At 71.8% G+C, this 57671-nt stretch carries 48 protein-coding genes and 2 pseudogenes (2 of these 50 cut by a window edge); 30 read left to right on the forward strand and 20 right to left on the reverse strand.

The window, feature by feature from the left end; genetic code table 11:
• From AC27LF_RS25795 to AC27LF_RS25825, 7 genes are all read left to right on the forward strand, one after another.
• Positions 1-595, forward strand: the 3' portion of a protein-coding gene (locus tag AC27LF_RS25795; protein ID WP_479658792.1) for a hypothetical protein. 89 nt of this gene lie to the left of the window's left edge; 595 of the gene's 684 nt are visible here — the last part of the coding sequence; its start codon lies beyond the left edge, outside the window; its stop codon occupies positions 593-595.
• 134 nt (positions 596-729) lie between these two features.
• On the forward strand, positions 730-1380 hold the full coding sequence (locus AC27LF_RS25800) for a hypothetical protein (protein WP_479658791.1): 651 nt from the start codon (positions 730-732) through the stop codon (positions 1378-1380).
• Positions 1381-2099: 719 nt separating this feature from the next.
• Entirely contained in the window at positions 2100-3344 is a 1245-nt protein-coding gene (locus AC27LF_RS25805) for a sialidase family protein (RefSeq protein ID WP_479658790.1), read from the forward strand.
• A 379-nt stretch (positions 3345-3723) separates the two neighbouring features.
• Positions 3724-5019, forward strand: a complete 1296-nt coding sequence (pcaDC, locus tag AC27LF_RS25810) for a bifunctional 3-oxoadipate enol-lactonase/4-carboxymuconolactone decarboxylase PcaDC (RefSeq protein WP_479658789.1) — start codon at positions 3724-3726, stop codon at positions 5017-5019.
• Positions 5020-5053: 34 nt separating this feature from the next.
• A complete protein-coding gene (locus tag AC27LF_RS25815; protein ID WP_479658788.1) occupies positions 5054-5689 on the forward strand; it encodes an MBL fold metallo-hydrolase in 636 nt (211 codons plus the stop codon).
• 43 nt (positions 5690-5732) lie between these two features.
• Positions 5733-6521, forward strand: coding sequence for an exodeoxyribonuclease III (locus tag AC27LF_RS25820; protein ID WP_479658787.1), 789 nt, complete (start codon positions 5733-5735; stop codon positions 6519-6521).
• Between the two features lie 70 nt (positions 6522-6591).
• Entirely contained in the window at positions 6592-7011 is a 420-nt protein-coding gene (locus AC27LF_RS25825; RefSeq protein ID WP_479658786.1) for a DUF6278 family protein, read from the forward strand.
• Between the two features lie 407 nt (positions 7012-7418).
• Here the strand turns inward: AC27LF_RS25825 and AC27LF_RS25830 are convergent, their stop codons facing one another.
• Positions 7419-8174 carry a hypothetical protein gene (locus AC27LF_RS25830; protein WP_479658785.1) on the reverse strand — a complete coding sequence of 252 codons (756 nt, stop codon included), beginning with the start codon at positions 8172-8174 and terminating at the stop codon, positions 7419-7421.
• 105 nt (positions 8175-8279) lie between these two features.
• On the opposite strand from AC27LF_RS25830, the gene ggt reads away from it, so the two are divergent.
• The gene (gene ggt / locus AC27LF_RS25835) at positions 8280-10079 is read left to right on the forward strand and encodes a gamma-glutamyltransferase (RefSeq protein ID WP_479658784.1); all 1800 of its coding nucleotides are present in this window, start codon (positions 8280-8282) and stop codon (positions 10077-10079) included.
• Between the two features lie 57 nt (positions 10080-10136).
• Here the strand turns inward: ggt and AC27LF_RS25840 are convergent, their stop codons facing one another.
• The 3 genes and pseudogenes from AC27LF_RS25840 to AC27LF_RS25850 all read right to left on the reverse strand — a co-directional run bounded on the left by AC27LF_RS25840 (position 10137) and on the right by AC27LF_RS25850 (position 13776).
• Positions 10137-12773, reverse strand: a complete 2637-nt coding sequence (locus AC27LF_RS25840; protein ID WP_479658783.1) for an ATP-dependent Clp protease ATP-binding subunit — start codon at positions 12771-12773, stop codon at positions 10137-10139.
• Positions 12774-13536: 763 nt separating this feature from the next.
• A pseudogene (locus AC27LF_RS25845) lies at positions 13537-13632 on the reverse strand (type I methionyl aminopeptidase); the annotation flags it as partial.
• Between the two features lie 21 nt (positions 13633-13653).
• Complete coding sequence (locus AC27LF_RS25850; protein ID WP_479658782.1) at positions 13654-13776, reverse strand: hypothetical protein; 123 nt, start codon at positions 13774-13776, stop codon at positions 13654-13656.
• An 83-nt stretch (positions 13777-13859) separates the two neighbouring features.
• On the opposite strand from AC27LF_RS25850, the gene AC27LF_RS25855 reads away from it, so the two are divergent.
• From AC27LF_RS25855 to AC27LF_RS25890, 8 genes are all read left to right on the forward strand, one after another.
• On the forward strand, positions 13860-15794 hold the full coding sequence (locus AC27LF_RS25855) for a hypothetical protein (protein WP_479658781.1): 1935 nt from the start codon (positions 13860-13862) through the stop codon (positions 15792-15794).
• A gap of 158 nt (positions 15795-15952) precedes the next feature.
• Complete coding sequence (locus tag AC27LF_RS25860) at positions 15953-16795, forward strand: nitrilase-related carbon-nitrogen hydrolase (protein WP_479658780.1); 843 nt, start codon at positions 15953-15955, stop codon at positions 16793-16795.
• A complete protein-coding gene (locus tag AC27LF_RS25865) occupies positions 16792-18075 on the forward strand; it encodes an aspartate aminotransferase family protein (RefSeq protein ID WP_479658779.1) in 1284 nt (427 codons plus the stop codon). Before AC27LF_RS25860 ends, AC27LF_RS25865 begins: the two co-directional genes overlap by 4 nt.
• Before the next feature lie 112 nt (positions 18076-18187).
• On the forward strand, positions 18188-19753 hold the full coding sequence (locus AC27LF_RS25870; RefSeq protein ID WP_479658778.1) for a PucR family transcriptional regulator: 1566 nt from the start codon (positions 18188-18190) through the stop codon (positions 19751-19753).
• A gap of 155 nt (positions 19754-19908) precedes the next feature.
• The gene (locus AC27LF_RS25875) at positions 19909-20751 is read left to right on the forward strand and encodes a nitrilase-related carbon-nitrogen hydrolase (RefSeq protein ID WP_479658777.1); all 843 of its coding nucleotides are present in this window, start codon (positions 19909-19911) and stop codon (positions 20749-20751) included.
• Between the two features lie 121 nt (positions 20752-20872).
• Positions 20873-22276, forward strand: coding sequence for a dihydropyrimidinase (gene hydA / locus AC27LF_RS25880; protein WP_479658776.1), 1404 nt, complete (start codon positions 20873-20875; stop codon positions 22274-22276).
• 20 nt (positions 22277-22296) lie between these two features.
• Entirely contained in the window at positions 22297-23319 is a 1023-nt protein-coding gene (locus AC27LF_RS25885) for a TIGR03842 family LLM class F420-dependent oxidoreductase (RefSeq protein ID WP_479658775.1), read from the forward strand.
• Positions 23320-23423: 104 nt separating this feature from the next.
• Complete coding sequence (locus AC27LF_RS25890) at positions 23424-24941, forward strand: NCS1 family nucleobase:cation symporter-1 (protein WP_479658774.1); 1518 nt, start codon at positions 23424-23426, stop codon at positions 24939-24941.
• Positions 24942-25140: 199 nt separating this feature from the next.
• Here the strand turns inward: AC27LF_RS25890 and AC27LF_RS25895 are convergent, their stop codons facing one another.
• The 7 genes from AC27LF_RS25895 to AC27LF_RS25925 all read right to left on the reverse strand — a co-directional run bounded on the left by AC27LF_RS25895 (position 25141) and on the right by AC27LF_RS25925 (position 33614).
• A complete protein-coding gene (locus AC27LF_RS25895) occupies positions 25141-25893 on the reverse strand; it encodes a class I SAM-dependent methyltransferase (protein ID WP_479658773.1) in 753 nt (250 codons plus the stop codon).
• Entirely contained in the window at positions 25890-27197 is a 1308-nt protein-coding gene (locus AC27LF_RS25900; RefSeq protein WP_479658772.1) for a flavodoxin family protein, read from the reverse strand. Before AC27LF_RS25900 ends, AC27LF_RS25895 begins: the two co-directional genes overlap by 4 nt.
• Complete coding sequence (ribD, locus tag AC27LF_RS25905) at positions 27194-28324, reverse strand: bifunctional diaminohydroxyphosphoribosylaminopyrimidine deaminase/5-amino-6-(5-phosphoribosylamino)uracil reductase RibD (RefSeq protein WP_479658771.1); 1131 nt, start codon at positions 28322-28324, stop codon at positions 27194-27196. Before ribD ends, AC27LF_RS25900 begins: the two co-directional genes overlap by 4 nt.
• On the reverse strand, positions 28321-29313 hold the full coding sequence (locus AC27LF_RS25910) for a formylglycine-generating enzyme family protein (protein WP_479658770.1): 993 nt from the start codon (positions 29311-29313) through the stop codon (positions 28321-28323). The genes ribD and AC27LF_RS25910 overlap by 4 nt, the downstream gene beginning before the upstream one ends.
• Before the next feature lie 124 nt (positions 29314-29437).
• Positions 29438-31126, reverse strand: a complete 1689-nt coding sequence (locus AC27LF_RS25915; RefSeq protein WP_479658769.1) for a WD40 repeat domain-containing protein — start codon at positions 31124-31126, stop codon at positions 29438-29440.
• Complete coding sequence (locus AC27LF_RS25920; protein WP_479658768.1) at positions 31123-31800, reverse strand: GTP cyclohydrolase II; 678 nt, start codon at positions 31798-31800, stop codon at positions 31123-31125. Before AC27LF_RS25920 ends, AC27LF_RS25915 begins: the two co-directional genes overlap by 4 nt.
• A gap of 353 nt (positions 31801-32153) precedes the next feature.
• On the reverse strand, positions 32154-33614 hold the full coding sequence (locus AC27LF_RS25925) for an MFS transporter (protein ID WP_479658767.1): 1461 nt from the start codon (positions 33612-33614) through the stop codon (positions 32154-32156).
• A 130-nt stretch (positions 33615-33744) separates the two neighbouring features.
• Here AC27LF_RS25925 and AC27LF_RS25930 point away from each other — a divergent pair, with 130 nt between their 5' ends.
• Complete coding sequence (locus AC27LF_RS25930; protein ID WP_479658766.1) at positions 33745-34041, forward strand: ArsR/SmtB family transcription factor; 297 nt, start codon at positions 33745-33747, stop codon at positions 34039-34041.
• 301 nt (positions 34042-34342) lie between these two features.
• On the opposite strand, the gene AC27LF_RS25935 is transcribed toward AC27LF_RS25930, so the two are convergent.
• From AC27LF_RS25935 to AC27LF_RS25955, 5 genes are read right to left on the reverse strand one after another with little or no spacing between them, the layout of a single operon-like run.
• On the reverse strand, positions 34343-35092 hold the full coding sequence (locus tag AC27LF_RS25935) for a class I SAM-dependent methyltransferase (RefSeq protein WP_479658765.1): 750 nt from the start codon (positions 35090-35092) through the stop codon (positions 34343-34345).
• Positions 35089-37437, reverse strand: coding sequence for a xanthine dehydrogenase family protein molybdopterin-binding subunit (locus tag AC27LF_RS25940; RefSeq protein ID WP_479658764.1), 2349 nt, complete (start codon positions 37435-37437; stop codon positions 35089-35091). The genes AC27LF_RS25935 and AC27LF_RS25940 overlap by 4 nt, the downstream gene beginning before the upstream one ends.
• Entirely contained in the window at positions 37434-37925 is a 492-nt protein-coding gene (locus tag AC27LF_RS25945) for a (2Fe-2S)-binding protein (protein ID WP_479658763.1), read from the reverse strand. Before AC27LF_RS25945 ends, AC27LF_RS25940 begins: the two co-directional genes overlap by 4 nt.
• Positions 37916-38797, reverse strand: a complete 882-nt coding sequence (locus tag AC27LF_RS25950) for an FAD binding domain-containing protein (protein WP_479658885.1) — start codon at positions 38795-38797, stop codon at positions 37916-37918. The genes AC27LF_RS25945 and AC27LF_RS25950 overlap by 10 nt, the downstream gene beginning before the upstream one ends.
• Positions 38798-38810: 13 nt before the next feature.
• A complete protein-coding gene (locus tag AC27LF_RS25955) occupies positions 38811-39560 on the reverse strand; it encodes a class I SAM-dependent methyltransferase (protein WP_479658762.1) in 750 nt (249 codons plus the stop codon).
• Between the two features lie 476 nt (positions 39561-40036).
• Here AC27LF_RS25955 and AC27LF_RS25960 point away from each other — a divergent pair, with 476 nt between their 5' ends.
• Complete coding sequence (locus AC27LF_RS25960) at positions 40037-42958, forward strand: AAA family ATPase (RefSeq protein ID WP_479658761.1); 2922 nt, start codon at positions 40037-40039, stop codon at positions 42956-42958.
• 48 nt (positions 42959-43006) lie between these two features.
• Positions 43007-43159, forward strand: a pseudogene (locus AC27LF_RS25965) (nitrate reductase); the annotation flags it as partial.
• A 127-nt stretch (positions 43160-43286) separates the two neighbouring features.
• On the opposite strand, the gene AC27LF_RS25970 reads toward AC27LF_RS25965, so the two are convergent.
• Entirely contained in the window at positions 43287-43694 is a 408-nt protein-coding gene (locus AC27LF_RS25970; RefSeq protein WP_479664444.1) for a hypothetical protein, read from the reverse strand.
• Between the two features lie 118 nt (positions 43695-43812).
• Positions 43813-44487 carry a hypothetical protein gene (locus AC27LF_RS25975; protein WP_479662316.1) on the reverse strand — a complete coding sequence of 225 codons (675 nt, stop codon included), beginning with the start codon at positions 44485-44487 and terminating at the stop codon, positions 43813-43815.
• A gap of 339 nt (positions 44488-44826) precedes the next feature.
• On the opposite strand from AC27LF_RS25975, the gene AC27LF_RS25980 reads away from it, so the two are divergent.
• From AC27LF_RS25980 to AC27LF_RS26015, 8 genes are all read left to right on the forward strand, one after another.
• Complete coding sequence (locus AC27LF_RS25980; protein ID WP_479662317.1) at positions 44827-46638, forward strand: gamma-glutamyltransferase family protein; 1812 nt, start codon at positions 44827-44829, stop codon at positions 46636-46638.
• Between the two features lie 144 nt (positions 46639-46782).
• Positions 46783-47667, forward strand: a complete 885-nt coding sequence (locus tag AC27LF_RS25985; RefSeq protein ID WP_479662318.1) for an inositol monophosphatase family protein — start codon at positions 46783-46785, stop codon at positions 47665-47667.
• 690 nt (positions 47668-48357) lie between these two features.
• Entirely contained in the window at positions 48358-49767 is a 1410-nt protein-coding gene (locus AC27LF_RS25990) for a phytoene desaturase family protein (protein ID WP_479662319.1), read from the forward strand.
• Entirely contained in the window at positions 49764-50273 is a 510-nt protein-coding gene (locus AC27LF_RS25995) for an O-acetyl-ADP-ribose deacetylase (protein WP_479662320.1), read from the forward strand. The genes AC27LF_RS25990 and AC27LF_RS25995 overlap by 4 nt, the downstream gene beginning before the upstream one ends.
• Positions 50274-50324: 51 nt before the next feature.
• Positions 50325-50945: an ATP-binding protein gene (locus AC27LF_RS26000; protein ID WP_479662321.1), complete on the forward strand. Its 621-nt coding sequence runs from the start codon at positions 50325-50327 to the stop codon at positions 50943-50945.
• 119 nt (positions 50946-51064) lie between these two features.
• Positions 51065-53866 carry an AfsR/SARP family transcriptional regulator gene (locus tag AC27LF_RS26005; RefSeq protein ID WP_479662322.1) on the forward strand — a complete coding sequence of 934 codons (2802 nt, stop codon included), beginning with the start codon at positions 51065-51067 and terminating at the stop codon, positions 53864-53866.
• Positions 53867-53975: 109 nt separating this feature from the next.
• Positions 53976-54386: a GNAT family N-acetyltransferase gene (locus AC27LF_RS26010; protein WP_479662323.1), complete on the forward strand. Its 411-nt coding sequence runs from the start codon at positions 53976-53978 to the stop codon at positions 54384-54386.
• On the forward strand, positions 54383-54826 hold the full coding sequence (locus AC27LF_RS26015; protein ID WP_479662324.1) for a hypothetical protein: 444 nt from the start codon (positions 54383-54385) through the stop codon (positions 54824-54826). Before AC27LF_RS26010 ends, AC27LF_RS26015 begins: the two co-directional genes overlap by 4 nt.
• Here the strand turns inward: AC27LF_RS26015 and AC27LF_RS26020 are convergent.
• Positions 54814-55047 carry a hypothetical protein gene (locus AC27LF_RS26020; protein ID WP_479662325.1) on the reverse strand — a complete coding sequence of 78 codons (234 nt, stop codon included), beginning with the start codon at positions 55045-55047 and terminating at the stop codon, positions 54814-54816. The two genes, AC27LF_RS26015 and AC27LF_RS26020, sit on opposite strands and share 13 nt — an antisense overlap.
• 371 nt (positions 55048-55418) lie before the next feature.
• Here AC27LF_RS26020 and AC27LF_RS26025 point away from each other — a divergent pair, with 371 nt between their 5' ends.
• The gene (locus AC27LF_RS26025; protein ID WP_479662326.1) at positions 55419-55901 is read left to right on the forward strand and encodes a hypothetical protein; all 483 of its coding nucleotides are present in this window, start codon (positions 55419-55421) and stop codon (positions 55899-55901) included.
• 187 nt (positions 55902-56088) lie between these two features.
• Here the strand turns inward: AC27LF_RS26025 and AC27LF_RS26030 are convergent, their stop codons facing one another.
• Entirely contained in the window at positions 56089-56484 is a 396-nt protein-coding gene (locus AC27LF_RS26030; protein ID WP_479662327.1) for a group I truncated hemoglobin, read from the reverse strand.
• A gap of 272 nt (positions 56485-56756) precedes the next feature.
• Between AC27LF_RS26030 and AC27LF_RS26035 the strand changes: the two genes are divergently transcribed.
• Both AC27LF_RS26035 and AC27LF_RS26040 read left to right on the forward strand, forming a co-directional pair.
• Positions 56757-56933 carry a hypothetical protein gene (locus AC27LF_RS26035; RefSeq protein ID WP_479662328.1) on the forward strand — a complete coding sequence of 59 codons (177 nt, stop codon included), beginning with the start codon at positions 56757-56759 and terminating at the stop codon, positions 56931-56933.
• 85 nt (positions 56934-57018) lie between these two features.
• Positions 57019-57671: the 5' end (the start) of an ABC transporter ATP-binding protein gene (locus AC27LF_RS26040; protein WP_479662329.1), read on the forward strand. The gene runs 1231 nt beyond the window's last position; the window shows 653 of its 1884 coding nt (coding positions 1-653); the start codon lies at positions 57019-57021; its stop codon lies beyond the right edge, outside the window.

The raw sequence follows: 57671 nt of genomic DNA on the forward strand, positions 1-57671 counted from the left end.
GAAGCGCCGCGCCGCCGCTCTCGGGCTGCTGCTTGACGGTCTCGTCGAAGGGTTCGCCGGGGCGGATCTCGCCACCGACCGAGGTACCGTCAATATCTGGGTCGGCGCCAAAACGAGAGTCTTCGGTGTCAAGATCTACGAGCCTGACGTCCTCGAATGGGCGGCCGGGGCGACCGAGGACGTCGACCAGGCACTCCAGGCAGTAGCCGCCTGGCAGCGCGGCGAGTCCCTTGCCGACTTCGTGTCGGAGTTCCCGTTCATGCGACCGGGGACGCTGGCGCGTGCGTTCGCGGAGGGAAGGCTCACCGAAGGGAAGTGGCAGGAGCTGCTGGACTCGCAATACCCCACAGGCGGTCAGCGGCTCCTCGTCAGCCTCGCGCCCTTCGCTGAACTGCGAGGTTTCTACCCGGACGTCAGCTACGGCGAGCTTCGTTTCACCATGCCCCTTCCCCGGCGGGGCGATCGGGTGTTCCGCGTCCAGAAAGACGGGGCTGGATTCCACGTGAAGGAATCAGGGCCGCAGCCCCGGGAGTACTCGCTTGACACACTCGATGAAGTGGTCCGTCACGTCGTCGAGTTCTTCGGCTCGGGCTGACCGAGCCCTGGGCGGAGGGCCCACCTCGCGATCGAAACGGCAAGAGGCTTCTTATCGGTCGATCCTGCGGCCGATGAGCGCCAGTTCCGGGTGGGTATCCGTATTCCGGACTTTGCCTGGGCGATCGGCTCCACGTGGACCCGCTGGACGCGGTGAGCCGTCAGGTTCTGGTGAATGAGCTGGACGGGGAGCGTTATGAGGTCATGCGAGTCGGTGTGTCCGGGGCCGTGTGGGTCGAGGTGCCGACCAGCGAACTGATCGCGTATCTGCGGGCCGACTTGTCCCTGTTCCTGGAAGCCGCTCTGTATCCGGATCTCATCGAAAGGGGCTGTCTCGTCTCCGCATTGGAGAGTGTTGACCGTGAGAACGGCCTGCATGTGGGAACCCCCTGCAGCGAGCACGCGTCGGGGCCGGGGCGCTACAAGAGCGCCGTCATCGAGACGGAGCGCGGCAGGATGTCCATGCTGCTCGGGACGCACGAGCGGATGTTCTCCCTCGACATCCGGGGGAGCGGATTCACGTGGGCGGACGGCATGACCGACGATCTGCGGGAACTGGTCAGTGCGGTCGCGGCCTGGCAGAGCGGGATGCCCGTGGATGAGTTCGCCAGGACCTTCCCGTTCATGCGGCCCGGCCCGCTTGCCCAAGCGTACGAGAGCGGTGATCCGGTCGCGGCTCAGTGGGAACGGCTACGGACAGCGGAGGTCTACGACGACGAGCGGCCTCTGGTGGAGGCGGCCCATGCGGACGGCCGAGCAGAGGTTCTTCGGCGTCAAGGTCTGTGAGCCCGCCGTCGTCGTATGGGCGGCGGGAGCGACCGTGGATATCGACCAGGCGCTTCGGGCGGTAGCCGCCTGGTAGGACGGCGAGCCTCTCGGCGACTTCGTGTTGGAGTTCCCGGTCATGACCCCGGGGAGGCTGGCGTGCACGTTCCCGGAGGGAAGGGGCGCCGAAGCCAGTGGCAGGACCTTCTGGATTCGGTTTGCCGCACGGGTGGTCGGCGGTTGCTCGTCAGTCTCGCTGCCTTCGGTGAACCGCGGAGTTTCTGTTGGGAGATCAGCTACGGCGACCTCCGCTTCACCGCACTCCCGCCCGGGCACGACGTCCGGGTGTTCCGCGTTCGGAGGGGCGGGCTGGGATTTCGTGTGGAGGAATCCGGGCCGGAGCGCAGGGAATACGCACTTGACGCACTCGACGAAGTGCCCGTCACATCGTGAGTTCTTCGCCTCCGACTGGCGCGTACTGTCGGTTGAGTGCATGCGGAGGCCCCACCGGACGTCGGTGTCATTCCGGTGGGGCCTCCGGCATGTTTCGACGAACGTGGGCCCCAGCCTCCTGTGTGCGCCGTCCCCGCTCCGGGACGGCAGGGCCGGCAGGAGCAGAGTGTGTGCGGTGCGGAACGAGCCAGCCGCCTGGTCCTTCATTTCCCCTTCACCTCAAAGGCGTTGCCGCGTCACAGTCATGCCTTTAGGTTCGGCTGATTGTCCCGCCGACCTGGAGAGCGATGAGCCGCCCCTTCTCAAGCCGTCGTATGTCTGTGCTCTGCGTCGTCGCGATAGGCATCGCTGCGCTCGTGGTCTTCGCCCGTCCCTGGGCGGATCGGGCCGACAGCGCGGATGCCGAGCCGGAACGACGATGCGTCTCCTCGGTTCCGTATACCTCGGGTGTGGGAGGCTATGTCAGTTACCGCATACCTGCCGTCGTCCGTACTCGCGGCGGGTCCTTGCTCGCCTTCGCCGAAGGCCGGGTCGGTGGCAGGGCGGACAACGGTGACATCGACGTCGTACTCAGGAGGTCGCGGGACGGCGGCTGCACATGGGGGCGGCTGCAAGTCGTCGCAAAGGGCGAGGGGAACACCCGGGGCAACCCGGCCCCGGTCGTCGATCCCCGGACGGGGAACATCGTGCTCGTCACCTCGTACCACAGTGGTGACGTCACCGAAGCGCGGATTCTGCGCGGTGAGGCCACGGGCGAGCAAGGTCGGCGGGTCTTTGTGCAGACAAGCGAGGACGACGGACGCTCCTTCTCCGCCCCGCGGGAGATCACGTCGGCGGTGAAGAGGCCGGACTGGCGTTGGTACGCCACAGGGCCGGGCCATGCCGTCGCGCTGATGCGGGGCGACCACGCGGGGCGGCTGGTCGTCCCGGCGAACCACTCTGCCGCGCCGCCTCCCGGGTCGCCGGACACCGGCCAGGAGCCCAAGTACTACGGGGCGCACACGATCTACAGCGACGACGGGGGGAGGTCCTGGCACCTCGGTTTCATCGAGGATTCCTACGAAGGTGTGTACAACGCCAACGAGTCGACAGCGGCTCAACTGCCGGACGGACGACTGTATTTCAATGCCCGGAACCAGAAGGGCGCGAGCTCGGGGAACCGCCTGGACGCCTACTCCAGTGACGGTGGTGCCAGCCTGGACCGAGGCTATGCGGAGCAGCGTTCGCTGAACGACGTGCCCTTGGTGGAGGGCAGTGTGCTGCAACTGGCCGGGGAGAGAGGGAACCTGCTGTTCTCGGGGCCCTCCGTACCGACCGACCGTGCGGCGATGGCGTTGTGGAGCAGTACGGACGGGGGGCGGTCCTTCGGCAGGGCGCTGACCCTGTCCACGCGGAAGGCCGGGTACTCGGACCTCGTTCAGACCGATGGCGAGAGTGTGGGAATCCTGTACGAAACAGGTGTTCGGACGGCGTATGAAACGATCGAGTTCCGGCGAGTTCCCTTGAGGGAGTTGTCGGCGGACGGTGAGTAGAAGTCCCCGTGCATGGCTGGACTTCGGACCATCGTGACCTAGAGCGACCACCTCGCCCAGGCGGGCGGCACCTCGGCCCCGACCGCGTTCCGCGAGAACTGCCGGCTCCACGGGACGCCGTGAAGACGTTCCGCGCCGGGCAGGGAAAACGGCCTTCGAAGGGCCGTCTGTACGATGCTCGGGCGTCGTGCCTGACGTACCTGGCGAACAACGGTGTGCCCGATCACCTGCTCGCCATGTGCGCCGGGCACACCGACGTGAAGACAACCGAGACGTGATATGTGAAGCCGGACGTGGCGGACCTGCTTCCAGCAGCGGAGGCTTGGGGAGGTCTGGCGAGGGGAGTGTGACAGATCGTGACAGACAAAGGTGTGATCCCGTGAGCGAAGGCAAGATCGAAACCCTCCAGTACCGCTTTGACGGGCCGGAAGACGCACCTGTCCTGATCCTGGGTCCCTCACTGGGTACCACCTGGCACATGTGGGACCGCCAGGTTCCGGAACTGGTCCGGCAGTGGCGGGTCTTCCGGTTCGACCTGCCGGGGCACGGCGGCGCGCCCGCCCACCCGGCGGACTCCGTCGCCGAACTGTCCGCCCGGCTGCTCGCCACCCTCGACGCGCTCGGCGTGCAGCGCTTCGGCTACGCGGGGTGCGCGCTCGGCGGCGCGATCGGTGTGGAACTGGCCCTGCGCCACCCCGAACGGCTCGCCTCGCTCGCACTGGTCGCCACCTCCCCCCGGTTCGGCACCGCCGACGAGTTCCGGCAGCGCGGGGTGATCGTGCGGACCAACGGACTCGACCCGATCGCCCGTACCTCGCCGGAGCGCTGGTTCACCGGCGGTTTCGCCGCCGCGCAGCCCGCGATCACCGAGTGGGCCGTACAGATGGTCCGCACCACCGACCCGGGCTGCTACATCGCCGCCTGCGAGGCGCTGGCCGGCTTCGACGTCCGTCCCGAACTGGGGCGCGTCGGCGTGCCCACCCTGGTGCTGGTCGGCTCGGAGGACCAGGTCACCGGCCCGGCCGAGGCACGCACTCTGGTCGCCGGGATACCGGACGCCCGGCTCGCGGTCGTCCCCGGCGCCTCCCACCTCGTGCCCGTCGAGCAGCCCGCGGCCGTCACCGACCTGCTGGTGCGGCACTTCTCCAGCGCCTGGCAGCCGGCGTTCGACTCGACGACCGGCCAGATGGCCATCGTGGCGGCACCCGCGAAGCCGGTCCTCGCCGCCCCGCCGCAGGCCGCGCCCATCGCCGAGATCGCCCCGCCGGAGACGGCCCCGCAGCCGCCGGGACGGCCCGACAGCTACGAGACGGGCCTCAAGATCCGCCGCGAGGTGCTGGGCGACGCCCACGTCGACCGGGCGCTGGCGCAGTCCGACGACTTCTCCGGTGACTTCCAGGAGTTCATCACCCGCTACGCGTGGGGCGAGATCTGGGACCGTCCCGGACTCGACCGACGCACACGCAGCTGTGTCACGCTGACCGCGCTGGTCGCCGGCGGTCACCTGGAGGAACTGGCCTTCCACACCAGGGCGGCGCTGCGCAACGGCCTCACCCCCGACGAGATCAAGGAAGTCCTGCTCCAGGCGGCCGTGTACTGCGGTGTGCCGGCCGCGAACAGCGCGTTCCGGGTGGCCCAGCAGGTCGTACGGGAGGAGACCACGCCCGCGGAGTGAGCGCGCGGCTTCGGCGCAGAGGAGGATGGTTCCCATGAAGCTCACGAAGAAGTCCCACTCCTGCGTCCGGCTGGAGCAGGACGGGCGGACGCTCGTCCTCGATCCCGGCGGCTTCAGCGAGCCCGACGCCGCCGTCGGCGCGGACGCGATCCTGATCACGCACGAGCACCCGGACCACTTCGACGAGGGACGGCTGCGGGCCGCCATGGAGGCGAACCCGGCGGCACGGATCTGGACCCTGAGATCGGTCGCCGACCAGATCGCCGCCGCCTTCCCCGGCCGTGTCCACACCGTCGGGCACGGCGACACGTTCACCGCGGCGGGCTTCGACGTCCAGGTCCACGGCGAGCTGCACGCGGTGATCCACCCGGACATCCCGCGGATCACCAACGTCGGCTATCTGATCGACGGCGGCCGGCTCTTCCACCCCGGAGACGCGCTCACCGTCCCCGACCGGCCCGTCGAGACGCTGATGCTCCCGGTGATGGCCCCCTGGAACAAGATCTCCGAGGTCATCGACTACGTCCGCGAGGTCGCGCCGCAACGCGCCTACGACATCCACGACGCCCTGCTCACCGATCTCGCCCGGCCGGTCTACGACCGGCAGATCGGCGCTCTGGGCGGCGCCGACCACCTGCGGCTCGCACCGGGATCCAGCGCCGAGGTCTGAGCACGGTCCGGCGCTGTCAGTGCCGCCGGGTAGGTTGTGGGGCATGCGCATCGCGACCTGGAACGTGAACTCGATCACCGCCCGCCTGCCGCGGCTGCTGGCCTGGCTGGAGAGCAGCGGCACCGACGTGCTGTGCCTGCAGGAGGCCAAGATCTCCGAGGAGCAGTTCCCGCGCGACCAGCTGCGTGAGCTGGGGTACGAGGCGGCGGTCCACGCGACCGGCCGGTGGAACGGCGTGGCGGTGCTCTCCCGGGTCGGCCTGGAGGACGTCGTCAAGGGCCTGCCGGGCGACCCCGGGTACGACGGCGTGCAGGAGCCCCGGGCGATCTCCGCCACCTGCGGCCCGGTCCGCGTCTGGTCGGTGTACGTGCCCAACGGCCGCGAGGTCGACCACCCGCACTACGCCTACAAGCTCCAGTGGTTCGAGGCGCTGCGGGCCGCCGTCGCGGGCGACGCGGCGGGCGGCCGGCCCTTCGCGGTCCTCGGCGACTACAACGTGGCGCCGAGCGATGACGACGTCTTCGACGTGGCCGCCTTCGAGGGCCTGACCCATGTCACCCCGGCCGAGCGCGCCGCGCTGACCGCGCTGCGCGAGACGGGCCTCACGGACGTCGTCCCGCGCCCCCTGAAGTACGACCGCCCCTACACGTACTGGGACTACCGCCAGCTCGCCTTCCCCAAGAACCGCGGCATGCGCATCGACCTGGTCTACGGCAACAAGCCCTTCGCCGACGCAGTCAAGGACGCCTATGTCGACCGCGAGGAGCGCAAGGGCAAGGGCGCCTCGGACCACGCCCCGGTCGTGGTGGACCTGACGGTCCAGGCGGATTGATCACGGGCGTGCGGCGACACCCCGCGCCCACCCTGTGGTGCGGGCACCGGGTCGGTGACACGCTGTGTACATGAACATCCCCTTCCTGGGCAACCGGCACAAGAAGAGCGATGCCCCGGTGCTGCCCGCCGACCGCGAGGGCGTCGCCGAGCTGCTGTCCGAGTGCGATCTGCTGCGCTCCCAGGCGGCCCGGGAGGGCGTCCGGCTGGACGACTCCGTGACCTCGCTTGAGGCCCTTGACCAGCTGGTGCCGCGCTGGCGTGACGACGCGGAGATCCTGCCGTGGCTGGGCAATGACGCGGGTCTTTATCTGGGCACGGTCATCGTGCGTACCGTGCCCGGCGCGTACTGGGAGTTCCAGCCCGGCGGGCAGCCGGTCGTACGGCTCGCATCGGGGCGTGAGTTTGATGTCGTCGAGGCCGGTCACGAGTGGGCCACCAGCGGCGTTCCCGAGCTGTCGCAGCTGTACGCGGAGGTCGCGGAGGCCTGACGAAGCGCTCCGCCGGAGATGCCGCGTATGCCGTCGGTCGTCTGCGGCGTCGTTGTGGCTGGTCGCGCCCGCGCGGCGGAGCCGCATATCAAGACAGCCCCGCGCCCCTTCGATGCGCTGCCGAACCACAGCGGACTTCACCGGCCCTGCTCATGGACCGAGGCCGTGGACGTCGCCGCGGCGGCAGCCGGGGACGCTGCCGGCCGGTGGGGGCACCCACCGCTCCGAAACCGTAGGGGGCAGCGGCTCGGGGCCAGGCCCGCCCGGCGGCAGCCGGAGATCACTGCTCGCGCGGCGGCGCGCACCCGCAGGACGGGTCGGCCGCCGACGAGAAGAGGGTCAGCTGCGCGCCGGACGGCTTGCTCCCGGGCCCCCGGCCGCCACGGGACCGCCGGTCCTCGCGCGTCCTAGGAGGCCCGGTGCGAACGCGCTGCCTCCGGCGCCGGCGGCGGTGCCTGCGCGGCCCGCGTCACATCGGCGACCAGCTCGACCACGTCCGGGCCGTACGCCTGCGAGTTGACCACCTTCAGCAGCAGCACGAACGGGTTCGCGCCGTGCTTGCGGGCCAGCCGCTCGTGGTGCCGGGCGAGATAGCGGGTCGCGGCCTGGTTGGTGATCGCGCGCTGCCCGCAGAACAGGAACACCGGCCGTGCCTCGCGCCGCTGCCCGGCGGTCAGCCGGGCCAGCAGGACGTATTCGGTGACGCCCGGCTCCAGACGGTAGCGCTCGCCGCCGATCTGGAAGGCGCCGCGGTCCGGGCCCGGCTCCGGGTCGATGTTCACCCGCACCCCCGGTAGCATCGCCGACATGTGGGCCAGCATGCGCCGGTTCGAGGCGGGACCGCCCACGCAGAACTCGGTGCGCTCGCCGAAACCCTGCTGGACGTTGTCCTGGGTCACCATCTGCAGATGCGCGCCGCAGTCCTTGATCAGGGCGGCCAGCTCCAGCAGCGCGAACACGTCGAAGCGGTGCACCGCCGGTTCGGAGGTCGCCGGGTCGCGGTTGACGACGAGCAGCGACTCCGAGTTCTCCGGCAGTCCGAAGAACGCCTGCTTGCGCCGCAGCCTGCGCTTCCACACGGTGGTGCGGGCCAGCCAGCCGAGGCCGGCGCTGATACCGGCGGCCACCAGGCCCAGGATGATGTTGCGCACGTCGTCATTCATGGGCGCGCATGCTAGCGGGCAAAGGCAAACCGGTGTTCGAGACGGTCCTGACGGGGACATGCCGTTCCATTAAGCTGCGCGGACGGTCACTCGCTGGAGGTGCGGATGCGTCGCCCTGTCGCGCGGAAACTGTCGGTCCTTGCGGTCTCGGCCGCCGTCGTGTCCGTGGGGGCGGCGGCGCCGCCCGGCGCCACGAGCACCACCCCGCCCAAGAGCCCGGTCGCCGTCGGCTACGGCGGCGCGGTCGCCAGCGTCGACGCGGACGCCTCGGCCGCCGGCATCGAGGTCCTGAAGAAGGGCGGCAACGCGGTCGACGCCGCCGTCGCCACGGCCGCCGCCCTGGGGGTCACCGAGCCGTACTCCGCCGGCATCGGCGGGGGCGGCTACTTCGTCTACTACGACGCCAAGTCCCGTGCCGTGCACACCATCGACGGCCGGGAGACCGCGCCGCTCAGCGCCGGCTCCGACCTGTTCCTGGAGAACGGCAAGCCACTCGCCTTCGCCGACGCCGTCAGCAGCGGACTGAGCGTCGGCACACCGGGCACACCCGCCACCTGGCAGACGGCCCTGGACGCCTGGGGCAGCAAGAAGCTGGGCACCGTGCTGCGGCCCGCCGAACGGCTCGCCCGCGACGGCTTCACCGTCGACGACACGTTCCGTTCGCAGACGGCGGCCAACGAGACCCGGTTCCGCTACTTCCCGGACACCGCCGGGCTGTTCCTGCCGAACGGGCGGCTGCCCGTCGTCGGCGCCACCTTCAAGAACCCCGATCTGGCCCGCACCTACGAGGAACTGGGCCGCAAGGGCATCGGCACGCTCTACCGCGGCGACCTCGGCAAGGACATCGTCGCCACCGTCAACAAGCCGCCGGTCGACCCCGGTTCGGGCTGGAACGCGCGTCCCGGCCGGCTGTCCGCCAAGGACCTCGCCGGCTACCGCGCCAAGTTCCAGGCGCCCACGAAGACGTCGTACCGCGGGCTCGGTGTCTACTCGATCGCGCCCTCGTCCTCCGGTGGCACCACGGTCGGCGAGGCCCTCAACATCCTTGAGAAGACCGACCTTTCGAAGGCGACCGACGCGCAGTACCTGCACCGCTTCATCGAGGCGAGCCGGATCGCGTTCGCGGACCGCGGGCGCTGGGTCGGCGACCCCGCCTTCGAGGACGTACCGACCAAGCAGCTGCTGTCGCAGTCGTACGCCGACTCGCGCGCCTGCCTCATCAAGGACGACACGGTGCTGACCAGCCCGGTCGCGCCCGGCGACCCGCGCCACCCGGCGGCCTGCGGCACGGGCGGCACGGCGGCCCCGACGACGTACGAGGGCGAGAACACCACGCACCTCACGGTCGCCGACAAGTGGGGCAACGTCGTCTCCTACACGCTCACCATCGAGCAGACCGGCGGCAGCGCGATCACCGTGCCCGGCCGGGGATTCCTCCTCAACAACGAGCTGACGGACTTCTCCTTCGCCCCGGCCAACCCGGCCGTGCACGACCCGAACCTGCCCGGTCCCGGCAAGCGGCCGCGATCGTCGATCTCGCCGACGATCGTGCTCGATGGGCACGGCAGGCCGGTGGTGGCGCTCGGGTCGCCCGGCGGCGCGACCATCATCACGACCGTGCTGCAGACCCTGACCGGGTTCCTCGACCGGCATCTGCCGCTGGTCGACGCGATCGCCGCGCCGCGCGCAAGCCAGCGCAACGCGGCCAGGACCGAACTCGAACCCGGCCTCTACGACAGCAACCTGCGGGCGCGGCTCGAAGCCATCGGGCACGCCTTCTCGCCCAACCCGGAGATCGGCGCCGCGACGGGCGTGCAACGCCTCCCGAACGGCAAGTGGCTGGCCGCGGCGGAAACGGCACGCAGGGGCGGCGGCTCCGCCATGGTGGTACACCCGACCCGATGACCTCGGCGGGCGCTCGCCGTCGGGCCGGGCGGCGGGCAGCTCGCGGTCGGGATGGGATCAGGGTTCGGGGGTGGGCGGTTGCGGCGTGGGGTTCGGGGCGGGCGGCGGGTCCGGGGCCGAGGTCGGCGTGGGGGGTGTGCCGTTCACCGGGGCCGTGCCGGGCTGCGGTGGGGGTTCCGTGTCGAAGGTCAGGTGGTGGTCCGTGGCGTCCACCCGCACGCGGCTGCCCTCCGGGAGACGGCCGTCCAGCAGGAGGCGGGAGATGCGGTTGTCGACCTCGCGCTGGATGGTACGGCGCAGCGGGCGGGCGCCGTACTCCGGCTGATGACCGCGCTCCGCGATCCAGCCGACGGCCGCGTCGGTGAAGTCGACGGTGACCCCCTGGGCATGCAGCAGCCGCCGCGTGCGCTCCAGCAACAGGTCGGTGATCCGCCGCAGTTGCCCGGCGGTGAGCCGGCGGAACACCACGATCTCGTCGATGCGGTTCAGGAACTCCGGCCGGAAGTGCTCGCGCAGCGGGCGCAGGATCTGCTCCCGCCGGGCCTCCTCGTCCGCCTCCGCGCCGCCCGCGCCGAATCCGATGCCCGCGCCGCGCCGGCCGATGGCCTCGGACCCCAGGTTGCTGGTCATCACGATGACCGTGTTGGTGAAGTCCACCGTCCGGCCCTGCGCGTCGGTCAACCGCCCGTCGTCGAGGACCTGGAGCAGGATGTTGAAGACGTCCGGGTGCGCCTTCTCCACCTCGTCGAGCAGCAGCAGCGAGTACGGGTGCCGGCGCACCACCTCGGTGAGCTGACCGGCCTCCTCATGGCCGACGTACCCGGGCGGCGCACCCACCAGCCGGGACACCGTGTGCCGCTCCTGGTACTCGCTCATGTCCAGCCGCACCATCCGGTCCTCGCTGCCGAACAGCACCTCCGCGAGCGCCCGGGCCAGCTCCGTCTTGCCCACGCCGGTCGGGCCGAGGAACAGGAAGCTGCCGATCGGCCGGTCCGGGCTGGCGAGCCCGGCGCGGGAGCGCAGCACGGCCTCGGCGACCACGGCGACCGCCTCGTCCTGTCCGATCACCCGCTGGTGCAGATGCTCCTCCAGGCCGAGCAGCCGCTCCTTCTCCTCCTGGGTCAGCCTGCTGACCGGGATGTGGGTGAGCCGGGACACCACCTCGGCGATGGCCTCGGCCGTCACGTCAAGGTCCTGTCCCTCGTCGGCCTTGTCGTCGCCGGTGGTCTCGGAGATCCGGCCCTTCAGCGCCGAGATCCGGTCCCGCAACTGTGTGGCCTGCTCGTACTGCTCGTCCGCGACCGCCTGGTCCTTGTCCCGCAGCAGCTGCTCGACCTCGCGTTCCATGGCACGCACGTCCGTGCCCTTGGTCCGGGCGCCGAGCCGCACCCGGGCGCCCGCCTGGTCGATCAGGTCGATCGCCTTGTCCGGCAGCCGCCGGTCGGTGAGATAGCGGTCGGACAGCTCGACGGCGGCGACCAGCGCGTCGTCGGTGTAGCGGACCTGGTGGTGTGCCTCGTAGCGGTCGCGCAGCCCGCGCAGGATCTCGATGGTGTCCGGGACGGTCGGCTCGGGCACCAGGATCGGCTGGAACCGGCGTGCCAGCGCCGCGTCCTTCTCGATCCTGCGGTACTCCTCCAGCGTGGTCGCGCCCACGACGTGCAGTTCGCCCCGGGCCAGCGCGGGCTTGAGGATGTTGCCCGCGTCCAGTGCGCCGCCCTCGCCGCCGGAGCCCGTGCCCACGACCGTGTGCAACTCGTCGAGGAAGACGATCAGCCGGTCCGAGTGCGCCCGGATCTCGCTGACGATGTTGTTCAGCCGTTCCTCGAAGTCCCCGCGGAAGCGGGTGCCCGCGACCACGCCGGTCAGGTCGAGGGCGACGACCCGGCGCCCGATGAGGACGTCCGGCACGTCACCGTCGGTGATCCGCTGGGCCAGCCCCTCCACGATCGCCGTCTTGCCCACGCCGGCGTCGCCGATCAGCACCGGGTTGTTCTTGCCGCGCCGGGACAGCACCTCGATGGTCTGCTCGATCTCGTCGTCCCGTCCGATGACGGGGTCGACCCGCCCCTGACGGGCCAGGTCGGTCAGGTCGCGGCCGTACTTGTCCAGGGTCGGGGTGGCCGGAGGCCGTTCGGCGCCGGCCCGCTGCGGCGCCTCGGGGGCGTCCGCGGGCATCCCGGCCGCCGCGAACCGGGCCGCGTGCAGGATGTGCCCGGCGGCCGAGTCCGGGTTCGCGGCGAGCGCGCCGAGCACATGCTCCGGGCCGATGTATCCGGCGCCGCTCGACCGGGCCATGTCGTGCGCGTCCAGCAGCGCCCGCTTGACCGCGGGGGTCAGCGAGAGCGAGGTCGGCGGCGGCGCTCCGCCCGGCGGATGCTGCACCGGCCCGGAGCGCTGGTCTATCTCCGTCGCGAGCGAGTCGGGGTCGGTGCCCGCCCTGCTGAGCAGGCTCCGGGTGGGTTCGGTGGCGAGGGCCGCGCGCAGCAGGTGCTGGGTGTCCAGATCGCGGCTGCCGTGCTCGGCGGCGTACTGGGCGGCGCCTTTCACCAGTTCCCTGGCCGGTTGGCTGAGCAGCCGGCCGATGTCCACCTGACGGGGGCCGGGATGCGGGCCGCCGCCGAAGAAGCGGGAGAGGAATTCACCGAAGGGGTCCGGGCCGTGTCCTTCCGGCCCCGTGAAGCCGCTGGTCATGGCGTTCCGTTCACCAAAGAGGTCGTACGGGTGGGCCTACACCACGATGGCACGTCCGCCGAGCCGAGGCATGTCCAGCGGAGCCCGGCCAATCGGCCCTGGGCCCCGGCCTTGGCCCGGCCTCGGTCTGGCCCTGGCCTGTCGGTCCGTGGCGCGGCCATGGCGGTACGGGGTTGACGGCGGGCGAACGCTGCGGGGTTCGCCGCGTGTCACTGGCGGCGGGTTCCCCGCTGGTGCGGCGGGTGTCCGCGCGCCGTGGGAGCAGCGTCACCCCTCCGGCCTCGGCCTCGGCCCGGCCTCGGCCTCGGCCCGGCCTCGGTCCCGGCCATGGCCCGGCCCGTCCCGGCCCCGGCCTGGCCTTGGTCCCCGCGTCGGGCCCGGCCGCGGTGCCGGTGTCCGCCTTGGTCCCGGCGTCGGTCCGCACTTGGCCCCGGTCCCGGCCTCGGCCCGCCGGGTCGGCCGCCCCGCGCCGCGCATCCGGCCGCGCGGCGGATACCGGGCCCGCGGAGCGCTACGCGGAAGGACACCTCAGGGGAGCATCCGGTCACCATGGTGCCCGGGGGCGACCGACGGCGCATCGCGGCATGTGCAGGGGAGCGCTCGGCGTTCGGGGAGGATGAGGGGCCCGGCGCGGTGATCGCCGCCGTGTGCTCCGGGTGGCCGCGCGCGAGCCGTGGCCGGTGTGCGGGGTTCAGTCGTCGGGTGCGGGTGGGGTCCAGTCGTCGGGTGCCGTGTAGTCGCCGTCCTTGCCCCGCCGATCAGCACGGTTGTCGGCGACGGCCGTCTCGATGCCTGCCGCCAGGGCCCGCTCGGCGGTCTCGACCAGCCGCTCGTCCGCGGGCCGGGGTCGGCCCACGACACCGCAGGGGCAACCGGACGGTCAAGGGGTGCCCAGCTTGTGGTCAAGGGTGGGGAAAGCCGCCTGGTCGGGGCTCGGGTGGGCGGTCCGGGCGCCCTGCTGGGCCGCGGCCTGCGCGTCGTTCCCGTGGGTGGTCGCAGTCACCCGGAAAACTCCCTGTAGCGGTGGCGTAACACGGCTGGTGTTCTCTACCGGGCGGAGTGCTCCATTCTGGCGGGAGTTGGGCGATGGCAGTGGATCAACTCCCAGGAGAAGTGCGGGAGTTCGCGAACTACCTGGACGGTCTCCTGGCGCGCCTCGACCAGCGCGGCGGCTGGTGCGCGGTCTTCTGGGGGCGGGACGCGGATGGTATGCGGGCGTGTCTCGACGGGCGGGAGATCCCGCCGTGGGACGTGGTGGAGGCGCTGTTGCAGGACCTGGCGGCGGCCTACGGCCCGGACACCGCGGGGGCGGAGCGGGAGCGCGCCCGGCACCTGTACGCGGCGGCGCTCACCGCGTACGACGCCCGGCCGGGCGCCCGGGACGCGCTCGGCGACCGCCTCGACGTGATGCTCCGCGAGCAGCGGTACGCCGCCGAACGCCAGGTAGAACTGCGCCGGTCGCTAGCCGCCGCCGGTACCTCCGAGGCGGCCCACGCCCTCCGCCTCGACCTCGCCTGGGCCCGCGACGACCACCAGCGGGCGACCGCACGGTGCGCCGAACTACGCCTGCGCATAGCGGAGTTGGACCGACGCGACACCCACCCCACGCGGCACGGCACCGACGGCTTCCCCGCCGGGGCACGGCACGGCACGGGACCGTGGCCCGACGCACCGGCACCGGGCCACCCGGCGGGCAGCCGGACGGCGGCGGGCATCCAGGCACCGGACCCCAACCGGGCACGACACCCGGACGACCCCGGACGCCTTGCCGGCGCACCGACGCAAGGCGGGTATCCCAGGGGCGGCCCCGGCCCGGTGGCGCCTGGCCTCGTGCGTCGCGGTGGCGCCGGACCGGGTGACGCCGTGGGCGCGGGCGGTGCCAGGGCGCATGGTGCCGTGAGTCCTGCTGGTTTCGGAGCGGGTGGTGGTGTGGGCCCGGGTCCTCTAGGACCGAGTGCCGGTGCAGCCCCGGCTCCTGCCGGATCCGGTGGTGGTGTGGGGCTCGGCGGTGCTGCCGGCGCCCATGGTGCAGTCGGGGCCGGTGACACCGTAGCTCCGGCCAGCCGTGAGCCCCGGGCTACTGCTCTCGGGCAGCCCGCGCGCTCCGCCGTCCACGGCATCCCCGGCGCCGTACCCGGTGATGCCCCGGATCCCACCACCCCGGGTGCCCCGGAACGCGGTGACGACCACCCGGCCGACCGGCACGACGCCGTCGGTGCGGCCGCCCCCACGCCCCCCGCAGCCGCCGTCGCGCCCCCGGCGGCAGCCGGTCCGCTGCCGTCGTTCTCCGGTAAGCAGCGCAAGCGGCGGCGCGGTGGTGCGCGGTTCGCCGGGATGGTCGAGGACGACGTCGGGCCCGCCCCCGAGCCCCCGTCCGGGCCGGTGCTGCCCGCGGCGGCCCCCGCCGGGCGCCGCACCCCGCGCGGCGCCCGGTTCGCCGGTGCCGCCGACGCGGTCGAACCGCCCGGGCCACGGGTGGAGCCCGCGGACGCCGAGGCGGCACCGGCCGTCGCGGGCGCCGTCCGGGCGCTGGACCGGCTGCGCCGCGAGGGCCGTACCGGCGAGGCGCACGCCCTGCTGGTCGAGGCCGCGCACTGGCCCCCCGCCCGGCTCCCGCTGCTCGCCGACGAACTGCGGCGCACCGGGCACGGCGCCGACTGGGCCACGCTGCTGTGGGAGGCCGCCTCGCTGCCGGCCGACCGCCTGGTCGCCGCGGCCGACGCGCTCGTCGCGGCGGGGCGGACCGCGGACGGGGAGCAGATCCTGCGCCAGGGCGTCGTACGGCCCGCCGAGGAGATCGGCGCGGCGGTGCTCGCACTGGCGGCCGAGGGACGCGTCCGCGAGGTGCGGGCCCTCCTCGACGCCTACGTCCGGGTCCGTACCCCCGAGGAGGCGGCCCGCAGCGCCGCAGCCGACCCACGGCGCCTCGTACCGCACCTGCTGGAGGCCGCGCGGGGCGTCTCGCAGGAGCGACACTGGGACCTGGTGCACGCCCTGCGTGTGGCCGGACACTCCGCCTGACCGGCCCAGCGGCTCACCCACTGGAGTGTGAAACATGATCGACTCCGCGGGTTCACGACGATGGTCTTGGCAAGCCCGTCCGGGAGGCTTACGTTCGTCCCTCTACCGCCTGTGTCTACGGGCGTAGAGGCTCTGACGTCCCGTCGAAGGAGCAGCTCATGGCCGACGTCCTACGCGCCGCTCTGGTCCAGGCCACCTGGACCGGCGACACCGAGTCCATGGTGGCGAAACACGAGGAGCACGCCCGCGAGGCGGCCCGCCGGGGAGCCCGGATCATCGGCTTCCAGGAGGTCTTCAACGCCCCCTACTTCTGCCAGGTCCAGGAGCCGGAGCACTACCGCTGGGCCGAGCCGGTGCCGGACGGGCCGACCGTGCGTCGTATGCGGGAGCTGGCCCGCGAGACCGGCATGGTGATCGTCGTGCCGGTCTTCGAGATCGAGCAGTCCGGCTTCTACTACAACACCGCGGCCGTGATCGACGCCGACGGCAGCTACCTGGGCAAGTACCGCAAGCACCACATCCCGCAGCTCAAGGGCTTCTGGGAGAAGTACTACTTCAAGCCGGGCAACGCCGGCTGGCCCGTCTTCGACACCGCGGCGTGCAAGGTAGGCGTCTACATCTGCTACGACCGGCACTTCCCCGAGGGCTGGCGCCAACTGGGCCTCCAAGGTGCCCAGTTGGTGTACAACCCGTCGGCCACCTCGCGCGGTCTTTCGGCCCATCTGTGGCAGCTGGAGCAGCCCGCCGCGGCGGTGGCCAACGAGTACTTCATCGCCGCCATCAACCGGGTCGGGCAGGAGGAGTACGGGGACAACGACTTCTACGGGACGAGCTACTTCGTCGACCCGCGCGGACAGTTCGTCGGCGACGTCGCCGGCGACAAGGACGAGGAACTGCTCGTCCGCGATCTCGACCTCGACCTCATCGAAGAGGTGCGGCAGCAGTGGGCGTTCTACCGCGACCGCCGCCCCGACGCCTACGAAGGGCTGGTGCAGCCGTGAACGACCTCTACGCCCGCCACCGCAACGTCCTGCCCGACTGGCTCGCCCTCTACTACGAGGACCCGCTGGAGATCACCCACGGCGAGGGACGCCACGTGTGGGACGCGCGCGGCAACCGGTACCTGGACTTCTTCGGCGGCATCCTCACCACGATGACCGCGCACGCGCTGCCCGAGGTGACGAAGGCGGTCAGCGAGCAGGCGGGGCGGATCATCCACTCCTCGACCCTCTACCTCAACCGGCCGATGGTCGAACTCGCCGAGCGCATCGCCCAGGTGTCGCAGATCCCGAACGCCAGGGTGTTCTTCACCAGTTCCGGCACCGAGGCCAATGACACCGCCCTGCTGCTCGCGACCGCCCACCGGGGCAGCAACACGGTCCTGGCGATGCGCAACAGCTACCACGGCCGCTCCTTCAGCGCCGTCGGCATCACCGGCAACCGCGGCTGGTCCCCGACCGCCCTGTCCCCGCTGCAGACCCTGTACGTGCACGGCGGCGTCCGCACCCGCGGCCCCTACGCCCACCTGGACGACGCGGAGTTCATCGCCGCCTGCGTGGCGGACCTGAAGGACCTCCTCGGCCACACCCGGCCGCCGGCCGCCCTGATCGCGGAGCCCATCCAGGGCGTCGGCGGTTTCACCTCGCCGCCCGACGGCCTGTACGCGGCCTTCCGCGACGTGCTCAAGGAACACGGCGTGCTGTGGATCGCCGACGAGGTGCAGACGGGCTGGGGCCGTACCGGAGAACACTTCTGGGGCTGGCAGGCGCACGCCCGCAGCGGCCCGCCCGACATCGTCACCTTCGCCAAGGGCATCGGCAACGGCATGTCCATCGGCGGGGTCGTGGCCCGCGCCGAGATCATGAACTGCCTCGACGCCAACAGCATTTCGACGTTCGGCGGCACCCAGATCACCATGGCGGCCGGCCTGGCCAACCTCACCTATCTGCTGGAGCACGACCTTCAGGGCAACGCCCGCCGGGTCGGCGGTCTGCTCATCGAACGGCTGCGGGCCGTCGCCGCGCAACTGCCCGGCGTACGAGAGGTGCGCGGGCGCGGACTGATGATCGGCATCGAGCTGGTGCGGCCGGGCACCGACGAGGCCGACCCGCAGGCGGCCTCCGCCGTCCTGGAGGCGGCCCGCGAGGGCGGGTTGCTGATCGGCAAGGGCGGCGGCCACAACACCAGCGCCCTGCGCATCGCGCCACCGCTGTCGCTGACCGTCGCGGAGGCCGAGGAGGGCGCCGCCGTCCTCGAACGCGCCCTCAGGAGCACGCAGTAGCGCCGAGCCCGGCAGCGGCGGACGACTCGGCACCGGCATCCCGCGCCCCGGAGGAGAACCGAGCGGCAGAGAACGAGAAGCGAAACAGAAGAGCAAGGAAGGGGAGCATGCCATGACCACCGCCTTGGAGCCCCTGGAACCCGTGCTGTCGGTGCGTCAGGTCCTCGCCCTGGAACGGGTGCTGGCCGGGGAGCCCGAGGTGGTGGCCGGCGCCGCCCAGCTCGACCGGCCGGTGCGCTGGGTGCACGTGGCCGAGGCCGCCGACGTCGGTGTGATGCTCACCGGCGGGGAGATGGTGCTCACCACCGGGGTGCTGCTCGCCGGCGACGAGGACAAGCAGGCCGAGTACATCCGGTCGCTGTACCGCGCGGAGGCCGCGGCCGTCGTCCTGGGCCTCGGCCGGGCGTTCCCGGCGCCACCGGACGTGATGCGCCGGGCCGCCGAGCGGTGCGGGCTGCCCCTGGTCGTGCTGCACCGGCCGTTCCCCTTCGCCGAACTGACCGAGGAGGTGCAGTCCCGGCTGGTGCGGCGCAAGTTCGCCGCCGTCAGCCTCTCGGAGGCGGTACGGACCGCGCTGACCGCCCTGATCACCGCGGGCGCGCCGCTGCAGAGCCTGCTCGACGAGGTCGCCGCGCACAGCGCCTGCCCCGTCGTCGTCACCAACCTCGCCCACCGGGTGCTGGCCACGGCGGGGGAGCGGCCGGCCGTGGACGACGTGCTGCGTGACTGGGAGCGCATCGCACGGCAGGCGGGCGGCAGCGAGGGCGACGGCTGGATCCGGGCCGAGCTGGGCGGACGCGGTGAGCGCTGGGGACAGATCGTGCTGTGCGGGTACCGCGGCGGCACGGCCGCCGGCCGGCTGCTCGCCGACCGGGCCGCCGAGGCCCTGGTGCTGCACCGCATGCTCGGCGGCGGCTCGGCCCACTCCTGGGAGGAGCAGTCCGCGCAGAGCCTGCTGACCGACCTGGTCTCCGGGGTGGTACCGGCCCGGCAGCTGCTGCCGCGGGCGCGGGCGGCCGGGCTGCCGGTCAACCGGCGGACCTTCGTCCCGCTGGTGGTGCGGGACGCCGCGCCCGCCGGGCTCGACCGGGTGCTGCGGATGCTGGGGCTCGCCGGACTCGTCGCCGAACTCGCCGACGGGGCCACCGCGGTGCTGCTGAGCCTCGCCAGGGACCAGGACGCGCAGGCGCTCACCGCGCACTTCGCGGCGCGGCTGCGAGCCGAGTCCGGCCGCACCCGCAGCGTGGTCGCCGCGGCCGGGCCGCGGACCGTCTGGGACGAGGTGCCCGCCGGGCTGCACGAGGCCCAGCACGTCGCCGACGCCGTCGCCGACTCCTCCGCCGCCCTCGACCTGCCCGGCGTCGTCCGGCTCAGGGACGTCCATCTGCGCGGTCTGATCCGGCTCCTGCGCGACGACCCGCACGTCCAGTCCTTCGCGGAGCGGGAACTGGACGGGCTGCTGTGCGGCACCGACCAGGACCTTCTGAATGTGCTGCGGACCTATCTCGCCACCGGCCGCAACAAGTCCCGCACCGCCCAGCTGCACCATGTCTCCCGGCCCGCGCTCTACCGCCGTCTGGAGGCGATACAGGCCCGGCTGGGCGTCGACCTCGATGACTTCGAACAGGCGGCCTCGGTGCACATCGCGCTGCTCGCGCACGACGCGCAACACGGCTGAAACGCTGAACGACCTGCGAAAACGGCGGTGAAACATGGCCCAGAGCCGATGTGACACGATGGCACGCCACACCCCCGCAGACGTGACACGCTGCCACTCACACCGCGTCCGGGGACTTCCTAGGCTCACCGCACACCGAGCGACCGGAGGTCCCGATGAGCCAAGTGATCCGTGCCGCCCTCTTCCAGACCGCCTGGACCGGCGACAAGGAGTCCATGATCCAGGTCCACGAGCAGGCGGTCCGCGACGCGGCCGCACAGGGCGCCCGCGTCCTGTGCTTCCAGGAACTGTTCTACGGACCGTACTTCTGCCAGGTCCAGGACAAGGCGTTCTACGAGTACGCCGAGCGGATCCCCGAGGGCCCCACCGTGCGCCGCTTCCAGGCCCTGGCACAGGAGTACGGCATCGTCCTCGTGCTGCCCATGTACGAGGAGGAGCAGCCCGGAGTCCTCTACAACACCGCGGCGGTGATCGACGCGGACGGCTCCTACCTCGGCAAGTACCGCAAGACCCACATCCCGCAGGTCGAGGGCTTCTGGGAGAAGTTCTACTTCCGCCCGGGGAACAGCGGCTGGCCCGTCTTCGAGACGGCCGCCGGCCGGATCGGCGTCTACATCTGCTACGACCGGCACTTCCCGGAGGGCTGGCGGGCGCTGGGCCTCGGCGGCGCCGAGATCGTCTTCAACCCGTCGGCCACCTCGCGCGGCCTGTCCCGCTATCTGTGGCAACTGGAGCAGCCGGCCGCGGCGGTCGCCAACGAGTACTTCGTGGGCGCGATCAACCGGGTCGGCGTCGAGGACCTCGGCGCCGACGACTTCTACGGGACGACGTACTTCGTCGACCCGCAGGCCCAGTTCGTCGGCGAGGTAGCGAGCGACAAGGAGACCGAACTCGTCGTGCGCGACCTGGACCTCGCCAAGCTGCGCGAGGTCCGCGACCGCTGGCAGTTCTACCGCGACCGTGCCCCGGGCGCGTACGGGCCGCTGACGGCTCCGTGATCGGGCGGTCCGCACGCGCGGGCCCCGAAGGGGCGCCGGGCCGTGTCCGACGCGCCCCCGCCGCCGCACCGGCGCGAGCGGCCACCTCGAATCCGCACATGACCAGCGAGGGAGTGGACCCATGACCGGCCGTACCGTCATCCGCGGTGGACTCGTCGTCACCGCGTCCGACGAGATCCACGCCGACGTCCTGATCGAGGACGGCCGTATCGCCGCCCTCGCGGCCTCCGGCACCGAGGCGGCCGGGGCCTTCACCGCCGAGAGGAGCATCGACGCCACCGGGAAGTACGTCATCCCGGGCGGGGTCGACGCCCACACCCACATGGAGATGCCGTTCGGCGGCACCTTCGCCTCGGACACCTTCGAGACCGGCACCCGGGCCGCCGCCTGGGGCGGTACGACGACGATCGTCGACTTCGCCGTCCAGAGCGTCGGCCACTCGCTGCGCGAGGGACTGGACGCCTGGCACGCCAAGGCCGAGGGCAACTGCGCCATCGACTACGGCTTCCACATGATCGTCTCCGATGTGAACCCGGAGACGCTGAAGGAGATGGATCTGCTGGTGGAGGAGGGCGTGACCTCCTTCAAGCAGTTCATGGCCTACCCGGGCGTCTTCTACAGCGACGACGGTCAGATCCTGCGCGCCATGCAGCGCGCCGCCGGCAACGGCGGGCTGATCATGATGCACGCCGAGAACGGCATCGCGATCGACGTCCTGGTCGAGCAGGCCCTCGCCCGCGGCGAGAGCGACCCCCGCTACCACGGCGAGGTCCGCAAGGCCCTGCTGGAGGCCGAGGCCACCCACCGCGCCATCCGGCTCGCCCAGGTCGCCGGGGCGCCGCTGTACGTCGTGCACGTCTCCGCGCAGGAGGCGGTCGCCGAACTGACCAGGGCCCGCGACCAGGGCCTCGACGTCTTCGGCGAGACCTGCCCGCAGTATCTGTTCCTGTCGACCGACAACCTCGCCGAACCCGGCTTCGAGGGCGCCAAGTACGTCTGCTCCACCCCGCTGCGCCCCCGTGAGCACCAGGCGGCGCTGTGGCGGGGACTGCGCGCCAACGACCTCCAGGTCGTCTCCACCGACCACTGCCCCTTCTGCTTCACCGGCCAGAAGGAGCTGGGCCGCGGCGACTTCTCGAAGATCCCCAACGGCCTGCCCGGCGTCGAGAACCGCATGGACCTGCTGCACCAGGCCGTCGTCGACGGACACATCTCCCGCCGCCGCTGGATCGAGATCGCCTGCGCCACCCCGGCGCGGATGTTCGGCCTGTACCCGAAGAAGGGCACCATCGCGCCCGGCGCCGACGCCGACGTCGTCGTCTACGACCCGCACGCCGAGCAGGTGCTGTCCGCGACGACCCACCACATGAACGTCGACTACTCGGCCTACGAGGGCAGGCGCGTCACCGGCCGGGTCGAGACCGTGCTCTCGCGCGGCGAGGCCGTCATCACCGAGCGGGAGTACACCGGACGCGCCGGGCACGGCGTCTACACCCCGCGCTCCACCTGTCAGTACCTCAACTAGGTCACCTAGGAGTGGCGCCCATGGACTTCGGACTCGTCCTGCAGACCGACCCGCCGGCCTCCCACGTCATCAGCCTGATGCAGCGGGCCGAGCGCAACGGGTTCAGCCACGGCTGGACCTTCGACTCCGCCGTGCTCTGGCAGGAACCCTTCGTGATCTACAGTCAGATCCTGTCCAGCACCGAGAAGTTGACCGTGGGTCCGATGGTCACCAACCCGGGCACCCGCACCTGGGAGGTCACCGCCTCCACGTTCGCCACGCTCAACGACATGTTCGGCAACCGCACCGTGTGCGGCATCGGCCGCGGCGACTCGGCGATGCGGGTGGCGGGCCGCAAACCCAACACGCTGGCCCGGATCAGCGACGCCATGAAGGTCATCCGGGCGCTCGGCCGCGGCGAGGAGGCCGACCTCGGCGGCGGCACCGTCGTCAGATTCCCCTGGATCAAGCCGGGCGCCGAACTCCCGGTCTGGATGGCCGCGTACGGCCCCAAGGCTCTGAAGATGACCGGTGAGGAGGCCGACGGATTCATCCTCCAGCTCGCCGACCTCTACCTCACCGAGCACATGGTCAAGGCCGTCAAGGACGCGGCCGTCGCCGCCGGACGCGAGCCCGCCGAGGTGAGGATCTGCGTCGCGGCCCCCGCGTACGTCACCGCCGACGACTCGCCCGCGGCGCTCGCCCACGCGCGCGAGCAGTGCCGCTGGTTCGGCGGGATGGTCGGCAACCACGTCGCCGACCTGGTCGCCAAGTACGGCGAGCACTCCGTCGAGGTACCCGACGAACTCACCGACTACATCAAGGCCCGCCAGGGCTACGACTACGCCCACCACGGACGCAGCGGCAACCCCGACACCCAGTTCGTGCCCGACGAGATCGTGGACCGGTTCTGTCTGATCGGCCCGGCCTGCGCGCATGTCGAAAAGCTGCGTGCGCTGCGCGCGTTGGGCGTCGACCAGTTCGCGGTGTACGCGATGCACGACGCGAAGGAGAAGGTGATCGAACAGTACGGCCGGGAGGTGATCCCGGTGGTGAACGCATGACCCACGGCTTAGCCCCGACAGCACCTCATCAACGCAGCACGGCAGTTCACGGCACCCGCACCGTCGCCGTCCCTCGTTCCCCTCCCTAGAACGGACTGCTGCCCATGACCGACACCGCCCCACCGCGCATACCCGACCCGGCCATCGAGCTGGCCGGCGACGCCTACCCGGCCGGCAGCCGCTACGCCAACGACGACCTGCGTCCCGTCCCCCTCGCCGAACGCCGCTGGACCACCTACAACTTCGTGGCCCTGTGGATCGGCATGGCCCACTGCATCCCGTCCTGGACGCTCGCTTCGGGACTGGTGGCCCTGGGCATGGACTGGAAGCAGGCCGTCCTCACGATCGCGCTCGCCAACGTGATCGTGCTGCTCCCGATGCTGCTCACCGGTCACGCGGGACCCAAGTACGGCATACCCTTCCCGGTCCTGGCCCGTGCCTCCTTCGGCATCCGCGGTGCGAACCTGCCCGCGATGGTGCGGGCGGCGGTGGCCTGCTGCTGGTTCGGCATCCAGACGTGGATCGGCGGCCAGGGCATCTTCATCCTCCTGGGGAAGATCTTCGGCGGCTGGACGGACGCCGCGAGGATCGGCGGCTACCCGTGGACCCTGTGGCTCTGTTTCGTGATCTTCTGGGCGCTCGAACTGGCCATCATCTACCGGGGAATGGACACCCTGCGCCGGTTCGAGAACTGGGCGGCGCCCTTCGTCCTCGTCGGCGCGGTGGTGCTCCTGGTCTGGATCGCGAACAAGGCGGGCGGTTTCGGTCCGCTGCTGCACGAACCGTCGAAGGTCGGCTGGGGCGCGGACTTCTGGAAGGTCTTCTTCCCGGGCCTGATGGGCATGATCGGCTTCTGGTCCACCCTCAGTCTCAACATCCCGGACTTCACCCGCTTCGGAAAGGGCCAGCGGGCACAGGTCTTCGGCCAGACCCTCGGCCTGCCGACCACCATGACCCTCTTCGCGCTGATGTCGGTCCTGGTGACGGCCGGTTCTGAGAAGGTCTACGGGGTGGCGATCTGGGACCCGGTCGAGCTGGCCGGCAAGACCGACAACGTCTTCGGCCTGCTCTTCGCGCTCATCACCGTCTTCGTGGCGACGATCAGCGTGAACATCGCGGCGAACGTGGTCTCACCCGCGTACGATCTCGCGAACCTCGCCCCGAAGATCATCAACTTCCGCACGGGCGCGATCGTCACGGGCATCGTGGGCGTCCTGGTGATGCCGTGGAAGCTGACGTCCACGCCCGAGCTGTACATCTTCACATGGCTGGGTGTGGTGGGCGGACTGCTCGGCACGGTGGCGGGCATTCTCATCGCGGACTACTGGATCATCCGGCGGACCGCGCTGCACCTCGCCGACCTGTATCTGGAAGGCGGGCGGTACTGGTACTCGGGCGGCTGGAACTGGCGGGCCGTCGTCGCCTTCGCGGTCGGCGGTGTGCTGGCGGTCGGTGGCTCGTACTCCACGCTGGACGAGCAGGGGAACAAGGCAGGACCGTTCCCGGCCGACGGCCTCATCCCCTTGCTCAAGCCGCTCGCCGACTACGGCTGGGCCGTGGGGCTGGGAGCCTCGCTCGTCGTCCACGTCCTGCTGACGGCCGGAGGGCGAAAGCGCACCTGAGGGGCGCCTGCCGCTGGGCGACCGGGTTCGCCCAGCAGCAGACCCGTCCGGCGTGACCGACACCACGCTCACGCGGCACAGAACCCGGCGTACAGCCCGACTCGTCCGGTGGCGAGGGTACGGCGATGCGGAGCGGTTGCGGCGGCTCTGACCCCGGGGGCCGTCAGCCTGGGGCGCGGTATGGCGGTGTCACCTGCCGTCAGGCTCCGGCCGGCTCTTTGGTGCAACGCAGCATGACCAGCGGCGGGTTGGCCAGGAAATCTTCCCAGAAGCCGTCGGTGAACGCCGCCTTCGATGCCCCCGGCACCTGGAGCGGGACCCATTCCACGTTCCGGAACCCGGCGGCGTGCAGAACGCGCTCGTACATCTCCCGTGGCGGGCAGTTCGTGTCGAAGCCGATCGGCGGGTCGAGCAGCGCCGTGATGTGCACCCGGGGGCCCATCGGCGTCGCACCCACCTGTTCGTAGCGGAATCCGTAGGGGTCGGTCGAGGGGCCATCGAAGCGGAACGCGGGATTCTGGGTCAGCGCGTAGAATCTCCCGCCGTCCTTCAGGCTGCCGTGGACACCGCGGCACATCCGGGCCATGCCCTCCTCGTCATCGGCGTAGTTGAGCAGATAGACCGCGGTGGCCACGTCGAACGCAGGCTCCGGGAAGTCCAGTTCGGCGGCGTCCCGGACGTCGTAACGGATCCTTGACGGATGCCGTGCCTCGATGCTCCGGGCGGCGGCGATCATCTCGCCGGAGATGTCGACGCCCAGAACGTGCGCCGCGCCCAGCCGTTCGATCTGCCGGGTGTAGAAACCGGTGCCGCAGGCGAGGTCCAGCACACTACCGCCGGTGAGCGGGCCCAGCATGCCCAAGAAGCTGGGCACCTCCGCGTACCGGGCCATCGGCAGGGTCTTGAAGCCCTCGTACGCCTCGCCGATCTCGTCGTACTGCTGAATGCTCACATCACTGCCCTTCCCCTGGGGACCTCGAAGTTCGCGCCGGATGCCCCGTGCGGCGAGCGGCCCGCCCGCCGCTTCGGCTGTCGACGCAGCCAGTGCCCCACCACCGCGGTCCGGCGCCCCTGGTGGCGGACCGCCGCCAGCACCTGCGGGCTCGGGACGGCGCCGTCCGACAGGGCGTACGCGCAGCCGTACGGGTTCCCGCCCGCCGCGAACACCGCGGAGTCGGTGTACCCGGGGGGCGCGACCACCGCGCCGCAGTGGAACAGCACCTGATGGAACGCCAGTAACGCCGACTCGCTCCCCGTGTGCGGGCGCGGCGTGACGACGAAGGCGCTCGCCGCCTTCCCCGCCAACGGGCTGGTGCCGACCACCGGTTCGAGCCGCTGCGCGAAGTCCAGCAGCGGTGCGGCCAGCGTGCCGCGCTGCGCCGCGGCACCGAACACCACCGCGTCGGCCCACGCCAGGTCCTCGGCGGTGACCACCTGGGCCCGGGGAGCGCCCCATGGCACGCCTGGCGACGGCCTGTTGCCCGAGCCGGCCTCCCGCACCCGCCGCAGCCGGGCTTCAGCCCCCAACTCCCGGGCGCCCGCGGCGCATTCCTGGGCCAGGGTGCGGACGGCGGCGCCGTCCGCGTGGTGCACCACCGTCACCCGGGTGGGATGGCGCGTCGTGTCCGGTACGGCGGGTGGGCGGCAGCGCGGTCCGCGCGCGGCGAATCCGGCCAGCCGCCACCCCTGCGCCCACGCGGCCCGTATCTCGGGCGGCCCGACCTCACTGCCCCGCCGGCAGGCGGCGGACAGGCCGTAGGGATTGCCGCCGGTGCCGGCCTCCTCCGTGTCCCCGAGATCCGCGCCGAGCACCCACGAGCCCCAGTGGTAGACGGTCTGGTACAGGCTCAGCAGGGTGGCCTCGCGGCCGCCGTAAGCGCACTCGGCGGAGGTCATCGCGGTCACCACCCGGTCCGCCAGCAGGCCCTGGGCCCACAGCCGGGCCGTGGAGTCGAGGAAACGCTTGAACGGCGCGGAGACATTTCCGAAGTAGGTGGGCGTCGCCAGCACCAGCCCGTCCGCCCAGAGCACGTCATCGGGCGTGGCCACCTCTTCCTCCAGGGCGAAGGAGGCGGCCGTCCCCGGCTCCAGCGGGTCCTCGGCGGTGTCCGCGACCCGCAGCAGCCGCACCTGTGCCCCGCGGGCGCGGGCCCCCTCGGCGGCGGCGAGGGCAAGCCTGCGGATCGTGCCCCGGCGGCTGTGGAAGACCACCGCGACCCTCGGCCGCTCCCGGCCGGCGCTCCACCGGCCGGTCATCGCGCCTCCGCCGCCGGGTGCGATGTGGTGCGCAGCACCAGCCGCAGGTCGTCCCCGAGCCGGCACACCTCACCGAACCGGAACCGCAGACCCTGCGCCAGGCTCATCGCGCCGAAGTCGTCCAGGACGGCGCGGCCGCCCGCACCGAGGAGCATGGGCGCCAGGTACGCGACGGCGCGGTCGAGCAGGCCGCGCCGGGCGAACGCGGCGGCCAGTCCGGCGCCGCCTTCCAGCAGCACCGAGCGCAGTCCGCGCCGGTAGAGCTCCGCGGTCAGCTCCGCGACATCGATGCCCTGCGCGTCACACGGCAGGGCCAGCACCTCATGGCCATGCGGCAACAGGGGCGGCCGGGTGCCCTCGGCGACCACGACGACTGTCGGCGCCGCGTCGTCGAGGACCCGGGCCTGCGGCCGGATGCCGCCGGTCCGGTCCAGCACCACCCGTAGCGGGGGCCGGCCGGTGACCCCGTGCCGCAGCCCCAGGTGCGGGTCGTCGCTGCGCAGCGTTCCCGAGCCGACCAGCACCGCGTCGTGCGTGGCACGCAGCACATGGCCGTCCGCGCGGGCCGCGCTGCCGGTGATCCACCGTGAGGTGCCGTCCGCCGCGGCCGTCCGGCCGTCGAGCGTGCCGGCGAACTTCCAGGTGACGCAGGGCCGGCCATGCCGGGCCGCGGTCAGCCAGAGTTCGTTGCCGCGCTCGGCCTCCTCGCGAAGCACCCCGCCGACCACCTGCACGCCGGCGGCCCGCAGCCGCGCCGCGCCGCCGCCCGCCTGCGGTGTCGGGTCGTCCACGGCATAGACGACCCGTGCCACCCCGGCGTGGAGCAGTGCCTCGGCGCACGGGCCGGTGCGGCCCTGGTGCGCGCAGGGTTCCAGCGTGACCACCGCGGTCGCGCCGCGCGCCCGCGCGCCGGCGGCGCGCAGGGCCTCCACCTCCGCATGCGGCTGCCCGGCTCCCCGGTGGTATCCCTCGCCCACCGGGCTGCCGTCGGGGGCGAGCAGCACACACCCCACCACCGGGTTGGGGCTGGTGTGCCCCAGGGCGGTGGCGGCGAGTCGGACGGCACGCGCCATGGCGTCGTGTTCGGCGGGCGTGACAGCGGTGGGCTGCGGCTCCCCGGCGCTCATATCGTCTCCGCGAGACGGAAACCCATGGCGTAGATGTCCCGTTCGTACCAGCCGTGCCGGCGGCGGCAGCGGGCGAGGTCGCCGAAGCGGGTGAAACTGCCGCCGCGGGCCACCCGGTAGGTTCCGCGGGTGCGGGCGAGATCGTCGTCGACCGGGTCGCCTCCGGGGTAGGCCCGGTAGTCGTCCGCGACGTACTCCTCCACGTTTCCGGCCATGTCGTGCACCCCGAACGGGGAGCGTCCCGCGGGATGGACGCCGATCGGCACCGTGGTCAGCGGCCCGCCCTCGACGGTGTTCGCGCACAGCGGCCGGAACGATTCCCCCCAGGGGTAGGCGCGGCCGTCGCCGCCGGACGCCGCGTACTCCCACTCGGCCTCGGTCGGCAGCCGGAACCGGCGCCCGGTCGAAGCGGCCAGCCAGGCGGCGTAGGCGTCCGCGGCCTCGGCGGGGACGGTCCACACCGGGTGGTTGGCCAGCAGCTCGGGATAGGCGCCGAACCGCCAGGAGGAGGGCAGCCAGGTGCTGGAGGTGTCTTCCAGGAACAGCCGGTACTCGGCGTTGGTGACGGGGTGCAGGGCGATCCGGAACGCGGCCAGGCGCACTTCGTGAACCGGGCACTCCTTGGCGATCCACGCCCGCTCGACCCCGGCATGCCGCCACTGCTCGACGACGGCGTCCACCGATCCGGGCGCCAGCCCCAACGAGACGTAGGCCGCCGGTACTTCGGCCATCGGCGGGTCGTACGCCCGCACCCGCGGGTCCCCGATGAGTCCCAGGACGGTGCCGGCCGCACAGCGGGTGGCGAACGCCTGCCGGGGGTCCTCGGCCAGGGCGACGAGCTCTGTCGGGGTCTTCGTCAAGAGGTCCTGATGGTTGCGCAGGGCCCAGTACGGACCACGGGAGGCGAACGAAGGGGGAAGTCCCATCGCCTCGCGGTCGGACAAGGTGTTGGGGTTGGCCATGACGGCCGGCGGCGTACTGCCGGTCACGATTGCCTCCGGTGTGCTGTCACGAGGATGGAGCCCACTGGCTGGAGCCACGGCGGGGACGCGCACATGGGCCGACCGGGAAGGCGGGCACCGTCCCCGCTTCCCGGACAGCCGGTCATGACGGTCAGCCGACGAGCGGGTAGACCTGCCCGTCGTAGGACGCGGCGAGGAACACCTTCTGCTCGGCGTCATAGGCGAGAGAGGAGATCCCGGCAGCCGTGGGGCGGGTCACCGCGCTCCACGAGGCGGTCGTACGGTCGTAGATCGCGACCCGGCCGTTGTAGCTGCCGGTGGCGATCAGCCTCCCGTCGTCCGAGGCCGCGACGCACTTGATGGAGTGCGTATGCGGCGTCGACACCTCGTGGGCGTTGCGTTCGGGGTCCCACAGCCGCAGCTTCAGGTCGCGGCTGACACTGGCGAACCAGCCCTCGCCGAGCCCCGCGCAGCCGTTGGCGATCTTGTCATGGGCATCGTCGAGGGTGGCGACCTTCTCCAGCGTCGAGACGCGGTACCAGGTGGCCGAGGCGTCCGCTGCGACGGAGAACATCAAGTCGCCGGAGACGGCGACTCCCTTGACCGCGTTGGTGTGCAGGGGCAGGTCCCGGACCCGCTCGGCCCGGCCGTCGCCGGTCAGCCGCAGCACCACGCCCTCGCCGGTGTACGCGCCGACGACCGCGTGCCGGGCGCCGTCGTGCTCGAAGGCCGCAGCGCAGTTGAGCGGAGAACGGTGCTGGTACAGCTCGTTGCCGGTCAGCGCGTCGAACACCTTGCCCAACTGGCCGCCGGTCAGTACCAGATCGCCCAGCGGCGCCAGGAAGTTGCACAGGCTGCCCGTCTCGGCGACCACGGTGCCGCCGCTGCGCACGGTGCCCGCGTCCCCCACGGTCAGGCTCGACGTGGCCGGCCGGGGCAGGACGGCGTTGATGCCGCCGGTGCTGGGGACCGTGGCGGTGTCCCAGACGCGCTGCTCGTAGTCGTAACGGCGATAGGTGGCACCGAATGTCGCGAAGACCAGCCGGGAGCCGGCGGCGAAGGCGCAGGAGCGCGGCCAGACGTCGTCAGGCAGTGCGGTGGTGCCCATCGGCTCGGGGCGCCGTGAGGCGACGTTCCACAGCCGCATGGTGCGGTCGTAGCTGAGGCTGACCAGCAGGTCACGCGCGTCATCGAGAACCAGCCGTTTGATGCCGGCGTCGTGTGCGGGCAGCACCTCTCGGCCGTCCGCGCCCACCACGATGATCTGGCCCTCGTCGTTGCCGGCGAAGATGATGCCGCTGGAGGAGATCGCGATGGTGTCGGTCTCCACGCCCTCCATGTCGAGGTCCGCCAGCAGCCCGCCGGTCTCCAGGGACCAGCGCTTGATGGTGCCGTCGTCGCTGGAGGAGATCAGCTCGTCCGCGCCACGGCTCCACTCGACGGAGATGACGTCGGCGGTGTGCCCGGTGAAGGTGTGCGTCAGTCGCCCGCCGAAGTCGTAGACCCGCACTCGGTGGTCCCGGGACGCGGTCGCGACCAGTTCCTTGGACGGGTGGAACACCGACATCTCGACGTCGTCCTCCTGGCCGTCGAACACGGCGACCAGCCGCAGCTCCGGTACGGTCCACATCCGGGCCGTGTAGTCGCTGGAGGAGGTGAGCAGAAACCGGCCGTCCGGTGAGAAGGCGCACTGGTTGACCAGATGGTCGTGCGAGGAACGGGAAATCGACTCCCCGCTCTTCTGGTCCCAGCAGATGACTTGGTTGTCGTAACCGGCGGTTGCCACGTAGCGGTCCTGCCAAGCGGCTATTCCGCTGATGGGGCCCCGGTGCTGAATCATGCGATCTCCTGCGTGATCTCGATGCGGTGGCCGTGCAGCTCCACCTTTGCTCGGAGGTAGCGAAGGTTGCATTCGTTGAGAAACGCCCCGGTGGGGATTTGATCCACGACGTCGATGCCGTAGCGCCGCAGCTGCTCGGTCTTGTCCGGGTTGTTGCTGAGCAGGTACACCCGGGACGCGCCCAGCACGCGCAACATCTGGGCCGCTGCCCGGTAGTCCCGCAGGTCGTCGGAGAAGTTCAGATGCCGGTTGGCGGCGAAGGTGTCAAGGCCCAGGCGGTCCTGGACGCTGTAGGCATCGAGCTTGTTGAACAGGCCGATACCCCGGCCCTCCTGCCGGAGGTACAACAGGATGCCGCCGGACACGGACAGCATTTTCAGCGACTCCGTCAGCTGCGGGCCGCAGTCACACCGGGCGGACCCGAAGACATCGCCCGTCAGGCACTCCGAGTGGAGCCTGACCAGTGGGGTGCCGGCCATCGGGCCGCAGGTGAGCGCCAGATGCTCCAGCCCGTCGCTGAGACCTCGGAACGAAACCATGTGCGTGTTCATGGCGGTGCCGTCGGCCAAGCGCAGCGGTACTTCCACCTGTGCTCTGACGCTTACACCGTCGTGACCCGGGTCCGCCTCCGCGGTGGGCGATGACGTGTTCTCGCCTTTGAGTGCGTCGGTCACTGATCCTCCAGGTTGAAGACCCACCTGTATGCGTTACTTCCGGACCAGCAAGAGTCTTCACAACGCGGCCCGCAACGGACATGCGGTACGCACCGATACATGCCCGAAGCATTTTCCGGCGCCTGCCGAGTCCCCACCGAAAGGGCCTCGCGGCACCGGAGTCGGTCTTGCCGCGGAACCGGTGGGTGCCTCGGCACGCACCGGGCCGCCACCCTGAAGTGCGAGGGTGGCGGCCCGGTGCGGTGCGGTCGGCGGCGTCGTTCGTACCCAACGGTGTAAGACCCGTGGCGGACCTCCAGGGGCCCGGCGGGCGGCGTGCCGGATGCGGCAACGGCATGCCGCGGGGTGTCCGGTCAGGCGGTCCGTCGCGCTCCTTTGTGCAGCGGATCGGTCGCGGTGGTGGTGTCCTCGTCGGCCGGACCGGCTTCCGGGGCGCCCCGCACCACGGTCCGAAGCCCCGCACCGATGCCCAGCAGGGCCGCCAGCGCGGTGATGGTGAAGACGATGCCAAGGGCGCTGTGCTGCTCCCACCCCTGGGCGGTGCCCATGGCGCTGACGGCGGTGCCCAGGCCGGTCATCACGGCGACGGACAGGGTCTCGGACAGCTGGAGGTTGGAACTGGCGGCGCCCTCTTGGCCCTTGGGGGCCAGCGCCAGGACGATGGTGGTGACGGCGGGATACACCAGCCCCATCCCGAAGCCGGCGATGGCCCAGCCGATGACGGCGAGCGCCACACTCTGCAGGTCGGTGCCGATGGACACGGCGATCAGCGCGTCACCGGCCAGCAGCAGCACGAAGCCGGCGACGACGCGGCTGTGCCGCCCCTTGCCGCCACTGCGGTGGTCCAACTTGGCCTGGATCCAGGCACCGCTGACCCAGGTGAGCGCTCCCGCGGAGAGCGCCAGTCCGGACTGCAGGGTGCTCAGCCCCAGGACTTGGGTCATGCTCAGCGGGAAGAAGGACTCGGCGCCGTAGTAGGCGGTACTGACGAGTCCGCGCACGATCATGCCGGCCGGCATACCGCGCCGGACAGCGAGCGTGCCGGGCGGCAGCAGCTTGCGCAGCATCGGCAGCGCGAGTGCGGCACCCACCGCCACGAGCGGCAGGGTGAGCGCCAGATTGTGCTCCTCAAGCCCGGCCAGCACGGCGCCCGCGCCCACCACCAGGAGCAGGGTGAAGGGAATACGGCGCTTGTCGGGGGCCGAGACCTCGGGCGGTCCCAGCCTGCGCAGTGCGGGCAGGGTCAGCACCACGCCGATCGGCACCAGCGGCACCAGGACGAGGAAGACCACCCGCCAGTTGCTGGCCTCGGCGATGGCGGCGGCGATGGCCGGCCCGAGCAGCGCGGGCAGCGTCCAGGCGGAGGCCACCAGCGCGAGCATCCGGGCGCGCAGTTCGTCCGGGTAGGCGCGGCCCACGGTCAGATAGGCAAGGGCCAGCACCCCACCGACACCGGCTCCCTGAAGCGTCCTGCCGAGCAGGAACACAGACCAGTCGGTCGCGACGGCGGAGACCACACAGCCGACGACGAAATAGAGGAATGCCTGGAGGTAGGGGCGGGTCGGCCCCGTCCGGTCCGCCCCCTGGCCGGCGAGCACGGTGCCGAAGATATTGGCCAGCATGAACGCGGTGAAAGCCCAGCCGAACAAGCCCAGCCCGTCAAGTGCCTCAGCCGCCGGGGGGAGCACCGTCGCGACGCCCAGCCAGAGGAACGCGACCAAGGTGACCGAGAGGATCAGCCCGATGGTGAGGGACCGATATCGCGGGGACCAGATGCCCTCTTCTGGGGCGCTCGTGCGAGCGGACTCGCTCATGAGCTCTCCAAACCTGTACAGCGCGGCTGCGCGATGGCCAGGGGGCGCTCGTTGCCCGCACCCCGCTCATATAGGAGATTCCCTATACAGGGAAACCACTATATAGAGATTGCTTGATACGCTGTCAAGCGTGACAACCAACCAGTCAAGTGCCGCAATACTGAAGTCCCTCGGCCATCCCGTGCGGCTGGGCATCGTGCGCGCGCTGGCCGTTCAACCGGAGACCTGCGCCTGCGACTTCACCGAGCTCTTCGCCGTGTCACAGCCGACCATCAGCCAGCATCTGAAGGTGCTGCGCGAGGCCGGCGTGGTGAGCACACGGCGCCGAGGCGTGCAGATCTGCTACTCGGTGCGTCCGGAGGCCATCGCCCAGCTGCGTGAGCTGCTGGAGGAACTCGCACCGGCGGCCCTGGCCGACGCGGGCTGAGCGCTCCGCCGGACATGCCGCGCTGTGCCGTCGGTCGTCCGCGGCGCCGTCGTGGCTGGTCGTTCCCTCACGTTCGGGGCGCTGTCGCACCGCGGACTTCACTGGACCGTCCTGCTCAGGCGCTTGTGATGGCTCGTGGACGATGTCCCGGAGCCGGATGACGATCGCTGTGACGGTCAGGGTGCCGCTGCGGACGTCCGCCGGCCCGCCCCCCGCGTCGGCGCTCGGCCCGCCGGTCGCCCGGCTGGGCAATGGTCGCCGTGATCCCCCGTCTGCGCGGATGGGCGCGGTGGCCGACACCTCAGCTCCGGGCTTCGAAGAGCACGATCGGCGGGTTCGCCAGGAAGTCCTGCCAGAAGTCATCGCCGAAGCGGCGCGTGGCGTCCTCCCCCACGGTCATCTCGACCCAGCGCAGCTCACGGAAGCCGGCCGCCGCGAAGGCATGTGCGTACACCTCGGGCCTGATCAGGCAGGTCTCGAAGCTGATCGGCGGCCGCAGCGCGGCCGTGACCCGTATGTATGTGCCGAACGGCGTGACCCGCTGCCGGTCGAAGACAAAGCCGTACGGGTCCGGACGGGGGCCGTCGAAGGAGAACCATGGGTGCTGGGTGACGCCGACGAATCGCCCGCCCCTGCCCAGCAGGCTCCGGGCGCCGCGGCACATGTCCGTCAGCTCCTCGGCGTCCTTGGCGTAGTTCACCAGGTAACCGGCGGTGACCAGGTCGAAGCGGCCCAGCTTCGACAGGTCTGGATCCCCGGCGTCGGCGACCAGGTACTCGGCGCCCAGCGGCGCCTGCCGTTCGGCCGCGCGGGCCGCCTCGACCATCGCCGGGGAGATGTCCACCCCCACGGCCCGCTCCGCGCCCAGCTGCTTGATCTGGCGGGTGTAGAAGCCGTCACCGCAGGCCAGGTCCAGCACCCGGGATCCGCTGACATCGCCCAGCAGCCGCAGGAAGCTCTCCCGCTCCGGGTACACGGTGGGCAGTTCCCTGGCGTTCTTCCAGTGCGCGCCGATCGCGTCGTACTGCTGGGTCTCGAAACCCTCAGTCATGCCGGATGCCTTTCCTGTGACCGGGGGCCGGTGCCCCGTGCGTGTCCGGATGCGATACCGAGGATGTCCTCGGGACGGATGGGGATCCGGGGCAGCTCACGCCCGGTGGCGTCGCGGACGGCGGCCGCGACGGCGGCCGGCGAGGTGACGTGCGGCATCTCGCCCACTCCGCGCAGCCCGTAGGGGGCATGCGGGTCGGGCAGCTCCAGGATGTCCACCCGCATCCGGGGCATGTCGGCCGTCGTCGGGATGAGGTAGCCGGCGAAGGAGGGATTGGTGATTTTTCCGTCGGCCAGCTGGATCTCCTCCATCAGGGCGAGGCCGAGTCCCTGGCAGCTGCCGCCGTGGATCTGCCCGCGCAGGGCCCGCGGGTTCAGCGCCCGGCCGACGTCCTGCGCGCTGTCCAGTGCCACCACCCGCACCAGGCCGAGTTCCCGGTCCACCTCCACGACCGCCCGGTGCGCGGCGAAGGCGAACTGAAAGACGGAGTCGCCCTGGCCGGTCCGGGGATCCAGCGGCCGAGTCGGCCGGTGGTGGAACTCTGCCGATTCCTCCACCACCGCCTCGCCCAGTACCTCGGTGAGTCCGGCCAGCACTCGCCCGCCGGCGTCGACCACCGCGCCCCGGGCCAGCCCCGCCGCGGCGCCCGCCACCCCGACGAGCCGGTCCGCTCGCTCACATATCCGGGCGCGCACCGCCTCCGCCGCGGCCTTGACGGCGCCGCCGGTGACATAGCTCTGGCGGGCGGAGGACGAGGGGCCCGCGTTGCCGAAGCTGCTGTCGCCCTGCTCCACCACCACCTCGTCCAGCGCCAGCTCCTCGGCGACGATCTGCGCCTGCACGGTGACCAGCCCCTGCCCGACCTCGGCTGCCGCGGTGGTGACCGTGGCCCGCGGGGTGCCCTCGTGGACCTCGACCCGTACCCGGGCGGTGGAGTAGTCGTCGAAGCCCTCGACGAAACCGACGTTCTTGAGGCCGACGGCGTAGCCCACGCCCCGCACGGTGCGCGGGCCCCCGGTGGTGCCCGCGCCGTCCTCGGGGGCGGCCGGCTCCGGCAGCGGCATGTCCCTCACCCGGCGCAGCAGTTCGGCGACCGGCGCGGGATGGTCGAGCACCTGCCCCGTAGCCACGACAGAGCCCTGCGCCATGGCGTTGCGCAGGCGCAACTCCACCGGATCCAGGTCCAGTTCGCGGGCGAGCCGGTCCATCTGCGACTCATAGCCGTAACAGCTCTGTACGGCACCGAAGCCGCGCATCGCACCGCAAGGCGGGTTGTGGGTGTAGACCGCCCGCACGTCCACCTCGACGTGCGGCACCTCGTACGGGCCCACGCTGCAGGTGGCCACGGTGCCGGCCACCGCCGTCGAACTGGAGGAGTAAGCGCCGCCGTCCAGCACGACGGATGCCTTGACGTAGACCAGCTTCCCCTCCCGGGTGGCCCCGTGCTCGTAGCGCATCGTCGCCGGATGCCGGTGCACATGGCCGAAGAAGGACTCCTCACGGGAGTAGCACATCTTCACCGGGCGCCCGGTGCGCAGCGCCAGCATGCTGGCGTGCACATGCATGGAGAGGTCCTCACGTGCGCCGAACGCGCCACCCACGCCGGCCAGTCGGAGCCGGACCTTGTCGTGCGGCAGCCCGAGGCACGCCACGACCTGTTCGTGGTCGACGTGGATCCACTGGGTGGCGACATAGAGGTCGACACCCCCGTCATCGGCGGGCACCGCCATCCCCGACTCCGGGCTCAGGAAGGCCTGGTCCTGCATGCCCACCTCGTACTCGCCACACACCACCACATCGGCGGGCGGCAGCGGGCCGTGCTGCGCGGCGCCCCGGCGCAGCCGCACATGCCGGACCAGATTGCCGTCCGGATGCACCCGTTCGGCGTCCGGGGCGAGGGCCGCCTCGGCGTCGGTGAGCGGCGACAGGACGTCGTAGCTGACGCGGACCAGCGCGGCGGCCCGGCGGGCGGTCTCGCGGTGGTCCGCGGCCACCACGGCGACGGCCTCACCCTGGTAGCGCACGGTGTCCACTGCGAGCACCGGCTGGTCCACCACCATCGCGCCGTGCAGCGCCCGCCCCGGGACGTCCTGATGGGTGAGTACCGCGTGCACACCGGGAAGGGCACGTGCCTCGCGGGTGTCGATGCGCAGGATGCGGGCGTGCGGATGGGGGCTGCGGGTGGTGGCCCCCCACAGCATGTTCTCGGCCCACAGGTCGGAGGAGTAGGTGAAGGTGCCGTCGGTCTTCGCCGGGCCGTCCGGCCGCGGCGCGCTGTCCCCGATCACGCCGCCGAAGACGACCGTCTCCTGCTGGGGGTACCGGGCCGGAACGGCGGCGGTCACCGGCCGGCCTCGGGGGCGGGGGCCTTCAGCCGGGCGGCGGCGAGCAGCACCGCGTCAACGATGTGCTGGTAGCCGCTGCAACGGCACAGGTTCCCGGCGAGCGCGGCCCGCACCTCGGCCTCGTCGGGGTCCGGGCTGCGGCTCAACAGATCCTCGGCGGTCATCAGCATGCCGGGGGTGCAGAACCCGCACTGCACGGCTCCCGCGTCGAGGAAGGCCCGCGGCAGGGGGTGCGGTTCCTCCTGACCGCCGGACAAGCCCTCGACGGTGCGCACAGACCGGTCGTGCGCCTGGGCCGCCGGCACCAGGCAGGAACAGCAGAGCAGTCCGTCCAGTCGCACCGAACAGGAGCCGCATCTGCCCTCTTCGCACGCGTTCTTCGTGCCCGGCAGGCCGATCCGTTCGCGCAGCACGTACAGCAGGCTCTCGGTCTCCCGCACGTCGTCGAGTACGTGCCGCTCGCCGTTCACGGTCAGGGTCATGCGCATGATCGCCATTCCGTCCTGTAGTCCTCCCATGCCCGGGCGAGGGTCCGTCGGGCCAGGACCTCCACGGCATGCCGACGGTAGGCGGCGCCGGCCCGGACGTCGTCCACGGGTGCGGTGTCCCGTGCGGCCAGTTCGCCGAACCGCCGCAGCACGTCCGGCGGGAGCGGGGCCCCGGACCGCCATGCATCGCGGTCCGCCAGCGCGCCGGCCAGGAACTCCTCGGCGGCCAGGGCCGGAAGGGGGCGGTCGGCGACCCCTCCCATGCCGGTGCCCACCCCTTGCCGCGCGGGCCACAGCGCCACCGCGAACGAGGCCGTGGAGAGGGTCACGGCGGCGCGGCGGCCCACCCATGCGAAGCTCTGCGGCCCGTCGGCCACCGGCAGCACGACGGCGGAGATGAGTTCGTCCGGCTCCCGGACGGTACGACCGGACCCGGTGTAAAAGTCCCTGGCGGGCACCCGTCGGGTGCCGCGCACCGAGTCCAGCTCGATCTCCGCCCGGCAGGCGAGCAGCATCGGGTGGGCGTCGCCCGCCGGCGAGGCGGCGCCCAGGCCGCCGCCAAGGGTGCCGCGGTTGCGGATCTGCCGGGAGCCGACCGCCGCGGCGGCCTCGGCGACGCCGGGCAGCGGGCCGCTCAGCTCGTCGGCCAGCCGGGTGTACGTCAACGTCGCGCCGAGCCGGACCGTCCCTTCCTGCCGCCGCCAGGCGGCCACGGCTCCCAGCCGGGAGAGGTCCAATACCACGTCGGGGGGTGCGTCACCCGCGTTCAGCCGGACCATCACCTCCGTACCTCCCGCGACCGGCACGGTGGTGGGCCGTGCCGCCATCATGGCGAGGGCTTCGTCCCAGTGGCGCGGCAGCAGGAACTCCATCATTCCCCCGTGGTCATGCGTCGGCGGACCGGCGGCAACTGAACGACACCCACGGCGGATTGGCGAAGTAGCTCTGCCAGTAGGGCCAGCCGAACTCGAAGATCCCCTCGACCGCGAGTTCGGTGGATGCCCATCGGAGGTCCTCGAAGCCGGCGGCCGCGAAGGCATCCTCGTAGACCGATGCGTGCAGCAGACAGGCGCTGAAGTCGAACGGCGGCCGGGTACCCACCGTGACACGGATCCGGCTGCCGCGCGGGAGCGTGCGCTCGTGTGCGAAGGTGAAGCCGTATCTGGCCAGGCCCGGCCCGTCGAGGTCCAGGTCCGGCCGTGCGACCAGCGCGCGGAAGGCGCCTCCGGGACGGAGCCGGCGCGCGACGGCACGGGCCATCTTCAGCATGGCTTCTGGGGAATCGGCGTAATTGAGCAGATAGATGGCGAGGACTGTGTCGAAGGTACCGAGCGCGGGGAGTTCAGCGGCGTCCGCGACGCGGTACGTGATGCCGAGCGGGTCGGCCGCCTCCAGCCGCTCGGCCACCGCCACCATCTCGGCGGAGATGTCCGCACCCACCACGTGTGCGGCACCAAGTCGCCGCGCGGCCCTCGTGTAGACCCCGCTGCCGCACGCCAGATCCAGGACACGTTGTCCGCGGAGGTCACCCATGAGCCGCAGGACGCTCGGCCGCTCCACGAACCGGGTCAGCGGCAGCTGCTTGGACGCCTCGTATGCCGCACCTATCAGATCGTACTGCGGAATATTCTCCACCGAAGCCTCTGGCACAGTGACTCCTTGAAAGCCGGAAGGGCGGGTGATCCGCCCGATGAAAAAGCCATCAAGCTGCCGGCCTCACATTCACGCAACATTGATTAACGGCTGATTTTGCGGACACCCCCACCATTTCCCGGAGGCATGCACCGGTCTCCACGGGAGCCCCGCAGGGGCACCGAGAGATTACGCCCCTGGTACCGAAGTGATAGGCGATGGACCCAGACCCTTTAAGTCTCATATATCCCCCTATTGCGCGACTTTCCCGCGCGCTGTGCGGGGTCCGGGCGCGGCGGACGACGCGGAGCGGAAAGGTCCGACGGAAGGCTGGGGCAGACGGACCCGACGGGCGGCGTGACATCTGACGAAGTGTGCAAAAACCTCCTTGACCGGCAAGACGTGCCTGACCTATCTTGCTCGGAGAAATTCATCTCGATATCCTTGCACCGCATTATCATCTATGACACGCGGGGGAAATGTTGGATTTCTTAGCCCGGGCCAGGGACGGGGAAGGTCAGAGTTTACTTATCGAGGCCGCCGCGGGGATGGGCCGCAGCAGCATGCTGCGTGCCACCGGGAAAGCCGCGCCCGGATTCGGCCTGCGCGTCCTCACCGCCCGTGCCCGCGCCTCGGAGCAGACCATGGAGTACGGCGTCGCCCGCCAGCTCATGGCGAGGCTCGGCGACACGCGGGGAGGCGACGGGTCACCGGACCGGCCCGGCAGACTTTCCTGCCCCTTTCCCGGCGAGGGCCTGACGTCGGCCGACGCCGACCTGCACCCGCTGACCCGGGTGCTGGCCAATGACGTGCCGGTCCTCCTGGCCATCGACGACCTGCAGTGGGTGGACCTGCCCTCGCTCCGCTGTCTCGGCTACCTGATGGCGCGGCTGGAGAGCTCCCCGGTCGCTCTGGTGGCCACTCTCGCGCTCGGCGAGGCACCGGCCAACTCCCTGATGACCGAGGTACTTTCGGGGTTCCAGCACAGGGTGGTGCTGGCCGGGCTGACCACCGATGAGGCAGCCATCCTCTCCACCGACACCCTCGGCGCCCCCGCGAAGCCGGAGGCTCTCGAAGCCGCCGTCAACGTCACCGGTGGCAGCCCCTACCTCCTCAACGCCCTCTTCCGCGCACTGCGGCTGAACAATCTGCGCCCGTGCGACATCACCCCCCAGGACATCGCGTCACAAGGGCCGGTGGAAGTGGCCGAGACCCTTTTGAACCGCTACGAGCGGGCCTGGCCCGGCGCGGAGGCGACGGCGGAAGCCACCGCGGTGCTCGGCGGCGCCGCCTCCGTCGCCACCATCGCCAGACTGACCGGCGGTGAAGAGCTGGAGGTGGCCGACACCGTCGCGTCCCTCGAACGGGCCGGACTCCTGGCCCAGGACGCCGACACCGTCCGCTTCACCCAGCCCATGGTGTGCGCCTCGGTACTGGCCCGGCTGCCACCGAGCCGCCGCAACGCCCTGCATGTCCGGGCGGCCCATGTGCTGTACGAGACCGGCGCACCGCACGAACAGATCGCCACGCAGATCCTGCGCAGCCACAACGACGCGGCCGAGCACTGGACGTGCAGCGTGCTGAGCGAGGCCGCCCGGGAGGCCGTGGGCCGCGGCGCCTACGAGGTGGCACGCGACTATCTGATCCGCGGCCTACAGGAATGCGAGGGCCGGTGCCAGGGCAAGCTTCTGCGGGTCCTCGGCCAGATCGAACTCTCCACGGATCCGGCGACCGCGGCCGAATACCTGCGCAAGGCGCTGGCGCTCAGTCCCGACCCGGCCGAGCGCACCGACATCCAGATCGACCTGATCCACTGCCTCTACATTCTGGACCGACCGCACGAGGCCAAGGAAGTCCTGGAGAAGGGTCTCGCGGAGAGCGGCGGCAGCGACCCCACGGGCGCACCAAGGCTGTGGGGCGAGCAGTTCGTGCTGGGAGTCCTGGCCGGCAGAGAGGCCGGCCAGGACTCCCTCGGCGGCGCGGCGGAGACCGTCTCGCCCGGATCCGTCGACCCGCTCGACCATCGGCTCCGGCTGGACCTGGCCAGCATGCTGGCCTGCTGCCGCGGCGAGGCCCGGGAGGAAGCTGTCCAGCAAGCCGAACGGTCGCTGCGCAGGCCCTACACCGGCCTCAACGAGCGGCTGGCCGCCCGCACCGTACCCATCCACGTGCTCACCACGGCCGATGAGCTGGACAGTGCCCTCAGCGAGTCCGATGCGCTCGTCGAGCAGGCCAAGGGCGCCCGCTCCCGGACGCTCGGCGCGCTGGCGCACAGCATGCGCGCCGAGGTCCACATCCGGATCGGCAACGTCCCCAAAGCGCTTCAGGACGCGTACTGCGCCCTGAAGCTGATGCCGTTGTCCTCCTTCGAGTACTGGGTGTGCACCGGCCAGGCCGTGGCCGCGGGGGTCGGCGCACTGGTCGAGACCGCACAGTTGGAGGAGGCGCACCGCCTCCTCGCACGGGCCGGTCTTGAACACCAGCTGCCCGACCGCAGCAGCTTCGGTCCTCTCCTTTTCCATCGTGCGCAGTTGCGGATGGCCGACGACGACGTCGAGGGCAGCCTGGCCGATCTCATGGAGTGCGGCGCGCAGCTGGCGAAGTCGGGCACCCTCAACCCGGCGGTGCTGACCTGGCGTTCCGATGCGGCACTGGCCTGCGCGGAGCTGGGCGACCGTCAGGAGGCACGCCGGCTCATCGACACCGAGCTTTCCAGGGCCCGCCGCTGGGGTGCTCCCCGGGCCATCGGGCGCGCGCTGCGGGCCGCCGGTCTGCTGGCCAAAGGCCGCAAGGGGGAAGCCATGCTGGCCGATGCCGCGCAGGTCCTGGAGTCCTCACCGGCCCGGCTCGATCTCGCCCGGGTACTGGCCGATCTGGGCATCCTGGCCAGGCGCTCCCACCGCCTCCAGGACGCCCGCGAGTATCTGCGCCGGTCGCTGTCGCTGGCCGAGATCTGCGGCGCGACGAAGCTGGCGCACACCGTCCGCGAGGAATTGCTGGTGTCCGGCGCCCGGCCGCGCCGCCCGACCGAGGTGGGCATCGACGCGCTGACCCCCACCGAGCGCAGGGTCGCGCTGCTGGCCGTGGCCAAGCGCACCAACCGTGAGATCGCGGCGAGCCTGTTCGTCGCGCAGCGGACCGTCGAACTCCATCTGAGCGCGGTGTACCGCAAGCTGTCGATACCCGGCCGCTCCGGCCTCGCCGACTACTTCGCAGAACTCCCGAACGACCCGCCCGAACGTCTCGGGAAGGAGCGACCCGAGGAGGCGCGCGCAGAAGCCGGCCCGGCAGTGCGCCCTGACAACGCGGGGGCCGCCCGTCCCGCTTCGTCCACGGCGACGGTGAGGTCCCGTCTGGTGATTCCGCGCGAGCTGAGCGCGTCGACGGGGCGGCTGTGGTAGCGCTGCTCCCCGCCTGACGGCCGGATCCGGTACCCACCCACCGGGCCCGGCCCGGTGGGTGCGATCGGCGGTGCCGACTTCGAACCGCTCATCGCCGGCCGGCCCGTCCCGGCGCTGTCCTCAGTGGCGGACTACGGCTGGGCGGTTGGCCTCGGCACGTCGATGGCGGTCCATCCGGCGCTGATGCCGCTGCGCGGAAAGCGTGAGTTCTGGCGTGTCCGGTCGGTCGTCAGCGCCCCGAAGTCGAAGGGGCGCGGGGAACTGCGCGACCAGCCACGGCGGTGCCGCGGACGACCGACGGCACAGCGCGGCATTTCCAGCGGAGCGCTCAGGACGGGTCGGGCAGTCGGCCCGTGCATGTCGCCCGGCCGAACTCGCCGGAGGCGGTGGCGCTTTGCACATGGCCGCCGCGGATGGCCGGCGCGCACCGGGCCTGTCCGCCCCGCTCCCCGAGGACGATGTTGACGATCGGGTCCCGGCCGACCGGGACCTCCACGGTCTTGCGCCACGGCAGCGTCGCCGCGGACACCACGGTGGCCCATCCCGCCTCGCTGCCGGCCTGGTAGGTGATCTCGCCGGTGCCGGTCCCCGTCACCTCGTACGTCACCGGCGCGGTGCGGGTCCGCTGCTCCGCCGTGCCGGCGCCGCCGCCGTCGGAGTCGAGGACGCCGTACAGACCGAGGGCCAGACAGGCGGCGGGCGTTCCGTGCCGCGCCGGCCACCGCCGGCCCGGCACGGAACGCCCGCCGCTCGGAATGCTCCCCGGCCGGCGACCCGGCCCCTTCCTGGGAACGTGCCTCGCCCGCCCGGGTGCGGGCCGACGCCCGCACCCGCCGCGCCGGGCCCCTGGGCCTTCAGCTCTTCCCTGCGCCGTTCTCCAGCGCCGACACGGCCGCCTTCGCCGCCTTGATGGCCCCCTTGTTGATCTCGTCGGTGGCGGGCGCCTTCTTCGTCTCGAAGTCGCTGCCGTTGTAGGTGACGATCACCAGGGCGTTGGCGGTACGCACCACGACCACGCCCTCGCGGGTCTCCTGCTTGTCCTCGGTGGTGAGGTTCACCACCGAATAACCCGAGTCGCCGACACCCGGAACGGCACCACCGCCGGTCTTCTCCGAAACCCGCTTCTCGTACTCCTTCTGTGCCGCCTTGTCCGACTCGGCGATCTCGTAGGAGACGTCGAGCCAGCGGTAGTCGTACCCCTTGAGCGCGTTCCAGGAACAGGTGCGGCGCAGCTTCGGGTCCGTCGAGGGGATCTCCTTGCCGGCCGTCTTGGCACCGGGCACCAGGTCGGTGACGGTTGCCTTGGGCACGCCGGCGCAGGGCGCGGGCGCGGCGGCGTACGTCTTCGACACGGCCGTCGATGACGGCGCCGAGGGCGACGACCGGTCGGCCGCCTTCTGCTCCGGCTGCTGTTCCGTGGCCGGCGACGCGGCGAACGGACCGGATGTCAGCGCCCAGCCGGCCACGGCGAGCACGGCGACCGGCGACAGACGCGCGGTGAGGGCGAGCGGCAGAGGAAGATGACGCACGGCGTACTTCTCGTGGGGGAGGGGGAGTGCGGAGGGGGTCCACACTGCGGGACGCCAGTGTCACACGACTGGCTGTGCGGCGGAAGTGCCAACCCGCTCGGCACCGTGCGGTGACGGTGGAGACCGTGGGAAGGTGCGGACGAACCGTACCCATCACGGCCGCAGGCCCGGCGCCCCGGACCGCGCGGCAGGCCGGCTTCGCCCACGAGTCGGACGGTCACTGTCGCCGCCGACCAGGCTGACGCGCGCCGGTCCCGCGCCACCGTGCGCGCTCTGGACGGACGGATCCCTCCCCTGCGTACGATCACACGATCGACCGCCGCTCAGTGAGGAGACCCCGTGTTCACCACCCGGCCCACCCTCCAGGGCACCTTCGGCATGGTGTCCTCCACACACTGGCTGGCCTCGCAGTCCGCGATGGCCGTGCTGGAGGACGGCGGCAACGCCTTCGACGCGGCCGTGGCCGGCGCGTTCGTGCTGCATGTCGTCGAGCCGCACCTGAACGGACCGGCCGGCGAGGTGCCGATCCTGCTCGCTCCCGCGGGCGGCGAGGTGCGGGTGCTGTGCGGGCAGGGCGTGGCCCCCGCGGGTGCCACGGTCGCGCACTACCGGGGACTCGGCCTGGACCTCGTACCCGGCACGGGACCGCTCGCCGCCGCCGTGCCCGGCGCCTTCGACGCCTGGCTGCTGCTTCTGCGCGACCACGGCACCAAGTCCCTCGCCGATGTCCTGCGGTACGCGATCGGCTACGCCGAACACGGACACCCGCCCGTGGAGAACCTCGGCCGGACCGTCGAGAGCGTCCGCGAACTGTTCGAGACCGAGTGGACCTCGTCGGCGCAGGTATATCTGCCCGGCGGCCCCTCGCCCCGGCCCGGCCGGCTGCTGCGCAACCCCGCGCTCGCCGCCACCTGGAAGCGGCTGCTCGCCGAGACCGAGGCCGCGGGCGACAGGCAGGCGCGGATCGATGCCGCCCGCGAGGTGTGGCGGACCGGTTTCATCGCCGAGGCGCTGGTACGGCAGGCCCGGCGGCCCACCCTGGACACCAGCGGCGAACGGCACAGCGGCACGCTCGGCGCCGCCGACCTCGCCGGCTGGTCCGCGAGCTACGAGGCCCCCGCGACCTACGACTGGCAGGGCTGGACGGTGTGCAAGGCGGGCCCCTGGAGCCAGGGCCCCGCCCTGCTCCAGCAGCTGGCCCTGCTCCCGCCCGAACTGCCCCCGTACGGTTCCGCCGACTACCTCCACCTGCTGATCGAGGGCTGCAAGCTCGCCATGGCCGACCGCGAGGCATGGTACGGCGACGCCGCCGACGTACCGCTCGCCGAGCTGCTGTCCGACGCGTACAACGCCCGGCGGCGGGCGCTCGTCGGCGACCGCGCCTCCCGCGAACTGCGGCCCGGCAGCCCCGGCGGGCGCACCCCACGGCTGAGCGCGCACGCGTACACGGTCGCCGGCGACGAGGCCGGGTTCGACCCGCTGGGCGCCGGCGAGCCGACCATCGCGCACCCGCCGGGCGTGCCGGAGCCGGCCGCCGACGGCGCCACCCGCGGGGACACCTGTCACCTCGACGTCGTCGACCGCTGGGGCAACATGATCTCGGCGACGCCCAGCGGCGGCTGGCTCCAGTCCAACCCGGTCGTGCCCGAACTCGGCTTTCCGCTCGGCACCCGGCTCCAGATGACCTGGCTTGAGGAGGGCCTGCCCAACTCCCTGACCCCCGGCCGCCGCCCGCGCACCACGCTCACCCCGTCCATCGCGCTGCGCGACGGGACGCCCGTGATGGCCTTCGGCACCCCCGGCGGGGACCAGCAGGACCAGTGGCAACTGCACTTCTTCCTCGCCGTCGCGCTGCGCGGCCCGGTCCGCGGCGGCCTCGACCTCCAGGGCGCGATCGATGCCCCGAACTGGCACAACGACAGCTTCCCCAGCTCCTTCTACCCGCGCGGCCGGCGCCCGGGCAGCGTCACCGTGGAGTCCCGCACCGACCCCGCGGTCGTCGCGGAACTGCGGCGGCGCGGCCATGACGTCACCGTCGGCCACGGCTGGTCCGAGGGACGCCTGTGCGTGGTGGCCCGGGACCCCGCGACCGGCGTGCTCTCGGCGGCGGCCAACCCGCGCGGGATGCAGGGGTACGCGGTGGGCCGCTGATCTCTGCCGACCGCCGACCGCCGACTGCTGGCCGCTGACTGCTGACCGCCGGCCGGTGGGGGTGGAACCGGCTGTTCGTCTCGATTCCACCCGCGATACACCGAACCGGCGGGGATTGTCAGTGCCGCGTGCTCTCATGGAGGCATGATCGAAGACACGAAGACCTGGGGGTGTCCCCTGGACGAAGACCTCGGCGCGACCCTCACGGGGGACTTCCTCGCCCGTCACGCGGCCGATGTGGAGGACGCGATCCGCAAGGCCGCGGCGACCGAGATCCTGCCCCGCTTCCGCCGGCTCGCCGACCACGAGATCGACCAGAAGAGCGGTCCGCACGACCTGGTGACGGACGCCGACCGCCTCGCGGAGCGCCACCTCACCGGGGTGCTCGCCGCACTCCTGCCCGGCTCCGTCGTCGTCGGCGAGGAGGCGGTCCACGCCGACCCGACGACCTACGAGGCGATACGCGGTGACGCGCCGGTGTGGATCATCGACCCGGTCGACGGCACCCGCCAGTTCGTGCACGGCGACCCCGGCTTCTGCACGCTCGTCGCGCTCGCCCACCGGGGCGTGCTGCTCGCCTCCTGGACGTACGCGCCGGTCCCCGACCGGCTCGCCACCGCCGTACGGGGCCGGGGCGCGTTCCTCGACGGCGAGCGGCTTCGCGCGGGATCGCCGGCGGCCGGCCGGGAGCTGCGGATAGCCACCTCCCACCCGGACTACACGACCGACGAGCAGAAGCGCGCACTGCTCGGACTGTGGTCGGACGGCGTCGCGCCGCGCGCCTGCGGTTCCGCGGGCCTTGAGTATCTGGCCGTCGCCCGGGGCGAGTTGGACGCCACCGCGTTCTCCTGGGAAGCGGCCTGGGACCACGCGGCGGGCCTGCTCCTGGTCGAGGAGGCGGGCGGCGCCCACCGCACGCTCACCGGCGAGCCGTTTCGCATCACGGGCGGCAACGCCCTGCCGTTCACCGCGGCACGGGACACGGCCACGGCCGACCGCGTACGCGAGCTGCTGGGCGAGGGCGGCTGAGCCGCCCGGAGGCCACGACCCCGGTCGACCCGACCGATGGCCACGGGTCCCGGCAGAGTCGCCAGGAGCCCACGGCCCTAGCTGGGGCGACGACCCCCGGCTGAGCACCGCCAGCAGCCCACGGAACCCCAACTGAGCCGTCGGCACGGCCCCGGCTGACCCGGCCCGAGGTCATCGGGACCCCAACTGAGCCGACCGGAGGTCACAGGGTCCCGGCTGACCCGTCCGGAGGTCACGCGACCCCGGTTGAGTCGATTGGCCTTCCGGCTGAGCTGGCGGGAGCCCATGGGTCCCCGGCTGGGCCGTCGGCACGGCCCTGGCTGACCCGGTCCGAGGTCACGGGACCCCAAAACTGAGCCGACCGGAGGTCACAGGGTCCCGGCTGACCCGTCCGGAGGTCACGCGACCCCGGCTGAGTCGATTGGCCCCCGGCTGAGCACCGCCAGGAGCCCATGGGTCCCCGGCTGGGCCGCCGGCACGGCCCCGGCTGGCCCGGCCGGAGGTCATGGGGCCCGGCTGTCCTCGGCGGCGGTGCCGGAGGTCACGGGGCCCGCGGGTCCGCAGCGGGCGGTGTCGGTTGCTTGCTGTGGCTGGGCCGGTTGCTCCCCGCGCCGCCGGGGTTGTCACCGCCCCGGCATATGCTGACCCTGAGTGGCCATCGGCTGACGAAGGGGTCCGAAGGTGCCGTCGATGCTCGATGCGGTCGTGGTGGGAGCGGGGCCGAACGGACTGACGGCTGCCGTGGAGCTGGCCCGGCGTGGCTTCTCCGTGGCGCTGTTCGAGGCCCGTGACACGGTGGGCGGCGGAGCCCGCACCGAAGAACTCACCCTGCCCGGTTTCCGCCACGACCCCTGTTCGGCGGCGCACCCCCTGGGGATCAACTCGCCCGCCTTCCGCGCCCTCCCCCTGGAGCGGTACGGCCTGGAGTGGCTGCACCCCGCCCTGCCCATGGCCCACCCGTTCCCGGACGGCACCGCCGCCGTGCTGGCCCGGTCCGTCGCGGAGACGGCCGCCTCCTTCGGCCCGCGCGACGCGGGCGCGTACCGCAGGCTCATCGCGCCGTTCCTGACCAAGTGGGACACCCTGGCCCGGGACTTCATGTCCCTGCCGCTGACCGCGCTCCCGCGCGACCCGGTCACCCTCGCCCGCTTCGGACTCGTCGGCCTGCCGCCGTCGAGCCGGCTGATGCGCCGCTTCCACGACGAGCGGGCCCGTACCCTCTTCGCCGGGCTGGTCGCCCATGTCATGGCTCCGCTCAACGGCTTCGCCACCGGCGCCATCGGCCTGATCTTCGCCCTCGCCGCGCATGCCCGTGGCTGGCCGGTGGCCCGCGGCGGATCCCAGTCGATCTCCGACGCCCTCGCCGCCTACCTGAAGGATCTCGGCGGCGGCGTCCACACCGACTACGAGATCAAGCGGCTGGACGACCTGCCGCCCGCGCGGGCGTACGTCTTCGACACCTCGCCCACCGCCCTGGCCCGCATCGCCGGCTTCGGCAGCTACTACGCGGGCTACCGCTACGGCCCGGGCGTCTTCAAGATCGACTACGCCCTCGACGGCCCGGTGCCCTGGACGGCGCCCGAGGCGCGCTCCGCCGGGACCGTGCAGATCGGCGCGAGCACCGCGGAGATCGGCACCGCCCTGCGCGCGGCGTCCCGCGAGGGCCGGGCCCCCGACAGACCGTTCCTGATCACCGTGCAGCCCAGCGTCGCCGACCCGACCCGGGCACCGGCCGGCCGGCACGTCTTCTGGGCGTACGGACATGTGCCCAACGGCTGGACCGGCGACCTCACCGACGCCATCGAACGCCAGCTGGAGCGGTTCGCCCCCGGCTTCCGGGACCGCGTCCTCGCCCGCGCCACCGCCGGCCCACCCGAACTGGCCGCGCGCAACGCCAACTACATCGGCGGCGACATCGCCTGCGGCTCGGTCTCCGGACTGCAACTCCTGCTGCGGCCGAAACCGTCCCTGTTCCCGTACCACACCCCGCACCCCGCGGTCTTCATCTGCTCGTCGGCCACCCCGCCGGGACCCGGCGTGCACGGCATGTCGGGGCACAACGCGGCGAAGGCCGTATGGCGCAGGCTGAGACAGTCATGACCACCATCACGCTCGTGCAGGGCGACATCACCCGGCAGACCGCCGACGCGATCGTCAACGCGGCCAATTCCTCGCTCCTGGGCGGCGGAGGCGTGGACGGCGCGATCCACCGGCGCGGCGGCCCGGCCATCCTCAAGGAGTGCCGGGCGCTTCGCGCCTCCCGGTACGGCAAGGGCCTGCCCACCGGCCGTGCGGTCGCCACGACGGCCGGCGACCTGGACGCCCGCTGGGTCATCCACACGGTGGGTCCGGTCTTCTCCTCGACCGAGGACCGCTCGGGCCTGCTGGCGTCCTGCTACCGCGAGTCACTTCGCGTGGCCGACGAACTGGGCGCCCGAACCGTCGCCTTCCCGGCGATCGCCACCGGCGTCTACCGCTGGCCACTGCAGACCGCGGCCCGCATCGCCCTGGAGACGGTCCAAGGCACCCCGACAACCGTCGAGGAGGTGCGCTTCGTCCTGTTCGACCAGGCCGCGTACGACGCCTTCGCCGGCCATAGCCGCTGACGCGGACCCACCGGCCGCCCGCGAGGCCGTGTCGGTGGGGATACTTCTGGGATGGACGTTCCGAGGGGCTTGTGGGTCAACACCACGCACGACTGGGCCACGTCCGTTGATGCGGAGCATCTGGCGCGCATCCGAAGGAGCCCGGAGGAATTCGCGGCCGGTGGTCCGTGGCACCTTGTGCTTGAGGTGCTTGCCTATGCCGCCGACGAAGCGGCCGGCCGGGGCGGAGGGCGCTGCCTCGTCACCGTGCATCCGGACGGTTCCGTGTCCGTCGCGGATGACGGGCGGGGCACCGACACCCGCAGGGACGAGCACGGCCGGGCCGTGAAGAAACCGGTCATGGCGTCGAAGGACCTCCGGTTCTTCGACGCCCCGCACACGGAGCTGCTTCCGGACGGACATCCGCGCCGTGGCATGTCCGTCGTGGCGGCGCTCAGCGAGTGGCTGGTGCACACCAACCGCCGCCTCGACGGAGCATGGACCCAACGCTACGAGCACGGCATCCCGGTGACCGGCCTCGAACCCGTCGAACCCGACGGCACCACGGGGACACTCGTCCACTTCGGACCGGACGAACCGCTGCGTGCGACAGAGGGGGCGATGCGGGGGTGGCTGCGGCGTTGCGCCACCGCGTGGCCGGACCTGAACATCCGGCTCGCCCTGGGGCCGTGACCCTGGGAATGACGAGAAGCGTCGTCGGCTTTGATCGAGCCTGAATGAGGCTTGGATGTTTCTTGAACCGCGCCTTTCGCCTGCGAAGACTGGGCACCTGGTGAGCGGGAGGGGGCGCCATGGGCGAGGTGGAGTGCCGTGTGCTGGGAGAGGTCCGGGTCCTCGTCCGCGGCCGGCCCGTGGACCTGGGGCACGCCAGGCAGCGGCATGTGCTGGCCGTGCTGCTGGTGGAGGTCAACCGGCAGCTGCCCGTGGGGACGTTGGTCGAACGGGTGTGGGGCGAGCGGGCGCCGCGCAGCGCCGTGAGCACGCTCTACAGCTATGTGTCCCGGCTGCGCGGCACGCTGTCCACGCCGGGCCTGCGGCTGGTGCGCCGTTCCGGTGGCTACACCGCCGAGGCCGAAGCGGACACCATCGACCTGCATCGATTCCGCTCCCTGGTGGCGCGGGCCCGCGGGACGCGGGACCAGGAGGCGGGCGAACTGCTGCGCAAGGCGCTGGCGTTGTTCCCCGAAGGGGACGCGTTCGCCGCGCCGGACACGCCCTGGTTCACACATCTGCGGGAGGTGCTGGAGGGCGAACGGCATGCGGCCGAGCTGGATCTGGGCGATGTGCTGCTGCGGCAGGGAAAGGAAGCGGAACTGCTGCCGCGGCTGTTACCGGCGGTGGCCGCGCAGCCCTACGACGAACGGCTCGCCGGACAGCTGATGCTGGCACTGCACCGGCAGGGACGCACCGTACAGGCCCTGGAGCACTACCAGACCCTGCGGCGAAACCTCGACGAGGAACTGGGGCTCACCCCAGGCGCCGCCATCCAGCGGCTGCACCATGAGCTGCTGACGGCGGGACCCCAGGGGGACGACGGCACGGCGACGGCGCCCGCCCCGGACCGCACGCGTGCGGCGACCGCGGTGCCGTCGGCCGCCGTCCCCCGGCTGCTCCCGCTCGCGCCCGCCGGCTTCCTCGGCAGACACCGCGAACGGCGGCAACTCGCGCAGGCCGTCGGACGGATCGTCGTCGTCACCGGTCCGGGAGGGGTCGGCAAGAGCTGGCTGGCGGCCCGCTGGGCCTACGAGGAGACCGACCGCTTCCCCGACGGACAGCTCTACGTCGATCTGCGCGGCTACGACCCGGGCGCCGAGCCGCTGCCCGCATCCGCCGCCCTGCGCGGCTTCCTCGACGCGCTCGGCGTGCCCCCCGACGACGTACCGGAGGACCCGGCCGCACAAGAGGGCCTGTACCGGAGCCTGCTCAAGGACAAACGCGTCCTGGTCGTCCTGGACGACGCGCACGACACCCGCCAGGTGCTGCCGCTGCTGCCCGGCACACCCACGAGCACCGTCCTGATCACCAGCCGCAACCGGCTCACCCCGCTGGTCGTCAGGCACGGCGCCGTCACCCTCGCGCCGGCCGTCTTCGAGGACGGCCAGGCCCGCGAACTGCTCACCGACCGGCTGGGCGTCGAGCGGACCGCCGCCGAGCCGGAGGCCGTCGCCTCGCTCGTGGCCAACTGCGCGGGGCTGCCGCTGGCCCTGGCGCTGGTGGCGGCCCGCGCCGCAGGCAATCCCGGCTTCCCGCTCGCCGCGCTCGCCGGTGAACTCGCGCGGCCCGCGGACCGTCTCGATGCCCTGGACACCGGCGATCCGACGGTGAGTCTGAACCTGCGTGCGGTGTTCGCGATGTCACGGCGGGCGCTCAGCCCGCCGGCCCGCCGTCTGTTCGATCTGCTGGGCCTGGTACCCGGCCCGGACGCCGGTCTGGAAGCGGTCGCGAGCCTCGCCGGTGTCGCGCGCGGCAGGGCCCGGGCCCTGCTCGCCGAGCTGGAGGCCGCGCACCTCGTCCAGCAGCAGCTGCCGGGCCGGTATGTGCTGCACGACCTCGTCAGGCTGTACGCGCGCGAGCGCGCCACCCGGGACCAGGCGGGGGAGAAGGCCGAGGCGACGGCCCGGTTCGTCGACTTCTACCTGCACACCGCGTACGCGGCGAACGAGCTTCTGGACGGCGTCCACACCCCCTTCAAGCCCGAGCGGTACGATCCGCCGGCGGCGGGCTGCGGACCGTGGACGCCCGCGGACTTCGACGACGCGCACGCCTGGTTCACCAAGGAGCACGCCTGCCTCGTCGCGGCGCAGGAGCTGGCGCTGTCGGCCGGGCTGCACGCCCAAACGGTCTATCTCGCCTGGGCCCTGATCTCCTACCAGTTGGGCGCCCACCGGCTGCGGGACTACGCCCAGGTCTGGCAGAGCGCGCTCACGGCTGCCGAGCGGCAGGGCGCCACCGCTTTGCGCATCCTCGCCCGCTGGCGGCTGGGCCACTTCCATGCGCTGAGCGGCCGGCACACGGAGGGCCGTGACCATCTGGACCAGGCGCTGACCATGGCGGAGGAGGCCGGGGACACGGCGGCGCAGGCCCACATCCGCCGCACCCTCGCCCGCGTCTGGGAGCTGCACGGCGACGACCGGCGGGCCCTCGACCACGCCCTCGGCGCGCTGGCGTTGTACGAGGAGCTGGACAACCCCTTCTGGCTGGCCAACCAGCTCAACGCGGTGGGCTGGATGCACGCCCAGGTCGGCGCGTACGACCAGGCGCGCGCGTACTGCGAGCGGGCGTACGCCCTGCACGTCAAACACGGCAGACCGGGTGACGAGGCGTCGACGCTGGACAGTCTCGGCTACATCGCCCACCGGACCGGTGACCACGCCACCGCGCTGGACCACTACCGACGGGCGCTCGCGCATTTCCGGGCGATGAGCGACAGCGCCAACGAGGCCGACACCCTGGCCGGGATCGCCGAGGTGCTCACCGTCCTCGGCCGGCCGGACGAGGCCCGCGACGCCTGGATTCAGGCGCGCGACCTGTACCGGACCCAGCGACGGGACACGGACGCGGACCGCGCCGAGGCGGCCCTCGCCTCCGGGTGACGCCACATCAGGAAAGCCCGCCGGGGGCGGCCGGCGGTGTCTGCTGTGGGCGGTTTCCGGTGTCGGAAGTGTGTTGCGCCGGCGGGGGCCGGTCGGCGAGGCTGGCGGGATGAACGAAGCGATCTCTTACGTGTGGCGCGACCCCATCACCGACGAGGAGATGGTCGACCTCGTGCTGTCCCATGGCGGCAACGCCGAACCCGGCTGGTGGCGCAAGGCCAGCGAGCACAGTCTCGGCTGGGTGGCGGCCCGGGACGGCGAGGGCGTCCTCGTCGGATTCGTCAACGTGGCCTGGGACGGCGCGGACCACGCCTTCCTGATCGACACGAAGACCCGCGGCAGCCACCAACGCCGCGGTATCGGCACGGCACTTGTGCGTCGGGCGGTGGACCATGCGCGTGCGGCGGGCTGCGAGTGGCTGCACGTCGACTTCGAACCCCGGCTGCGCGGCTTCTACTTCGACGCCTGCGGCTTCCGGCCGACGGACGCGGGACTGATCCACCTGCCATCGCCGCGGTGATCGCCTATGACACGAACAAACTGGGGCAGGATGATTTCCTGCTCGCGGTGAACATGGAAGACCTCGCGCGAGGAACGCGGCTGAATTGGGCGGGATTCCTGTCGTCCACGGTGGCCTGGTGCATTGCGGCAGCATTTTTCGGGCCCATTTTAGGGATGGCCGGGAATCTGGCCCGAAATCGGGGAATACGCGGTCTTCCCTTTCAGGTGCTGATTCCGCCGGCGGCCGTCGTGGAGATGTCGACGCGGCTCCGGGTCGAAGCCGCGTCGCAAGGGGCAGTCGTCGGCGCGACAGGGAACGGCACCGCGACCGTGCGTCTCCTGGACGGGTGCGCGCAGGGCGCGGGCGCCGGGGAGGCTCCCTCGGCCCCAACCGCGCCGCTCTGTGCGGACGGTCGGCCGAAACTCCCCGGCGCCCGGCTCGGTGGCTACTTCTTGTGACAGGCCCACTTGCCGTTGACCTTGGTGTAGCGCTCACCCTTGGGGCACTTCTTGTGCTTCGGAGTCTTCGTGGGGTGCGGTGTGGGCGCGTTGTGACTGTCCGCCACCGTGGTGGTCGCCGGAGCTGCGAAGGCGGTACCCGTAGAGGCCACGGCTGCTCCGCTGGCGAGCATGCCCGCGGCGGCACCGGCGGCCAGAGCGCGTATGATCCTGTTTCGCATGATCGGCAGCCTTTCTTTGTCGGCGTCTGCCTCTCAGTTCGATTCTTGGCACCGCTGCCCGTGGACCGCATCTCGATCACACCGGTGCATTCGGGACTTTGCCGCGACAAGCCCCGTAATTCCCGGGGCGGGCCCGGAAAGAGAACCGCGGCAGGCCCTGTTCCGTTGCACCGCGGACATTCGTGAGGGATCTGAAACATGCCGTGAGGCCGCGGCCTGGCAAGTGCCGAACGGCCCTCGATCCGCACCCCGAGGCCCTGGACCGCCCCGCACCTTCCCGAGAGAATCGACTGCCTCCGCCGGCGGCCCCGGCGAGGCCGCGCGGAACACGGTGACGGTTGGTCGGCTCGGCCCGGAGAGAGGAAACCCAAGTGATCGCTGTCGTGGGACACCCCGATCTCACCGCGCCTACGCTGACGATGCTGGAGGAGGCGCTGGGCCGGCGTCTGGCCAGCTTCGCACGGGCGGGCAGGGCCGGACTGGTCCGGGCCGGCCAGGGGCTGCCGGTCGCCTTCGGCCGTGCCGCGCGGAAGGCCGGGCTGGCGCTGGTGACCGTGCTGCCCTCCAGGAACGGGGTTCCCGCGGTGCTGGCGGAGGACGACCGCAAGGCCGCCGGTGAGTTGCTGCTGCTGTCGCAGCAGGTACGGCTGCTGGAGTACGACCCGGTCGACCGCGGTGCCTGCGTGGGCGCCGACGAGAGCCTGCTGCGCACCTGCCGCCGACTGGTCGCGGTATGGGACGGCTCGCCGTCCAACGGCCGTGACGCCACTGCCCACTTGGTGGCCTACGCGCGCAGCAGCGGCATCGACGTGGAGGTCTTCTGGCCCGACGGGGCGGCACGCGAACGCCTCTGAAGCCTTCGTACGCTGCGGAGTTGGCGAGGGCGGCGGTCGCACGGAGGACCGGTCGGGGCCGCCCGGACCGCGCCGCCCGCTCCGTTCGGCGTACGGTACGCGCCGGTGGGCGGGGCGGGCGGCCGATCCGGTGCGGTGGCCGGGGAAACGGCGGCCGGGTACGGGCCGGGTGACGGCGCCTTCTCGATCAGGCCGTCACGATGTCCTGGCGGAGCGGCAGCAGGGACTCGGCGATCGTGTCGATCGTGGCCTGCTCGACGCCGGCTTCGGCGAGCGCCGCCGCCAGGTGCCCGAGCACCCGCTCGAAGGCGGCCTCGGTGACGGCCAGGTGCTCGTGCGCCTTGCGCATGGAGCGGCCGGAGTAGGGGCGGGTGGCGCTCAGCGCCTGCCCCACGAAGCGCCGTTGGTGCCCTTTGAGCCGGTCGATGTCCACCCCGGTGAAGTAGGGCCGCAGTTCGGGATCGCCGAGCACCCTGTCGTAGAAGATGTCGACGACGGCGCTGATCGCTGCTTCGCCTCCCAGTTGCTCGAAGAGGCTCGGTGTGGTGGTTCCGGTCGGTGCGGTGGGGGAGATGTCAGCCATGGCGACAGCGTCGGGCCGCATTCTTGCCGGGACGTCAGGTGCGCATGAACCGGCCGTCAGGAAGCACTCACCGACCGCCGCGCCCGCGATGCGAACTCTTCGTAACCCGCCCATGACACGGCGGCGGCCGTGGGGCCCTGTCCGGACGCACCGGCGCAGCCGACGTCATCGCCCCCCTGGCGCGTCGGCTTGTCCGCCGGGAGTTTCCGGCAGACGCAATCCAACCGCGCCCGCGACGCGTACCTCCTAGGAGAAGCGATTGGAGGAACGCAATGACAGTCTTCGGTCATCTCTTCCCCAGCAGGAACGGGGACCACGGCGGCCACGGTGAGCACGGCGGTCGCGGCGAACGCGACCACGGTGAGCGTGGCGAGCACGGCCGGGAGCGGCGGGACGAGGACAGGGACCGCCGTCACGACCGTGACCGCGAGGACCGCTTCGAGTACTGAGAGTGAGAGAGGGTGAGTGGGTCGGCGAGCAAGGGAGCCGGCCCGCTTCGCCGTCCGGTTGCGAGGAATGCGACGGAGCGGTGCCATGGTGGGTGTCCTCCGGCATGCACTGCGGGGACTGCTGTCGGCGGGCGGGCCGGCGGGCGGGGACGAGCGGGACCCCGTCGTCGTCGCGCCCGCACCGCGCCTGTCACCGCGTGAGGTCTTCCGGCGCTTTTGGCCCTACACCCGGGGCCGCAGGCGCTGGCTGGCGCCCCTGCTGCTGTTCAGCCTGATCGGTCCGGCGGTCGACGGCGCCGAACTGTGGCTCTTCAAGACCGTGATCGACGACGCGCTCGTCCCACGCGATCCGCGCCCTTTCCTGTGGATCGCGCCCGCCTATCTGGGGCTCATCGTCGTCTCCGGCATCCTCGGGTTCGCCGACCGCGTGACGTCCGCCTGGGTCGGCGAACGCTTCCTGCTGTCACTGCGCCGCGATGTGTTCCGGCACGTCCAGGGGCTGTCGCTCGGGTTCTTCGAACGGCGGCGGCTCGGCGACGTACTGTCCCGGGTGACCGGCGACGTGGACGCCGTCGAGACACTGCTGCTCTCCGGGGTGGCCGACGGCCTCTACCACGTGGTCCGGCTCGGCGTCTTCCTCGGCCTGCTCTGCTACCTCCGCTGGGACCTGACCCTGCTCGCCCTGGTCGTCGTGCCGCTGTTCTGGCGCGCGGCCCGGCACTTCTCCCGGCTGATCGG

The organism is Streptomyces diversicolor (genome assembly GCF_057537855.1).

Coding starts and splice junctions, on each gene's coding strand:
- AC27LF_RS25805 (WP_479658790.1), top strand. CDS start 2,100: ATGAGCCGCCCCTTCTCAAGCCGTCGTATGTCTGTGCTCTGCGTCGTC.
- AC27LF_RS25815 (WP_479658788.1), top strand. CDS start 5,054: ATGAAGCTCACGAAGAAGTCCCACTCCTGCGTCCGGCTGGAGCAGGAC.
- AC27LF_RS25820 (WP_479658787.1), top strand. CDS start 5,733: ATGCGCATCGCGACCTGGAACGTGAACTCGATCACCGCCCGCCTGCCG.
- AC27LF_RS25825 (WP_479658786.1), top strand. CDS start 6,592: ATGAACATCCCCTTCCTGGGCAACCGGCACAAGAAGAGCGATGCCCCG.
- AC27LF_RS25830 (WP_479658785.1), bottom strand. CDS start 8,174: ATGAATGACGACGTGCGCAACATCATCCTGGGCCTGGTGGCCGCCGGT.
- ggt (WP_479658784.1), top strand. CDS start 8,280: ATGCGTCGCCCTGTCGCGCGGAAACTGTCGGTCCTTGCGGTCTCGGCC.
- AC27LF_RS25840 (WP_479658783.1), bottom strand. CDS start 12,773: ATGACCAGCGGCTTCACGGGGCCGGAAGGACACGGCCCGGACCCCTTC.
- AC27LF_RS25855 (WP_479658781.1), top strand. CDS start 13,860: ATGGCAGTGGATCAACTCCCAGGAGAAGTGCGGGAGTTCGCGAACTAC.
- AC27LF_RS25860 (WP_479658780.1), top strand. CDS start 15,953: ATGGCCGACGTCCTACGCGCCGCTCTGGTCCAGGCCACCTGGACCGGC.
- AC27LF_RS25870 (WP_479658778.1), top strand. CDS start 18,188: ATGACCACCGCCTTGGAGCCCCTGGAACCCGTGCTGTCGGTGCGTCAG.
- AC27LF_RS25875 (WP_479658777.1), top strand. CDS start 19,909: ATGAGCCAAGTGATCCGTGCCGCCCTCTTCCAGACCGCCTGGACCGGC.
- hydA (WP_479658776.1), top strand. CDS start 20,873: ATGACCGGCCGTACCGTCATCCGCGGTGGACTCGTCGTCACCGCGTCC.
- AC27LF_RS25885 (WP_479658775.1), top strand. CDS start 22,297: ATGGACTTCGGACTCGTCCTGCAGACCGACCCGCCGGCCTCCCACGTC.
- AC27LF_RS25890 (WP_479658774.1), top strand. CDS start 23,424: ATGACCGACACCGCCCCACCGCGCATACCCGACCCGGCCATCGAGCTG.
- AC27LF_RS25900 (WP_479658772.1), bottom strand. CDS start 27,197: ATGACCGGCCGGTGGAGCGCCGGCCGGGAGCGGCCGAGGGTCGCGGTG.
- ribD (WP_479658771.1), bottom strand. CDS start 28,324: ATGAGCGCCGGGGAGCCGCAGCCCACCGCTGTCACGCCCGCCGAACAC.
- AC27LF_RS25915 (WP_479658769.1), bottom strand. CDS start 31,126: ATGATTCAGCACCGGGGCCCCATCAGCGGAATAGCCGCTTGGCAGGAC.
- AC27LF_RS25925 (WP_479658767.1), bottom strand. CDS start 33,614: ATGAGCGAGTCCGCTCGCACGAGCGCCCCAGAAGAGGGCATCTGGTCC.
- AC27LF_RS25935 (WP_479658765.1), bottom strand. CDS start 35,092: ATGACTGAGGGTTTCGAGACCCAGCAGTACGACGCGATCGGCGCGCAC.
- AC27LF_RS25945 (WP_479658763.1), bottom strand. CDS start 37,925: ATGCGCATGACCCTGACCGTGAACGGCGAGCGGCACGTACTCGACGAC.
- AC27LF_RS25950 (WP_479658885.1), bottom strand. CDS start 38,797: ATGGAGTTCCTGCTGCCGCGCCACTGGGACGAAGCCCTCGCCATGATG.
- AC27LF_RS25960 (WP_479658761.1), top strand. CDS start 40,037: ATGTTGGATTTCTTAGCCCGGGCCAGGGACGGGGAAGGTCAGAGTTTA.
- AC27LF_RS25985 (WP_479662318.1), top strand. CDS start 46,783: ATGATCGAAGACACGAAGACCTGGGGGTGTCCCCTGGACGAAGACCTC.
- AC27LF_RS25990 (WP_479662319.1), top strand. CDS start 48,358: ATGCTCGATGCGGTCGTGGTGGGAGCGGGGCCGAACGGACTGACGGCT.
- AC27LF_RS25995 (WP_479662320.1), top strand. CDS start 49,764: ATGACCACCATCACGCTCGTGCAGGGCGACATCACCCGGCAGACCGCC.
- AC27LF_RS26000 (WP_479662321.1), top strand. CDS start 50,325: ATGGACGTTCCGAGGGGCTTGTGGGTCAACACCACGCACGACTGGGCC.
- AC27LF_RS26005 (WP_479662322.1), top strand. CDS start 51,065: ATGGGCGAGGTGGAGTGCCGTGTGCTGGGAGAGGTCCGGGTCCTCGTC.
- AC27LF_RS26010 (WP_479662323.1), top strand. CDS start 53,976: ATGAACGAAGCGATCTCTTACGTGTGGCGCGACCCCATCACCGACGAG.
- AC27LF_RS26020 (WP_479662325.1), bottom strand. CDS start 55,047: ATGCGAAACAGGATCATACGCGCTCTGGCCGCCGGTGCCGCCGCGGGC.
- AC27LF_RS26030 (WP_479662327.1), bottom strand. CDS start 56,484: ATGGCTGACATCTCCCCCACCGCACCGACCGGAACCACCACACCGAGC.
- AC27LF_RS26035 (WP_479662328.1), top strand. CDS start 56,757: ATGACAGTCTTCGGTCATCTCTTCCCCAGCAGGAACGGGGACCACGGC.